This window comes from Kitasatospora sp. NPDC097691 (genome assembly GCF_040302665.1).
Lineage (GTDB): Bacteria > Actinomycetota > Actinomycetes > Streptomycetales > Streptomycetaceae > Kitasatospora.
Map to the genome: position 1 here is coordinate 56,879 of NZ_JBEORY010000018.1, position 55,644 is coordinate 112,522.

Annotated in this window: 54 protein-coding genes (2 of these 54 only partly in view); 29 read left to right on the plus strand and 25 right to left on the minus strand. The window is 73.5% G+C overall.

The window, feature by feature from the left end; genetic code table 11:
• Positions 1-818 carry the 3' portion of a multidrug effflux MFS transporter gene (locus tag ABTY56_RS15520; protein WP_350629280.1) on the plus strand. 457 nt of this gene lie to the left of the window's left edge, so 818 of the gene's 1,275 nt are visible here — the last part of the coding sequence; its start codon lies beyond the left edge, outside the window; the stop codon is at positions 816-818.
• Positions 819-952: 134 nt separating this feature from the next.
• Here the strand turns inward: ABTY56_RS15520 and ABTY56_RS15525 are convergent, their stop codons facing one another.
• The 9 genes from ABTY56_RS15525 to ABTY56_RS15565 all read right to left on the minus strand — a co-directional run bounded on the left by ABTY56_RS15525 (position 953) and on the right by ABTY56_RS15565 (position 9,285).
• Positions 953-2,695: a glycosyl hydrolase family 18 protein gene (locus tag ABTY56_RS15525; RefSeq protein WP_350629281.1), complete on the minus strand. Its 1,743-nt coding sequence runs from the start codon at positions 2,693-2,695 to the stop codon at positions 953-955.
• Positions 2,696-3,339: 644 nt separating this feature from the next.
• The gene (locus ABTY56_RS15530; RefSeq protein WP_350629282.1) at positions 3,340-3,906 is read right to left on the minus strand and encodes a hypothetical protein; all 567 of its coding nucleotides are present in this window, start codon (positions 3,904-3,906) and stop codon (positions 3,340-3,342) included.
• Between the two features lie 219 nt (positions 3,907-4,125).
• Entirely contained in the window at positions 4,126-5,067 is a 942-nt protein-coding gene (locus ABTY56_RS15535) for an ABC transporter substrate-binding protein (RefSeq protein ID WP_350629283.1), read from the minus strand.
• A gap of 48 nt (positions 5,068-5,115) precedes the next feature.
• Positions 5,116-5,793 (minus strand): ABC transporter permease, encoded by a 678-nt coding sequence (locus ABTY56_RS15540; protein WP_350629284.1) that lies wholly within the window; start codon positions 5,791-5,793, stop codon positions 5,116-5,118.
• Positions 5,790-6,458, minus strand: a complete 669-nt coding sequence (locus ABTY56_RS15545; protein WP_350629285.1) for an ABC transporter permease — start codon at positions 6,456-6,458, stop codon at positions 5,790-5,792. Before ABTY56_RS15545 ends, ABTY56_RS15540 begins: the two co-directional genes overlap by 4 nt.
• The gene (locus tag ABTY56_RS15550; protein WP_350629286.1) at positions 6,448-7,668 is read right to left on the minus strand and encodes an ABC transporter ATP-binding protein; all 1,221 of its coding nucleotides are present in this window, start codon (positions 7,666-7,668) and stop codon (positions 6,448-6,450) included. The genes ABTY56_RS15545 and ABTY56_RS15550 overlap by 11 nt, the downstream gene beginning before the upstream one ends.
• Before the next feature lie 433 nt (positions 7,669-8,101).
• Entirely contained in the window at positions 8,102-8,488 is a 387-nt protein-coding gene (locus ABTY56_RS15555) for a rhodanese-like domain-containing protein (RefSeq protein ID WP_350629287.1), read from the minus strand.
• Positions 8,482-9,009, minus strand: coding sequence for a cysteine dioxygenase (locus ABTY56_RS15560; RefSeq protein ID WP_350629288.1), 528 nt, complete (start codon positions 9,007-9,009; stop codon positions 8,482-8,484). Before ABTY56_RS15560 ends, ABTY56_RS15555 begins: the two co-directional genes overlap by 7 nt.
• Positions 9,010-9,207: 198 nt before the next feature.
• On the minus strand, positions 9,208-9,285 hold the full coding sequence (locus ABTY56_RS15565; protein ID WP_101948289.1) for a putative leader peptide: 78 nt from the start codon (positions 9,283-9,285) through the stop codon (positions 9,208-9,210).
• A 463-nt stretch (positions 9,286-9,748) separates the two neighbouring features.
• Between ABTY56_RS15565 and ABTY56_RS15570 the strand changes: the two genes are divergently transcribed.
• The 4 genes from ABTY56_RS15570 to ABTY56_RS15585 all read left to right on the plus strand — a co-directional run bounded on the left by ABTY56_RS15570 (position 9,749) and on the right by ABTY56_RS15585 (position 14,784).
• Positions 9,749-10,591 carry a nitrilase-related carbon-nitrogen hydrolase gene (locus tag ABTY56_RS15570; RefSeq protein WP_350629289.1) on the plus strand — a complete coding sequence of 281 codons (843 nt, stop codon included), beginning with the start codon at positions 9,749-9,751 and terminating at the stop codon, positions 10,589-10,591.
• Positions 10,592-10,602: 11 nt separating this feature from the next.
• Positions 10,603-12,033: a dihydropyrimidinase gene (gene hydA, locus ABTY56_RS15575; protein ID WP_350629290.1), complete on the plus strand. Its 1,431-nt coding sequence runs from the start codon at positions 10,603-10,605 to the stop codon at positions 12,031-12,033.
• Between the two features lie 159 nt (positions 12,034-12,192).
• A complete protein-coding gene (locus ABTY56_RS15580) occupies positions 12,193-13,206 on the plus strand; it encodes a TIGR03842 family LLM class F420-dependent oxidoreductase (RefSeq protein WP_350629291.1) in 1,014 nt (337 codons plus the stop codon).
• A 39-nt stretch (positions 13,207-13,245) separates the two neighbouring features.
• Complete coding sequence (locus tag ABTY56_RS15585; RefSeq protein WP_350629292.1) at positions 13,246-14,784, plus strand: NCS1 family nucleobase:cation symporter-1; 1,539 nt, start codon at positions 13,246-13,248, stop codon at positions 14,782-14,784.
• 116 nt (positions 14,785-14,900) lie between these two features.
• On the opposite strand, the gene ABTY56_RS15590 is transcribed toward ABTY56_RS15585, so the two are convergent.
• Positions 14,901-16,145, minus strand: a complete 1,245-nt coding sequence (locus ABTY56_RS15590) for a glycosyltransferase (RefSeq protein WP_350629293.1) — start codon at positions 16,143-16,145, stop codon at positions 14,901-14,903.
• Positions 16,146-16,329: 184 nt separating this feature from the next.
• On the opposite strand from ABTY56_RS15590, the gene ABTY56_RS15595 reads away from it, so the two are divergent.
• Together ABTY56_RS15595 and ABTY56_RS15600 are read left to right on the plus strand one after the other, a co-directional pair.
• Positions 16,330-16,596: a GlsB/YeaQ/YmgE family stress response membrane protein gene (locus ABTY56_RS15595; RefSeq protein ID WP_350629294.1), complete on the plus strand. Its 267-nt coding sequence runs from the start codon at positions 16,330-16,332 to the stop codon at positions 16,594-16,596.
• A 175-nt stretch (positions 16,597-16,771) separates the two neighbouring features.
• A complete protein-coding gene (locus ABTY56_RS15600; RefSeq protein ID WP_350629295.1) occupies positions 16,772-17,038 on the plus strand; it encodes a GlsB/YeaQ/YmgE family stress response membrane protein in 267 nt (88 codons plus the stop codon).
• Here the strand turns inward: ABTY56_RS15600 and ABTY56_RS15605 are convergent.
• The 5 genes from ABTY56_RS15605 to ABTY56_RS15625 all read right to left on the minus strand — a co-directional run bounded on the left by ABTY56_RS15605 (position 17,005) and on the right by ABTY56_RS15625 (position 21,270).
• Positions 17,005-18,093 carry an ADP-ribosylglycohydrolase family protein gene (locus ABTY56_RS15605; protein WP_350629296.1) on the minus strand — a complete coding sequence of 363 codons (1,089 nt, stop codon included), beginning with the start codon at positions 18,091-18,093 and terminating at the stop codon, positions 17,005-17,007. The two genes, ABTY56_RS15600 and ABTY56_RS15605, sit on opposite strands and share 34 nt — an antisense overlap.
• 111 nt (positions 18,094-18,204) lie before the next feature.
• The gene (locus ABTY56_RS15610; protein ID WP_350629297.1) at positions 18,205-18,792 is read right to left on the minus strand and encodes a TetR/AcrR family transcriptional regulator; all 588 of its coding nucleotides are present in this window, start codon (positions 18,790-18,792) and stop codon (positions 18,205-18,207) included.
• A gap of 112 nt (positions 18,793-18,904) precedes the next feature.
• The gene (locus ABTY56_RS15615; RefSeq protein ID WP_350629298.1) at positions 18,905-19,918 is read right to left on the minus strand and encodes an aldo/keto reductase; all 1,014 of its coding nucleotides are present in this window, start codon (positions 19,916-19,918) and stop codon (positions 18,905-18,907) included.
• A 125-nt stretch (positions 19,919-20,043) separates the two neighbouring features.
• Entirely contained in the window at positions 20,044-20,283 is a 240-nt protein-coding gene (locus ABTY56_RS15620; protein ID WP_350629299.1) for a hypothetical protein, read from the minus strand.
• 51 nt (positions 20,284-20,334) lie between these two features.
• A complete protein-coding gene (locus ABTY56_RS15625; protein ID WP_350629300.1) occupies positions 20,335-21,270 on the minus strand; it encodes a class I SAM-dependent methyltransferase in 936 nt (311 codons plus the stop codon).
• A 266-nt stretch (positions 21,271-21,536) separates the two neighbouring features.
• Here ABTY56_RS15625 and ABTY56_RS15630 point away from each other — a divergent pair, with 266 nt between their 5' ends.
• The 8 genes from ABTY56_RS15630 (at position 21,537) to paaE (ending at position 30,246) form a co-directional block, all read left to right on the plus strand.
• Positions 21,537-22,928 (plus strand): sensor histidine kinase, encoded by a 1,392-nt coding sequence (locus ABTY56_RS15630; RefSeq protein ID WP_350629301.1) that lies wholly within the window; start codon positions 21,537-21,539, stop codon positions 22,926-22,928.
• Positions 22,925-23,584, plus strand: a complete 660-nt coding sequence (locus ABTY56_RS15635; RefSeq protein ID WP_350629302.1) for a response regulator — start codon at positions 22,925-22,927, stop codon at positions 23,582-23,584. The genes ABTY56_RS15630 and ABTY56_RS15635 overlap by 4 nt, the downstream gene beginning before the upstream one ends.
• Positions 23,585-24,588: 1,004 nt before the next feature.
• Positions 24,589-25,836 (plus strand): M20 family metallopeptidase, encoded by a 1,248-nt coding sequence (locus ABTY56_RS15640; RefSeq protein ID WP_350629303.1) that lies wholly within the window; start codon positions 24,589-24,591, stop codon positions 25,834-25,836.
• A gap of 274 nt (positions 25,837-26,110) precedes the next feature.
• On the plus strand, positions 26,111-27,151 hold the full coding sequence (gene paaA, locus ABTY56_RS15645; protein ID WP_502893125.1) for a 1,2-phenylacetyl-CoA epoxidase subunit PaaA: 1,041 nt from the start codon (positions 26,111-26,113) through the stop codon (positions 27,149-27,151).
• Positions 27,148-27,489, plus strand: coding sequence for a 1,2-phenylacetyl-CoA epoxidase subunit PaaB (paaB, locus tag ABTY56_RS15650; RefSeq protein WP_502893126.1), 342 nt, complete (start codon positions 27,148-27,150; stop codon positions 27,487-27,489). Before paaA ends, paaB begins: the two co-directional genes overlap by 4 nt.
• A 13-nt stretch (positions 27,490-27,502) precedes the next feature.
• Positions 27,503-28,477, plus strand: a complete 975-nt coding sequence (paaC, locus tag ABTY56_RS15655; protein ID WP_350629304.1) for a 1,2-phenylacetyl-CoA epoxidase subunit PaaC — start codon at positions 27,503-27,505, stop codon at positions 28,475-28,477.
• Between the two features lie 41 nt (positions 28,478-28,518).
• On the plus strand, positions 28,519-29,100 hold the full coding sequence (paaD, locus tag ABTY56_RS15660) for a 1,2-phenylacetyl-CoA epoxidase subunit PaaD (protein ID WP_502893127.1): 582 nt from the start codon (positions 28,519-28,521) through the stop codon (positions 29,098-29,100).
• Positions 29,101-30,246 carry a 1,2-phenylacetyl-CoA epoxidase subunit PaaE gene (paaE, locus tag ABTY56_RS15665; RefSeq protein WP_350629306.1) on the plus strand — a complete coding sequence of 382 codons (1,146 nt, stop codon included), beginning with the start codon at positions 29,101-29,103 and terminating at the stop codon, positions 30,244-30,246.
• Positions 30,247-30,399: 153 nt separating this feature from the next.
• On the opposite strand, the gene ABTY56_RS15670 is transcribed toward paaE, so the two are convergent.
• Together ABTY56_RS15670 and ABTY56_RS15675 are read right to left on the minus strand one after the other, a co-directional pair.
• Positions 30,400-31,485, minus strand: a complete 1,086-nt coding sequence (locus tag ABTY56_RS15670; RefSeq protein WP_350629347.1) for an NAD(P)-binding domain-containing protein — start codon at positions 31,483-31,485, stop codon at positions 30,400-30,402.
• Between the two features lie 268 nt (positions 31,486-31,753).
• A complete protein-coding gene (locus ABTY56_RS15675) occupies positions 31,754-32,125 on the minus strand; it encodes a YbjQ family protein (RefSeq protein WP_350629307.1) in 372 nt (123 codons plus the stop codon).
• A 124-nt stretch (positions 32,126-32,249) separates the two neighbouring features.
• On the opposite strand from ABTY56_RS15675, the gene ABTY56_RS15680 reads away from it, so the two are divergent.
• The 3 genes from ABTY56_RS15680 (at position 32,250) to ABTY56_RS15690 (ending at position 34,754) form a co-directional block, all read left to right on the plus strand.
• Positions 32,250-33,182: a hypothetical protein gene (locus ABTY56_RS15680; RefSeq protein WP_350629308.1), complete on the plus strand. Its 933-nt coding sequence runs from the start codon at positions 32,250-32,252 to the stop codon at positions 33,180-33,182.
• A 188-nt stretch (positions 33,183-33,370) separates the two neighbouring features.
• Complete coding sequence (locus ABTY56_RS15685; protein WP_350629309.1) at positions 33,371-33,844, plus strand: hypothetical protein; 474 nt, start codon at positions 33,371-33,373, stop codon at positions 33,842-33,844.
• 142 nt (positions 33,845-33,986) lie between these two features.
• Complete coding sequence (locus tag ABTY56_RS15690; RefSeq protein ID WP_350629310.1) at positions 33,987-34,754, plus strand: aminoacyl-tRNA hydrolase; 768 nt, start codon at positions 33,987-33,989, stop codon at positions 34,752-34,754.
• Between the two features lie 184 nt (positions 34,755-34,938).
• Here the strand turns inward: ABTY56_RS15690 and ABTY56_RS15695 are convergent, their stop codons facing one another.
• Genes ABTY56_RS15695 through ABTY56_RS15705 form a run of 3 tightly spaced genes read right to left on the minus strand, consistent with a single transcriptional unit; the run spans position 34,939 to position 37,393 of the window.
• Positions 34,939-35,688: a hypothetical protein gene (locus ABTY56_RS15695; RefSeq protein ID WP_350629311.1), complete on the minus strand. Its 750-nt coding sequence runs from the start codon at positions 35,686-35,688 to the stop codon at positions 34,939-34,941.
• Positions 35,689-35,717: 29 nt separating this feature from the next.
• Positions 35,718-36,479 (minus strand): ABC transporter permease, encoded by a 762-nt coding sequence (locus tag ABTY56_RS15700; RefSeq protein ID WP_350629312.1) that lies wholly within the window; start codon positions 36,477-36,479, stop codon positions 35,718-35,720.
• A complete protein-coding gene (locus ABTY56_RS15705; RefSeq protein ID WP_350629313.1) occupies positions 36,476-37,393 on the minus strand; it encodes an ABC transporter ATP-binding protein in 918 nt (305 codons plus the stop codon). The genes ABTY56_RS15700 and ABTY56_RS15705 overlap by 4 nt, the downstream gene beginning before the upstream one ends.
• A 207-nt stretch (positions 37,394-37,600) precedes the next feature.
• Between ABTY56_RS15705 and ABTY56_RS15710 the strand changes: the two genes are divergently transcribed.
• Positions 37,601-38,956, plus strand: coding sequence for a sensor histidine kinase (locus ABTY56_RS15710; protein WP_350629314.1), 1,356 nt, complete (start codon positions 37,601-37,603; stop codon positions 38,954-38,956).
• Positions 38,957-39,045: 89 nt separating this feature from the next.
• On the plus strand, positions 39,046-39,750 hold the full coding sequence (locus ABTY56_RS15715; RefSeq protein WP_350629315.1) for a response regulator: 705 nt from the start codon (positions 39,046-39,048) through the stop codon (positions 39,748-39,750).
• Between the two features lie 117 nt (positions 39,751-39,867).
• Here the strand turns inward: ABTY56_RS15715 and ABTY56_RS15720 are convergent, their stop codons facing one another.
• The 3 genes from ABTY56_RS15720 to modA all read right to left on the minus strand — a co-directional run bounded on the left by ABTY56_RS15720 (position 39,868) and on the right by modA (position 42,810).
• Positions 39,868-40,944 (minus strand): ABC transporter ATP-binding protein, encoded by a 1,077-nt coding sequence (locus tag ABTY56_RS15720; protein ID WP_350629316.1) that lies wholly within the window; start codon positions 40,942-40,944, stop codon positions 39,868-39,870.
• 115 nt (positions 40,945-41,059) lie between these two features.
• Positions 41,060-41,863: an ABC transporter permease gene (locus ABTY56_RS15725; RefSeq protein WP_350629348.1), complete on the minus strand. Its 804-nt coding sequence runs from the start codon at positions 41,861-41,863 to the stop codon at positions 41,060-41,062.
• An 89-nt stretch (positions 41,864-41,952) separates the two neighbouring features.
• Positions 41,953-42,810 carry a molybdate ABC transporter substrate-binding protein gene (gene modA / locus ABTY56_RS15730; RefSeq protein ID WP_350629317.1) on the minus strand — a complete coding sequence of 286 codons (858 nt, stop codon included), beginning with the start codon at positions 42,808-42,810 and terminating at the stop codon, positions 41,953-41,955.
• 424 nt (positions 42,811-43,234) lie between these two features.
• Between modA and ABTY56_RS15735 the strand changes: the two genes are divergently transcribed.
• The 7 genes from ABTY56_RS15735 (at position 43,235) to ABTY56_RS15765 (ending at position 51,612) form a co-directional block, all read left to right on the plus strand.
• Complete coding sequence (locus ABTY56_RS15735) at positions 43,235-44,302, plus strand: RNA ligase (ATP) (protein WP_350629318.1); 1,068 nt, start codon at positions 43,235-43,237, stop codon at positions 44,300-44,302.
• Positions 44,303-44,390: 88 nt separating this feature from the next.
• Complete coding sequence (locus tag ABTY56_RS15740) at positions 44,391-45,755, plus strand: cytochrome P450 (RefSeq protein WP_350629319.1); 1,365 nt, start codon at positions 44,391-44,393, stop codon at positions 45,753-45,755.
• A 404-nt stretch (positions 45,756-46,159) separates the two neighbouring features.
• Entirely contained in the window at positions 46,160-47,059 is a 900-nt protein-coding gene (locus ABTY56_RS15745; protein ID WP_350629320.1) for an MHYT domain-containing protein, read from the plus strand.
• Between the two features lie 111 nt (positions 47,060-47,170).
• Positions 47,171-50,041 (plus strand): sensor histidine kinase, encoded by a 2,871-nt coding sequence (locus ABTY56_RS15750; RefSeq protein ID WP_350629321.1) that lies wholly within the window; start codon positions 47,171-47,173, stop codon positions 50,039-50,041.
• Positions 50,038-50,448 carry a roadblock/LC7 domain-containing protein gene (locus ABTY56_RS15755; protein ID WP_350629322.1) on the plus strand — a complete coding sequence of 137 codons (411 nt, stop codon included), beginning with the start codon at positions 50,038-50,040 and terminating at the stop codon, positions 50,446-50,448. Before ABTY56_RS15750 ends, ABTY56_RS15755 begins: the two co-directional genes overlap by 4 nt.
• A gap of 5 nt (positions 50,449-50,453) precedes the next feature.
• Positions 50,454-50,936: a DUF742 domain-containing protein gene (locus ABTY56_RS15760; protein WP_502893128.1), complete on the plus strand. Its 483-nt coding sequence runs from the start codon at positions 50,454-50,456 to the stop codon at positions 50,934-50,936.
• The gene (locus ABTY56_RS15765) at positions 50,917-51,612 is read left to right on the plus strand and encodes a GTP-binding protein (protein ID WP_350629323.1); all 696 of its coding nucleotides are present in this window, start codon (positions 50,917-50,919) and stop codon (positions 51,610-51,612) included. Before ABTY56_RS15760 ends, ABTY56_RS15765 begins: the two co-directional genes overlap by 20 nt.
• A 194-nt stretch (positions 51,613-51,806) precedes the next feature.
• On the opposite strand, the gene ABTY56_RS15770 is transcribed toward ABTY56_RS15765, so the two are convergent.
• Positions 51,807-52,178, minus strand: a complete 372-nt coding sequence (locus tag ABTY56_RS15770) for a hypothetical protein (RefSeq protein ID WP_350629324.1) — start codon at positions 52,176-52,178, stop codon at positions 51,807-51,809.
• A 231-nt stretch (positions 52,179-52,409) separates the two neighbouring features.
• Here ABTY56_RS15770 and ABTY56_RS15775 point away from each other — a divergent pair, with 231 nt between their 5' ends.
• The gene (locus tag ABTY56_RS15775; RefSeq protein WP_350629325.1) at positions 52,410-53,009 is read left to right on the plus strand and encodes an RNA polymerase sigma factor; all 600 of its coding nucleotides are present in this window, start codon (positions 52,410-52,412) and stop codon (positions 53,007-53,009) included.
• A 215-nt stretch (positions 53,010-53,224) separates the two neighbouring features.
• A complete protein-coding gene (locus ABTY56_RS15780) occupies positions 53,225-54,202 on the plus strand; it encodes a hypothetical protein (RefSeq protein WP_350629326.1) in 978 nt (325 codons plus the stop codon).
• A 142-nt stretch (positions 54,203-54,344) separates the two neighbouring features.
• Here ABTY56_RS15780 and ABTY56_RS15785 read toward each other — a convergent pair whose 3' ends face one another.
• Positions 54,345-55,644: the 3' portion of a cation:dicarboxylate symporter family transporter gene (locus tag ABTY56_RS15785; RefSeq protein WP_350629327.1), read on the minus strand. The gene runs 107 nt beyond the window's last position; only the last 1,300 of its 1,407 coding nucleotides appear in the window; its start codon lies off the right edge, out of view — the gene reads right to left on this strand; it ends in the stop codon at positions 54,345-54,347.

A 55,644-nucleotide genomic window follows, 5' to 3' on the forward strand; every position in this document is an offset into this window, starting at 1 on the left:
TGCGCTTCATGGCCTCGATCGCCCTGATATCGGGACTGGCGCCGATCCTCGCCCCGATCGTCGGCGCGCAGCTGCTGCGGTTCACCTCGTGGCGCGGCACCTTCGGCACGCTCACCGCACTCGGCCTGCTGCTCACCCTGGCCGCGTTCGGTGCGCTGCGCGAGACGCTGCCGCCTGAGACCCGGGAAACCGGCGGCGTGGGCGCGACCCTGCGGGCGATGGGACGGCTGCTGCGCAACCTGCCGTTCCTCGGGCTGGCGCTGACCAGTTCCCTCGCCTTCGGTGCGCTGTTCGGCTACATCAGCGGGTCCTCGACGGTGCTCCAGCACGTCTACCAGGTCTCCCCGCAGACCTACAGCCTGCTGTTCGGGCTGAACTCGGTGGCGATCGTGGTGATGACGCAGCTGAACGGACGGGTGCTGGCGCCGCGCTTCACGGCGCGGGCGCTGATGCTGGGCAGCCTCGCGGTGGCGGTCGCCGCCGGGGCGGCGCTGGTGCTGCTGACGACGGTGTGGGACTTCGGGCTGGTCGGGTTCTGCGCGCCGCTGTTCGTGATGATGGGCAGCCTGGGGGTGCTTCTGCCGAACACCGCCGCCCAGGCGCTCGGCCTGGTCGAGCCGCAGGTCGCGGGCACGGCGTCGGCGCTGCTCGGGACGGGCAACTTCCTGGTCGGTGCGGTGGTCGCCCCGTTGAGCAGCCTCGGCGGACGGCCGTCCGCGGTGCTGCTGGCCGTGGTCGTCCTGGTCTGCGGGCTGCTGGCGACCGTGGCGTACCTGGCGCTGTGCCGGCCGCCGCGGATACGGGCGGCGGGGGCCTGAGGCGACGCCGGGTGGACGGACGGATGACAGCTGACAGATGTTGAATTCTGTCAGCTGTCATCCGTCATCTGTTATCCGTTGTCCGTCAGTCGTTCTCCGTCAGGCGTCGTCCGTCATTCGTCCGGCGTCACCCGCTACGCGATCGAGAAGTCGTCCCCGAACACGTTGCCCTGGCCGTACCAGCCGTGCAGGTACACGGTGACGGTGCCGGAGGCGCCGGTGGTGAAGGGGACGGACAGCTTGGTCCAGCCGGCGGAGTTGGCCCAGGAGGTGGCGCTGGCGCCGCCGCTGACCCCGACGTAGGCGTAGTTGCCCTGCACCCAACCGCTCAGCGTGTAGCTGGTGTTGGGCTTCAGTGTGACGGTCTGGGAGCACTGGCCGGTCTGGCTCGCGGTGGCCGCGGCCTGCAGCGCATGGGTGCCGGAGTGGGCCGGGGTGGAGACCACGGCGCCGCCGCTCTGGCAGGTCCACGGAGCGAGCGCGCCGCTCTCCAGATCGCCGTTGACCAGGCCGGTCGTCGGGGTGGTCCCGGTGACGGTCAGCGAGTAGCTCGCGGTGTGGGTGCCGGACGGCGCGGTGGCGGTCACGGTCAGCGGGTAGGTGCCCGCCGCCGCGGCCGAGGTGGTGGAGATGGCGAGTGTGGCGCTGCTGCCGGCGGTGACGCTGCCGGGGGTGACGGTGGCGGTGACGCCGGCCGGGGCGCCGCTGACCGAGAGGTCGACGCTCTGCGCCGAGCCCGCCGTCACCGCGGTCGCGATGGTCGCCGAGGTGGACGAACCGGCCGTGACCGTACCGGAGTTCGGGCTGATGGAGACCGAGAAGTCGTTGCTCACCGTCGAGCCGCTGGTGAACGGCGCGAAGACGTGGGTGAAGTCCCAGGTGTTCTGGTTGATCCCGGAGCAGGAGTCGCTCCCGGCCGTGCCGGGGCAGCCGCCGTTGTCGCGCTGCAGCGCCCAGAAGGACAGGGTGTTGATGCCCTTGGAGACCGCCCAGTTGTACACGGTGGTGGCGTTGGCCACGGTGAAGGTCTCGGCCGGGCCGTAGTCGTCGATGCCGAGCATCTCGGTGATCCCGATCGAACCCCACAGCTGGGCGGGGGTCTTGGACGGGTAGAGCTTGGCGAGCTGGCTGTAGAGGCCCTGCGCGGAGGTCTGGGTGTCGGCCGCCATGTCGTGGGCGGCGCCGTCGTAGTAGTCGAAGGTCATCATGTTGACGACGTCGATCCGTGCGTTGTTGCTGACCGCGTTGCGCAGCACCGCGAGGCCGCTGGCGGCGAGCCCGGCGGTGGTGGTCGGCAGCGTGTAGGAGAACTGGATGCTCCGCCCCTTGGTGGCGGCCCAGTCCTGCACGAGCTTGATCGCCTTGTTGCGGCGGTCGATCCCGGCGGTGTTGGTCAGCGAGTTGTCCTCGATGTCGAGGTCGATCCGGCTGATGTCGTACGTCGTGATGACGTTCTCGAAAGCGGCCGCGATCTGGTTGACGTCGGTGCAGCTGTCGGCCAGTTCGGTGCCGGTGTTGTCGGCGGTGTAGCCGCCGAAGGAGGGGATCACGTCCCCGCCGTTGGCACGGATGGTGGCGATGTCGGCGCCGAAGGTCGCGGAGGAGACCGGCATGGAGGAGTCGCCGTTCCAGTACGGCGTGCACGATCCCTTGGTGGCGGCTTGCAGGAACGCCATGGTCAGGTGCTTGGCGCCGGACTGCGCGGCGAGTTGGGCCGGGCTCTGGCCGGTCCAGGCTTCGAAGTAGGGGGCGAAGACCCGACTGGGGAGCGGCGTGGCGGCCTGGGCGGAACTCGTGCCGGCGGCGACCAGGCCGGCTGAGGCGGCCAGTGTGGCGCAGGCCGTCAGGGCGGCCTGGATCGTTCTGCGAAGACGCATGGATTCTCCAACAGACTTGGTGGGGCAGGACGTTGGGGAGGCTCGATCGATCGTGGGCGGGCGGCCGGGTGGGGGCGGCCGGGTGAACCCGGGCCCGGGGATCGGGCCGGGACCGGTTCGGGTCCGCCTGGGACCGGATCAAGCCGGTTCGGGACCGGGTGGAGCGGGGTGGAGCCGGGCGGAGCGGGGTGGGGATCGGGTGTGCGGGCGTGCGGCAGCTCACCGACTCGCGTGGACGCGGGCGGCGGTGCGAGTGCACGCGGCCGTACGGAGCGGGGGTGGAGCGGAACAGGGCAGGGCAGTGCCTCAGCCGCCGGTGGTCACACCCCCACAGTGCATCCCGGTCGGATCGACATGCTTATGTTTGGACTAGACCACTGGTCTGTCAAGAGACCTGACAGTTCGTCAGCATACGGTCCGGCCAGCCGAAGGGCGCGGATTGGCGGCCGGGGTGGGGGCATCGCCCGGGGGTAGCGTCACCGGGCGGAAGGGAGACCGTGGCCGCGCACCCGGTGGGTGGGGCGCGGCCACGGCGGCCCGGCGCTCAGGACACCGGGCGGTTCGGGGCGTCGCGGCGCGGGCGCCGCGAGCGGGGTCGATGTGACGCGGGGGTCGGCGTGACGTGGGTCGACGTGGCGCGGAGGTCAGCGCGAAGCGGGGCAGAGCGTGGCGCGCAGCGCGTCGTTGATCTTGGCTGCGGTGTCCGGCCCGAAGCCCTGCGGGTGGTCGGGCGAGGTGAAGCGTTGGTTGGCCAGCTCGACCAGCTTCCCCTTGTCCTTGGGGAACTGGTACATCGACTGGCACTGGTTGCGCGCCCGGTCCACGGCCTGGTCCGGCTTGCCGCCGACGATCGCCGGGTCGATCGCGTCCAGCGCGGCGACCAGCTTGGCGGTCAGGTCGGCGCCCGGCTTGGTGGGCAGCCCGGCGTCGGCGGGCGGGGCGGGCTTGGCCGGTGCGGGGGCTCCCGAGGCGCCGGCGTCGGCGGGCGGTGCGGGCGTGCCCGTCGTGCCGTCGGCCGTGGGGGCGGCCGTACCGGGCGCGGGGGCCGCCGGCGTCGGGGCGGCGTCCGAGGGCGCGGCGGTCGAGGCGGTGGCGGTGGGGGAGCCGGCCGCGGAGGTGGCCTTGCCCGAGCTCGATCCGGAGCTGGAGCAGGCAGCGAGGCTCACCGCGGCGAGTGCCGTGAGGGTGGCGGCGAGGAGACGAGTGCGCATGGCGCCCAGAGTGTCATGTTCGCGGCGCGGAAGGGAAGGTCTCCCGGGGGAGCGTGGGTGGGGGTGCGGGCGGGGCGCCGGGAACGCCGGACGGCGGCCCGGGGGAGTCGCTCCCCGGGCCGCCGTCCGGCGTGCGGGCCCTCCGTTCGCCGTCCGCCGTGTGCACCGTCGGCCGTGTCCGGCCGGTCGTGCGCGCAGTCGGCCGTGTCGGGCCGGCCGTCAGCCCAGGCCGTTGGACTTCAGCCAGTCCTTGGCCACCGTCGACGGGTCCTCCTTGTCCACCGCGACCCGCTTCATCAGCGCCGTCAGCCCGGCGGTGTCGAGCTTGGCCGACACCGCGTTGAGCGCCGCCGTCGCGGTGGCGTCCACGCCCGACTTGTTGACCAGCGGGGTGATGTTCTGCGCGCCGAAGACGTTCTTCGGGTCGGTCAGCGGGACGAGCTTGTACTGGACGATCTTCGGGTCGGTGGTGAACACGTTGCCGACCTGGATGCCGCCGTCCTTGAGCGCGTTCGCGGTGGTGTCGGCGGTGGGCTTCCACTCCTTGAACGTCAGCGCGTAGACGTCCTTGAACTGCTGCTCGCGGCGGGACTTGAACTCCGGCGGGCCGCCGATGGTGAACTCGCCGGCCTTGGCGGCCAGGTCGTCGATGCTCTTGAGGTTGTACTTGTCGGCGGTCTCCTGGGAGACGCTGAGCGAGTCCTTGTCCTCGGCGGGGGAGGAGTCGAGGATCCCGAGCGAGGCGGGAAGCGTCTTGGCGAGCGCCGCGTTCACGTCCTGGGTGGTGACGGCGGTGGCCTTGGCGTCCAGGTAGGCGAGCAGCGCGCCGTTGTACTCGGGCAGGACGGTGAGGTTGCCGCTCTGCAGCTGCCCGTAGAGCACCTCGCGGCTGCCGATGTTGAACTTCTCCTCGACCTTGACGCCCTTGGCCTTGAGGGCCTGCGAGTAGATCGAGCCGAGCAGCACGTTCTCCGGGAAGTTCGCGGAGCCGACGACCACCGTCGAACCGGAGCCGCCGCCCGAGCCGCCCGAGCCGCCTGATGCCGCCGAGGCGCTGGAGCCCCCGCCGAGCGGGTCGCCGCCGGAGGAACCGCAGGCGGTGGCGCCGAGCGCGAGCGCGGCGAGCGTGCCGAGCACGACCACGCGTCGGCTTCGCTTCATTGTCGACATGGTGACAGATGTCCTTCCGAGAGGATGGGGAGAGGAGGTTCAGCGGGCCCGGTGCTGGGCGCGCACCCCGGGCGGGAGCGCGAACCGGGCGAGCAGGGCGAAGAACAGTTGGGCGCCGACCGCGAGCAGCACCACCAGCAGCGCCCCGCCCACGGTCACGGCGTACTTGCGGGTCGCCAGCCCGTCGATGACGTAGCGGCCGAGCCCGCCCAGCCCGACGTACGCGGCGACCGTGGCGGTCGCGATCACCTGGACGGTCGCGGTGCGGAAGCCCGCCAGCAGGGTCGGCGCGGCCGAGGGCAGACAGACCTGCCGCAGTACCTGGGGGTGGGTCAGGCCGATGCCGCGCGCGGCGTCCCGGACGTCCGGATCGGTGCCGCGCACTCCCTCGACGGCGGCCACCAGCAGTGGTGGCGCGGCGAGCGCGACCAGCGGGATCAGGACCGCCGTGTCGCCGACCCCGGCGAGCAGCACCGCCAGCGTCACCAGCCCGAGGGTGGGCAGGGCGCGGGCGGCGCCGGCCAGCGCCGTCACCACGGTGACGCCGCGCCCGGTGTAGCCGATCAGCAGCCCGAGCGGGACGGCGAGCAGCGCCGCGAACAGCACCGCCTCGCCGGAGAGCAGCAGGTGCTCGAGGACCCGGTGCACGATCGCGTCCGGGCCGCTGCGGTGGTCCGGGGCGGTGACGAAGTCGCCCAGCCAGTCGAGCCAGTTCACGAACCCGCCCCCTTCTCGCGGACGGCCCAGGGGGCGAGCATCCGCCGGGCGCCCACCAGCACCAGGTCCACGGCCAGCGCGAGGACGGCGATCAACGCGATGCCGGCCACGATGGGGGTCGGGAAGGTGCGCTGGAAGCCGTCGATGAACAGGTAGCCGAGCCCGCCGCGTCCGACCAGCGCCCCGACGCTCGCCAGCGAGATGCTGGACACCGCCGCGACCCGCAGCCCGGCGATCAGGTACGGGACGGCGGCCGGCAGTTCGACCGAGGTCAGCCGGTGCCACGGCCCGTACCCCATCGCGGTGGCGGCCTGCCGGACGGCGTCCGGGACGGCGCGCAGTCCGTCCACGGTGGTCGGCAGCAGCACGGCGAGGGCGTAGAAGGTGAGCGGGATCATCACGGTCGCCTGGGTGGCGAGCCCGGTGTACGGGATCAGCACCACGAACACGGCCAGCGAGGGCAGTGCGTAGACGATGTTGAACACGGCGGACAGCGGCTGGTAGAGCCGGGGGAAGCGGGCGCAGGCCAGGCCGAGCGGGACGGCCAGCAGCAGGCCGATGAGCACGGGGACGAGGGCGATCACGGCATGGTCGGCGAGCAGGTGGCCGAGGTAGCCGAGGTGGTCGCCGATCCAGTACCAGCGGACGATCGGTTCATCGTCCACCGGACGCCCCGTCCTCGCCGCCGCCGTTCCCGGCGGTTCCGGCCTTGCCACCGTCCCCGTTGCTGCTGTTCGAGGCGGCTGCGGCGGAGGGCCCGCCGGTACGGACGGCGCCGTCGGCGCCCGGCCGCAGCGCGGCCAGGACGGCCTCGCGGCTCGCGGTACCGGTGGCGCGGCCCTCGGCGTCCAGCGCGACCGCGACCCCGGCGGGGGAGAGGACGGCGGCGTCCAGCGCGGTGCGCAGGGTGTCGGAGTCCGGCCGGAAGCCGGCGACCGGGTGCAGCTCGGCGGTGACGGCGTCGCGGTCGATCCAGCCGATCGGGCGGCGCTCGTCGTCCAGCGCCAACTCCCAGCCCCCGTACCTGAGTCCGTCGCCGGAGCCGCCCCCGGAGCCGTCCTTGAGGCCGTCCTTGAGACTGCCCTTGAGACCGTTGCCCAGTGGGCGCAGCGCGACGGCGTGCGCAGGGCGCAGGCCGAGGCCGCGCAGGCCGCGGTCGCGGCCGAGGAAGGCGGCCACGCCGTCGTCGGCGGGAGTGGTGAGCAGGGTGTGCGGGTCGGCCAGCTGGGCGATCCGGCCGTGCTCGCGCAGCACCACCACCTGGTCGCCGAGCCGGACGGCCTCCTCGATGTCATGGGTGACGAACAGCACCGTCTTGTGCAGCTCGGACTGCAGCCGCAGCAGCTCCTCCTGGAGCCCGGCGCGCACCACCGGGTCGACGGCGCTGAACGGTTCGTCCATCAGCAGCACCGGCGGGTCGGCGGCCAGGGCGCGCGCCACGCCGACCCGCTGCTGCTGCCCGCCGGACAGCTGGAACGGGTACCGCTTGGCGGTCTCGGGGGCGAGCCCGACCAGTTCGAGCAGTTCGGCGGCCCGGGCGCGGGCCTTCTTGCGGTCCCAGCCGAGCAGGTAGGGGACGGTGGCGATGTTGTCGATCACCTTGCGGTGCGGGAACAGGCCGGCCTGCTGGATCACGTAGCCGATGCCGCGGCGCAGCTTGGCGGGCTCCAGCGCGGCGACGTCGGTGCCGTCCAGCAGCACCCGGCCCGAGGTGGGCTCGACCATCCGGTTGACCATGCGCAGCAGGGTGGTCTTGCCGCAGCCGGACGGTCCGACCAGGACGGTTATCCGACCGGTCGGGACCTCAAGGTCCAAGCCCTCGACGGCGACTGTGCCGTCGGGGTGGCGCTTTCCGGCGCCCTCGAATCTGATCACGGGGTGTTTCCTCGTCAGGGCGCCCGGAGGAGGCGGCGCCTGTGTCGGTCGGTCTTTCGATTGTTGGCGGTTTGTCGACAAACGGCGGGGCGGATCGGCGCCGGTGACGCTTGTCGTACCAACCGCCCCCGGGCGTTCCTCCGCCCGCGTGGCTGCCCAGGTTCGGACCGGCGGAAACTCCGATCAGACTATGACCTGCATCATCTCCTGTCTCTGATTTCCCGTCGGGCGCGTGCCGTGCGGCCGGGCCCGTGCCCGGCCGCGGTGCCTGGTCGCAAACGCTTCCCGGCCGCAGCGCATTCCGGCCGCAGGGGCTCCCGTTCGCTGCCGGGAGCCTTCTGAAGCCTTCGGGAGCCCCGGCAGTCCGGGCAGTCCCGGCAGTCCCTGCAGTCCCGGCAGTCCTGGCGGTCCTGGCGGCCCCGGCCGTCCCGGATCAGCCGCCCTGACGGGTCGGCAGACCGGCCGCCGCCCAGCCGACGAACCCGCCGTCCAGGTCGGTCGCCCGGTGCAGGCCCAGTTCGCGGAGCGAGGCGGCGGCCAGGCTGGAGGCGTAGCCCTCCGAGCAGACCACGATCACCTCGATGTCGTAGCCCGCGGCCTCGGGGACCCGGTGGCTGCCCGTCGGGTCGAGCCGCCATTCCAGCACGTTGCGTTCGATGATCAGCGAGCGCGGGATCTCCCCCTCGGCCGCCCGCTGCGCCGCCGGGCGGATGTCCACCAGCAGCGCGCCGTCCAGCTGCGCCTGGTACGCCTCCCGGGCGCGCGGACGGTGGACGCCCTCGCGGGCCCGTTCCACCAGGTCGTCGATCGTGGTCACCATTGCTCCGGTCCTTCCTCCGAGGTGCGGACGAGCCCTCCGGCCCGTAGGTCGTAGTGCGCCATCGAGCCCAGTGGGGGCGAGTAGGCGTGCAGGGTGACGGCCGGGCCGGACGCGGTGTTGCGCACGTCGTGCACGTACTCGGGGCCGAAGGCGCGAGCGGTGCCGGCCGGCACCCGGCGGATCAGCAGGCCCTGGTCCGGACCGCCGAGGGACAGCTCCTCCAGCTCGCCGAGGGCGACGGCGAACGCGCCGCGGGAGCCGCCGTGGTCGTGGAAGCCGGTGGACTGGCCGGGCAGCCAGCTGATCAGCCACACCTCGTGGTCGTCCTCGGCCACCAGGCGCTGGTACCAGCGCTCCTCGGTGGAGAGGCGGACGTGGTGGATCCACCGGTCGGGCCGCTCGGCCAGCTCGCGGACGACGGTCCGCAGGGTGCCGGGGGTGAGCGGGGCGCGGGCGTCCGGCGCCGGGGGCGTGGTCGTCGGGGGCTCGGAGACGGGGGCCGGGCCGGTGTGCAGGCTCATCAGGGCGTCCTCGGGTGCGCGGGAACGTCGGCGGGGTGTGCCCGGGTCCGGCGCGGGAGAGCGGGCGCGGGCCGACGGAGCGGCCCGGCACGCGCGGGTGCGCCGGGGTGGGGGCGGGAAGGTCAGGACTGCGGGTGCGGGTGCGCGGCGTGGGCCCTGGCAGAGGTCACAGGGCGGGACCGGCGGGGGAGTGCGAGGTCAACAGGCACAGATGGAACTCGCCTGGCGTCGCAGATCGACGTGCAGGCGGCAGACCAGAGTGGTGCCGGAGTCCATGTTCCGGATCCTTGCCGAGTGAACCGGACGAAGTCAAGCCGCGCCGACCGTCCGTCGCGCTTCCGCGGACCCGACCGCCGAGCCGTCCGCCGATCTTCCGCCGCGCTTCCGCCCGCCGTCCGTCGCGCTTCCGTCGCGTCTTCGTCGACCGCTCGCCGACCACGGCCGCGGTGGCCGGACGGGAACGCGGCGGCTCGAATGAGTAAGGAGGCTACGTACGGGGTAGATGAGCTTTTCATCCCACCCAGGGCCGCCCGCGTGTCCGCACAACGAGATCGCCCCAGACGCGTTTCCGCCGACGTATTGTCAGGCCACCAAGGCCCGGCCTACCGTCAACAGATCGCTTTCTACGCACGTAGACCCCTGCGGATCCCCGAGCGGACCCGCAGGTGAGACCCGCCCCGTCAACCATCTGACCGCGGGCCCGACCGCACGGCCGGGCCGCGGAGTTGCGGAGGTTCCCATGTCGCAGATCGTCCGTGCCGCCCTCGTCCAGACGCGTTGGACCGGTGACCAGGAGAGCATGATCGCCCTCCACGAGCGGTACGCCCGCGAGGCCGCCGCCCAGGGCGCGAAGATCATCGGTTTCCAGGAGGTCTTCAACTCCCCGTACTTCTGCCAGGTCCAGGAGCCCGAGCACTACCGCTGGGCCGAGGCCGTCCCGGACGGGCCGACCGTCCGCCGGATGCAGGACCTCGCCCGCGAGCTCGGGCTGGTCATCGTCGTCCCGGTGTACGAGGAGGAGCAGAGCGGCGTCTACTACAACACCGCCGCCGTGATCGATGCCGACGGCAGCTACCTCGGCAAGTACCGCAAGCACCACATCCCGCAGGTCAAGGGCTTCTGGGAGAAGTACTACTTCAAGCCCGGCAACCTCGGCTGGCCGGTGTTCGACACCGCCGTCGGCAAGGTCGGCGTCTACATCTGCTACGACCGCCACTTCCCCGAGGGCTGGCGCGCCCTGGGACTGGCCGGCGCGCAGATCGTCTACAACCCCTCCGCCACCAGCCGCGGGCTGTCCGCCTACCTCTGGCAGCTCGAACAGCCCGCCGCCGCCGTCGCCAACGAGTACTTCGTCGCCGCCATCAACCGGGTCGGCACCGAGGAGTACGGCGACAACGACTTCTACGGCACCTCCTACTTCGTGGACCCGCGCGGCCAGTTCGTCGGCGATGTCGCCTCCGACAAGGAGGAGGAGCTCGTCGTGCGCGACCTCGACCTCGGCCTGATCGAACAGGTCCGACAGCAGTGGGCGTTCTACCGCGACCGCCGCCCCGACGCCTACGGACCGCTCGCCGAGGCCTGAGGAGCAGCGCGATGACCACCCGCGACCCGCAGCAGCGCACCGTCGTCCGCGGCGGCCTCGTCATCACGGCCACCGACGAACTCCACGCCGACGTCCTGATCGAGGGCGAGCGCGTCGCCGCCCTCGCCGCCACCGGCAGCTCCGCCGCCGAGGCCTGGACCGCCGACACCGTCATCGACGCCACCGGCCACTACGTCATCCCGGGCGGCGTCGACGCCCACACCCACATGGAGCTGCCGTTCGGCGGCACCGCGGCCTCCGACACCTTCGAGACCGGCACGAGGGCGGCCGCCTGGGGTGGCACCACCACCATCGTCGACTTCGCCGTCCAACCGGTCGGCGGCTCGCTGCGCGAGGGCCTGGACAGCTGGCACGCCAAGGCCGACGGCAACTGCTCCATCGACTACGCCTTCCACACCATCGTCTCCGACGTCAACGACGGTGTGCTGAAGGAGATGGACGCCCTCGTCGACTCCGGCGAGTCCACCTCCTTCAAGCTCTTCATGGCCTACCCCGGCGTCTTCTACAGCGACGACGGCCGCATCCTGCGTGCCATGCAGCGCGGCGCCGCCAACGGCGGGCTGATCATGATGCACGCCGAGAACGGCATCGCCATCGACGTGCTGGTCGAACAGGCGCTCGCCGCCGGACACACCGCCCCGCGCTACCACGGCGAGGTGCGCCGCGAACTGCTGGAGGCCGAGGCCACCCACCGGGCGATCAAGCTCGCCCAGGTCGCCGGCAGTCCGCTCTACGTGGTGCACGTCTCCGCCGCGGCCGCCCTCGCCGAGCTCGCCCAGGCCCGTGACGTCGGGCTCAACGTCTTCGGCGAGACCTGCCCGCAGTACCTCTTCCTCTCCACCGACAACCTCGCCGAGGAGGGCGCGGACGGCTTCGAGGGCGCCAAGTACGTGTGCAGCACGCCGCTGCGGCCGCGCGAGCACCAGGAAGCGCTCTGGCGCGGGCTGCGCACCAACGACCTCCAGGTGGTCTCCACCGACCACTGCCCGTTCTGCTTCGTCGGGCAGAAGGAGCTCGGGCGCGGCGACTTCTCGAAGATCCCCAACGGCCTCCCGGGCGTGGAGAACCGGATGGACCTGCTCCACCAGGCCGTCGTGGACGGGCACATCAGCCGGCGCCGCTGGATCGAGATCGCCTGCACCACGCCCGCCCGGATGTTCGGGCTGCACCCGCGCAAGGGCACCATCGCGCCGGGCGCCGACGCCGACCTCGTCGTCTACGACCCCACCGCGGTGCAGACCGTCTCCGCCGCGACCCACCACATGAACGTGGACTACTCCGCGTACGAGGGCCGCCGACTCACCGGCCGGGCACGGACGGTGCTCTCGCGGGGCACCGTCGTGCTGGACGGGGACACCTGGCTCGGCCGGGCCGGGCACGGCACCTTCCTGCACCGCGACACCTGCCAGTACCTGCTCTGATCCGCACGCCCTCGCTCTGCTCCGTACACCTCGCTCTGCTCCGCACGCCCTCGCCGTTCGCCCGTCCCTCCGTACCCGCACCTCTTCTTGTCGACCAGCCGCCGCCCGGGCCCGACCGGCGGTCGGGCGGCGGTCCCACCCTTGTCATTGGAGCCAGTCATGGACATCGGCCTCGTCCTGCAGACCGACCCGCCCGCCCGCCTGCTCATCGACCGGATGATCCGCGCCGAACGGGCCGGGTTCAGCCACGGCTGGACCTTCGACTCCTGCGTCCTGTGGCAGGAGCCGTTCGTCATCTACAGCCGCATCCTCGCCGAGACCGAGCGCCTGACCGTCGGCCCGATGGTCACCAACCCCTCGACCCGCACCTGGGAGGTCACCGCCTCCCTGTTCGGCACGCTCAACGACATGTTCGGCAACCGTACGGTCTGCGGGATCGGGCGTGGCGACTCCGCGATGCGGGTCGCCGGACGACACCCGGCCACGCTCGCCCGGCTCTCCGAAGCCATGCACGCCATCAAGGAGTTGGCGGAGGGGCGCACCGTCGAGGTGGACGGCGCCGAGATGCACCTGCCGTGGGTCGGCCCGGGTGCCTCGCTGCCGATCTGGATGGGTGCGTACGGGCCCAGGGCTCTCGCTCTGACCGGACGTCAAGCCGACGGCTTCATCCTGCAGTTGGCCGATCCCTACCTCACCGAGTTTATGATCAAGGCGGTGCGGGCGTCCGCCGTCGAGGCGGGCCGGGACCCGGACTCGGTCACCATCTGCGTCGCCGCCCCCGCCTACGTCACCGCCGACGACTCGCCCGATGCGCTCGCCCACGCCCGGGAGCAGTGCCGCTGGTTCGGCGGGATGGTCGGCAACCACGTCGCCGATCTGGTCGAGCACTACGGCGAGCACTCCGACCTGGTGCCGGAGGCGCTCACCGACTACATCAAGGGCCGCCAGGGCTACGACTACAGCCACCACGGCCGGGCCGGGAACCCGGACACGGCCTTCGTCCCGGACGAGATCGTGGACCGCTTCTGCCTGATCGGCCCGGCCGAGGTGCAGCGCGCCCGCCTGGCGGAACTCCGCTCGCTCGGCGTCGACCAGTTCGCCGTGTACGCCATGCACGACGCGATCGAGAGCACCATCGACGCCTACGGGACGGACGTCATCCCCCACTTGTGACACCCATGTGACCCCAGTTGCAGTAGACGGGAGTTGCCCATGGCCCACACCGCGACCGACGACGGAAGGCAGTGGCAGCACCCCGACGGCCGGATCGAACTCGACCCGGCCGCCGGGGAGTTGCCCGACAACGGCTTCACCAGCGACGACCTGCGGCCGGTCCCGGTGGCGCGACGCACCTGGTCCACGTACAACTTCCTCGCGCTCTGGGTCGGCATGGCCCACAACATCCCTTCGTGGACCCTGGCTTCGGGCCTGGTCGCGATCGGCATGGACTGGAAGCAGGCGGTGCTGACCATCGCACTCGCCAACCTGATCGTGCTGGTGCCGATGCTGCTCACCGGGCACGCCGGCACCAAGTACGGCATTCCGTTCCCGGTGTTCGCCCGGGCCTCGTTCGGGCTGCGCGGTGCCAACCTGCCCGCGCTCCTCCGGGCGGCGGTCGCCTGTGCCTGGTTCGGCATCCAGACCTGGATCGGCGGGGAGGGCATCTTCCTGCTGGCGGGCAAGCTGTTGGGCGAATCCTGGCGGAACGCGGGAGAGTTGGGAGGATACCCGTGGACGCAGTGGCTGTCCTTCCTGGTGTTCTGGGTGATCGAGATGGCCATCATCGCCCGGGGGATGGAGGCGCTGCGGCGCTTCGAGAACTGGGCGGCGCCGTTCGTCATCGTCGGCGCGCTCGCGCTGCTGGTGTGGATCACCGTCAAGGCCGGCGGGTTCGGGCCGCTGCTCGACCAGCCGTCGACGCTGGGGTGGGGTCGCGAGTTCTGGAAGGTCTTCTTCCCGGCGCTGATGGGCATGATCGGGTTCTGGTCCACCCTGGCGCTCAACATCCCGGACTTCACCCGCTTCGGCGGCAGCCAGCGGGCGCAGATCCGTGGGCAGGCGCTCGGCCTGCCGACCACGATGACGCTCTTCGCGCTCCTGTCCGTGCTGGTCACCTCGGGCTCCCAGGCGGTGTACGGCGAACCGGTGTGGGACCCGATCAAGCTCGCCGCGAAGATGGAGAACCCGGTGGGCATCCTGTTCGCGCTGCTGACCGTCCTGGTCGCGACGCTGTCGGTGAACCTCGCCGCCAATGTCGTATCGCCGGCGTACGACCTCGCCAACCTGTTGCCGCGGTTCGTGAACTTCCGCACCGGGGCGCTGATCACGGGCGTGGTCGGGATCGCGATCTTCCCGTGGCGGCTGATCGCCGACCCGCACGTCTACATCTACACCTGGCTGGGCGTGGTCGGCGGTCTGCTCGGCACCGTCGCCGGCGTCCTGATCGCGGACTACTGGCTGCTGCGCGGCACCCGGCTCCGACTCGCCGAGTTGTACCGGCCGGGCGGGGCGTACTGGTACGCGGCCGGGTGGAACCGGCGGGCCGTGGTGGCCCTGCTGGTGGGCGGCCTGCTGGCCGTCGGCGGCTCCTACTCCACGGTGGACGCCCACGGCGTCGAACAGGGACCGTTCCCGGCGGACGGCCTCATCCCCGTCCTCAAACCGCTCGCCGACTACGGCTGGGCCGTCGGCCTCGCGGCGGCGGCGAGCCTCTATGTGCTCCTCAACCTCGGCCGGCGGGCGGACGGGTGACGGCGAACAGCTGACAGATTTCGAAATCTGTCAGCTGTTCGCTGTTCTTTGCTCGCTGTTCTTTGCTCGCTGGTCGCTGGTCGCTGGTCGCCGGCCGCCACGTGAACCGTCGCTCGTCACGAGGCCGCTGCCGCACACTCGACGGCGGCGACGACCTTCGCGGCGCCGTCCTCGGCGGCGAGGGTGGCGGCGACGGCGCGGGCGCGGGTGCGGTAGTGCGGGGTGTCCAGGGCGCGGCGGAGGGCGGCGGCGAGACGGGCGGGGGTGAGGGCCCGGAGGGGGACGGGGCCGGGGGAGACGCCCAGGGAGGCGAGCCGGGCGGACCAGAAGGGGGCGTCCAGCTGGGCGGGGACGGGGACGGTGGGCGTCCCGGAGCGGAGGGCGGCGCCTGTGGTGCCGGCGCCGGCGTGGTGGACCACGGCGGCCGTGCGGGGGAACAGCCAGTCGTGCGGGGTGTCGCCGATGGTCAGCACGGTGTCCGAGTCCTCGGCGGCCAGCCCGCTCCAGCCCGTCTGCAGGAGGAGGCGCACCCGGGCGCTGCGGGCCGCCGCGAGGACGGTGGCGGTGAGCCGTTCGGGGTCCGGGACGACCAGGCTGCCGAAGCCGACGAAGACCGGTGGCGGGCCGGCGGCGAGGAAGTCGAGGAGCCTGGCCGGTGGTTGCCAGTCCGGCTGCGCGGCCGGCCACCAGTAGCCCGCCACGTCCAGTCGGGGGTGCCAGTCGGCCGGGCGGGGGACGACCGTCGGGGAGAAGCCGTGCAGGACGGGGTGGTTGCGTCGGGCCCGGGCGATGCCGAGCGGCGGCAGGCCGAGCCGACGGCGCAGCCCGCGTACGGCCGGGACGAACAGCTGGTCGGTCGCGGCCTGGACGGCGTGCCCGGCGAGCAGGTTGCCGGGCCGGGAGAGTGACCGGGCACCCGTGACGGCAGGCGCGAACTCCCTGGTGGGGGCGATGGGTTGGAGGAACAGCCCGATGGTGGGGAGGTCGGCGGCCTCGGCGGCGACCTGGCCGAGCGCGCTGGTGGTGCTCGTGGTCAGCAGGAGGTCGGTGCCGAGCGCGACCGCGTCGGCGATGCCGTCGCCGAGCGCGGGCATGAACTTCCGGCCAAGTCGCAGGAGTTGGAGGACCACCCCCGGGCCGCTGCCGGCCCTCAGCAGCCGCCGCCCCTGTTCGGAGGAGAGTTCGGCACGCGGGTCGACCGGCAGCGGGCGGAACTCCAGCCCGGCCGCTCGTACGGACTCGGCGAAGGTGGTGTGGGTGGCGACGGCCACCTGGTGACCGGCCGCCCGCAGGCGGACCCCGAGCCCGGTGAAGGGAGCCACGTCGCCGCGGGACCCGGCGGTGGCGATCAGGATGCGCATGGCCGCAGTATTCCGGCGCCGGCGGCCTGCCGGAAGGACGCCACGCGCGACGGAAAGGGGGGTGGTGGCCGGTTCCGGGTCCTCCGCGCGGCGGCGGTCGGAACCGGGCGGCGGGCGGCGGCGTCCTTCGGGGCAGAGCGGACGGAACGGGGCCGTCTCGTCGATGGACAGGAAGGACGGACGGATGGGCATCGTCGCGTGGATCGTGCTGGGCCTGGTCGCCGGAGCGCTGGCCAAGCTGCTGCTGCCGGGGAAGGACCCGGGCGGCCTGATCGTGACCACCCTGATCGGCATCGCCGGTTCCTTCGTCGGAGGCTGGATCGCATCGCACTTCATGCACCGGTCGATCAACGCGCACTTCTTCGACGCCGCGACGTGGGTGTCGGCGATCGGCGGCGCCCTGGTGCTGCTGGTCGCCTACCGGCTGCTGTTCGGCAACTCGCGCCGCTAGGAGGCGAGTTCGCATCGGCTTGTTCGGCGCCGGGTCGTTCGGTGGCGGGTCGCCCGGTGGCCGGTTCGAGTCGGTCGTCACGGGTACCGGAAACCAGGCGGCCCGCTCCGGCGTCCTTCGGACCGGACCCGGTGTCTCGACGGGGCCGTCACGCCGATGACACGAGGGGCGACTGATGAGCTGGATGGCGTGGATCGTGTTGGGCCTGGTGTCGGGGACCCTGGCCAGGATGGCGATGCCGGGGAAGGGCGAGCGCGGTCTGATCGGGACCACCCTGATCGGCATCGCCGGCTCCTACGTCGGCACCTGGATCATCTCGCACTGGATGCACGGGTCGGTGAAGGTGAGCTTCCTCGACCTGACGACCTGGGTGTCGGCGATCGGTGGCGCGGTGGTGCTGCTGTTCCTCTACGGGGTGCTGCTGCGCATCGTGCGGCGCTGACCGCTCGGCCGGCCATGCTCGCCCGCGCCACCCGACAGGCCCGTGCCGCCCGACAGGCCCGCGCCGCCCGGGGCATCCGGCCCGTCCTGCCCGTCCTGCGCATCCGGCCTGTCCTGCGCGTCCGGTCCGGCTGGTGCGAACGGCTCGTCCGCGTCGCCCGTGACCCAGGCCGGCAGGTCCTCGCGGGCGTGCAGCCAGGCGGCCGGGACGTCGGCGAGACCGGTGCGGGCGGCGACCACCCCGGCGGCGATCGCGCAGGTGGTGTCCTGGTCGCCCCAGCCCTCCAGGGTGTGCCAGACGGTCTCGGGGAGTGAGTCCGGGTTCCCGGCAGCGGACCACAGGGCGAACGGGACGGTGTCCGGGGCGGAGATCATGGCCCCGGAGCCGAGCACGTTGGCGGCGTGCCGGACGCTGGTGTGCTCGGGCAGTCGGGCGGCGATCCGCAGGCCTGAGCGGACGTCGCTGTCCGGCAGCCGTCCGGCGATCTCGGTCAGCAACTCGGCCCGTCCGGGCGGGGTTTCGCCCCGGCTCCGCACGGCGAGCGCGGCCGCGAGGGCGACCGCCACCGCGCCGACGACCGCCTCCGGATGGAAGTGCGTGGTGCGCGCCTGCAGTTCGGCCTGCCGGGCCGCCGCGACCAGGTCGTCCGCGAACCAGGCGCCCAGCGGGGCGACCCGCATCGCGGCACCGTTCCCGTACGAGCCCTGGCCCTCGAACTGGCCCGCGGTGATGGCGCGCCAGTCCCCGCCCGCCCCGATCCCGCGCAGCACCCGGTGCATCGACGGGCCGTACTTGCGGTCGTACTCGCGCGCGTACTCGGCGGCGAACTCCCCGGCCAGCGCGTCCTGCCGGACCTCGCCGTGGGCGGCCAGGTGACGGACCAGCACGAGAGCCATCGCGGTGTCGTCGGTCCAGTGCCAGGGGGCTGGGCGGGTCAGCCGCGCGGCCAGCGCGGCGGGCGCCTCGTCCGCCGGGACCGAGAACCAGCGGTCGCCGAAGGCGTCGCCGAGGGCGAGCCCCTGCAGGCTGTCCAGGACCGGGCCGGCCGCACGCATGTCATCCTCCGAGTGAGATCAACTGTGCGGGGCAGTCTGCCGGACGGCCGAGACGCCGGCGACCGGATTTTCCTCCGGGTGCCGGCGCCTCGATCATTCGGGGGCGGAGCGTCACTTGGCCTTGAGGCCGCCGAGGACGAGCTTCCAGACGGCCTCGAAGCGGTCGTCGGCCTCCGGCGCCGACCAGGTGGACGCGTAGGCCGGGTCGTGGAACGGGGCGGTCGCGTCGAAGACGGCGCGGGCGGTGTTCAGGATGTGGGCCAGCTTGAACTCCTTGCCGTCGATGCCGTCCTGGACGATCTGCGAGATCTGCTTGACCAGGGTGTCGATGTGCGCGTCGACGGTGCCGCTGTTCTCCTCGACCAGGACCATGTACGTGGCGAACAGCTCCGGGTCGTCGAGCGCCTTCTTCCGCTTGGCCGCGAACAGCGTCGTCAGCCAGCGGTGCAGCCGCTCGGCGGCGGGGCCGCCCTCGGTGGAGATGGTCGCGAGTTCGTGGTGCGCCTGGTCGAGCCAGCGCTGGGTGACCGCCTCGCGCAGTGCGGCCTTGCTCGGGAAGTGGCGGTAGACGCTGCTGTGGCTGACGCCGAGGATGCGGGCGACGTCCACGACGGTGGCCTTGGCCGGGCCGAACCGCCGGAGGACGTCCTCCGCCGCGATCAGGATCTGCTCGGCGGTGAGTGTGGTGTCCGTGGTCACGGGGGAGGTCCGTCCTTAGGGTCGTCTGGTGCTGTGGTGCTGTGGTGCTGTGGTGCTGTCGTTTTGTGGCTGTGGCTGTGGCTGTGGCTGTGGCTGTTGCGGCCCGGGCCGGTCAGTGCTCGCTGTCCAGGTGGGCCATCTGCGCGGCAGCGTACCGGTCACCTGCGGCGGAGCCGGCGGGGACGGCCGCCTCGATGGCGCCGAGATCGGCCGCGGTCAGGGTGACGTCGAGGGAGCCGAGCGCCTCGGTCAGGCGCTCCCGGCGGCGGGCGCCGACCAGCGGGACGACGTCCTGCCCGCGCGAGGCCACCCAGGCGATGGCGACCTGGGCCACGCTCGCCCCCTTCGCGGCGGCGATCGTGCGCAGCGCCTCGACCAGCGCCAGGTTGTGGGCCAGGTTCTCGCCCTGGAAGCGCGGGCTGTGGCTGCGGAAGTCGGTGCCGGTGAGGGCGCGGTCCTGGTTCCAGTGGCCGCTGAGCAGGCCGCGGGAGAGTACGCCGTAGGCGGTGACGCCGATGCCCAGCTCGCGGGCGGCGGGGAGGACGGCGGCCTCGACCGAGCGGCTGAGCAGCGAGTACTCGATCTGCAGGTCGCTGATCGGGTGGACGGCGGCGGCGCGGCGCAGGGTGTCGGCGCCGACCTCGGAGAGGCCGATGTGGCGGACGTAGCCGCCCTTCACCAGGTCGGCGATGGCGCCGACGGTCTCCTCGATCGGGACCTTCGGGTCGAGGCGGGCCGGGCGGTAGATGTCGACGTGGTCGGTGCGCAGGCGGCGCAGGGTGTAGGTCAGCGCGGTCTTGGTGGCGGCGGGGCTGGCGTCGTAGCCGAGCCACTGGCCGTCGGGGCTGCGCTGGGCGCCGAACTTCACACTGATCTGCACGCTCTCGCGGTCGCGGCCGCGCAGTGCCTCGTGGATCAGCAGCTCGTTGTGGCCCATGCCGTAGAAGTCGCCGGTGTCCAGGAGGGTGATCCCGGCGTCGAGGGCGGTGTGGATGGTGGCGATGCTCTCGGCCTCGTCGGCCGGGCCGTACATGTCGGACATGCCCATGCAGCCGAGGCCGAGGGCCGAGGTGACAGGCCCGGCGGTGCCGAGGGGGCGCTGTGCGGGGCGGGTCGTGGAGGACATCGGTACTCCCGGAGGGGTGGGGGCAGGGTGGCCCGGGTGCCACTATGGCACGACGGCGAACAGATTTCAAAATCTGTTCGCTGTCGTCTGTTATCTGAAAGTTGAAATCTGTCGATTGTCATCTGTTAGGGATTGGGCATGCCCCCGCATGTCGTGGTCCGGCTCGGCGGCCATCGGTCGGCGACCCGGCTGCGGTTCTCGTACGCGAGGTCGGTGTACCCGGGGTGCCTGAGCATCCACCCCTCGCCGTTGGGCGAGCCGCCTTCGAGGGCCTGGGCATCGGCAGCGAAGCCCATCAGGCGGCAGCCCGTCCAGGCCTCGAAGCGGCTCTGGATCTTCCACGTCGCGGACCGAGAGAGGGTCATCGCGGCTCCTCACCGCCGGAGACTCGGAGCCGGGCGCCTGGCCCCGGTCCATCATCGAGCGGCCGGAGCCGCCCCGCCCGTCGGCTCGGCCGTCGTGTCGCCGGCTGTTCCGGCCGCGGCCGTTGCGTGCTCAGCCGTTGCGTGCCCGGCTGTTGCGTGCCAGGCCGTCGAGCCGGCCGTTCCCGCGCTGCCCACCGAGTGGCCGGTCGTCGATCCCCCAGGCAGCGCCCAGTTTTCGCGCCCGCCCGGGGAGCGGAGGAGGTGGGCGCGGGCGGGCGGCAGGTTGCGCCACACCGTGCGCTCGCCCAGTCCGTAGGCCGCCTCGAACTGCCGCAGCAGCCGCACAACCGCCCGGTGGCGGGCGCCCCGGCGGGGTCCCGAGGTGAGGGTGCGCGCCGTCGTGGTGCCGAGGTAGCCGAAGTACGTGAGCTCGCCGCCGGGCGTCAGCAGCCGCAGGTAGAGGTCGAGGATCTCGCGGACCTGAGCGGGGTGGAAGTTGGTGAACGGCAGCCCGGACACGATCGCGTCGTACCGCTCCACCTGCTCCTCCGGTCCGGCCTCCGCCGACGCCCCCGCCGGCACCGAGGGGCGGTGGCGCGGTAGCTCCTCGACCCGGCAGGCCGAGAGCCGCAGTCCGATCCCAGGGTGGCGGGCGGCCAGCACCGGGTCCTCCCGCAGCCGGTCGGCGAACCGCGGGTTCGCCTCGACGACGTGCAACCGGTCGCCCGGGCGCAGTGCGCTGACCAGACGGCGCGTCACCACCCCCGTACCGGCGCCGACTTCGAGCACCGAGATCGGGTGGTTCGGGCGGCTGGTGACCGGTACCACGAGCGCGTTCACCAGCTCCAGGCCGCTCGGGGCCAGCGCGCCGGTGTCGTGGAACGTGCGCAGGGCCTCGGAGAGGAACAGCAGGCGGTCCCCTTCGGAGGGTGAACCGTGGGTCGAGGGCGACGAGTCGGGGGGAAGCCGGAGCTGGTCGTTCGTCATGTCTTCGACGTTAGGAACGGCGGGAGTACGGCGAATCGGCCGGTCAGCGACGCGCACCCCCGACGAAAGTCGAGGGTGCGGTTGGCCGGAAGACAGAGGCAGCCCGGAGCCGAGCACGCCTAGCATCGAGCCCGAGCCCGCGTTCACGTCCGAGTTCACGTCCGGGCCCGAGCCTGGACGGAGCCCGAGCCTGGGCAGGAGCCCGAGCTCACGTCCGAGCGGCGGGCGGACGGTTGGCCTTCGGAACGAGGAAAGGAGGACGCCCGATGCGCAGGAGTGCGCTCGGCTGGTACGGCCCGGACCACCGGCCCTGGATCGAGACGTTGCTGCTGCTCGGCCTGCTCGCCCTGACCACCGAGGAGGCCCTGGTCCAGTGGCTGAACGCGGACGGCCCGCTGCGCGCACCGCGTACGGTCGTGGCCGCGCTGGCCTCGCTCTCCCTCCTCTTCGCCCGGCGCCACCCGGTCGCCTCCGCCGCCCTGCCGGTGCTCACCGCCGGGCTGTTCGACCGGGCCTTCCCCGGCCTGTTCAGCGTCTTCCACCTCGCCTACCTCGGCCGGACGGGACCAGCGTCGGCCGGGGGCGCGGTCATCGCCCTGGCCAGTGCGTCCGACGCGGACTCACTGGCCGGCTGGGCCGGTACCTTCGGCTCCCAACTCCTCGTCCAGGCGGCCACCTTGGCGGTCGGCCTGTGGCTGCACGGCAGACGGGTGCTGATCCGTACCCTGCACGAGCAGGTCGACGCGCTGCGCCGCGAGCGCGAGCTGCGCGCCGAACAGGCCCGGGCCGCCGAACGCGCCAGGATCGCCCGGGAGATGCATGACGTGCTGGCCCACCGTCTCAGCCTGCTGGTGCTGCACGCCGGGGTGCTGCGCGACCAGTCCAGGGCCGGTACCGTCGCGGCCGACCCGGACCGGCTCGCCCACCGGCTCGAACTGCTGCGCACCACCGCCGCCCGCTCGCTCGACGACCTGCGCGACGTCCTGGGAGCGCTGCGCGCCGACCCGCCGGCCCGACCGGCCGCCCGGGGCGAGCCCGCCCCGCCGGCCGCGTCCGGGTCCGTTCCGAGGCCCGCCCTGCGTGACCTCACCGAACTCGTCGGCGAGGCGACCCAGGCCGGGCAGCAGGTCGAACTGGCCCTCGCCGGAGACCCGGAGTCCGTCCCGACCACCCACCGGCTGGCCGTGCACCGCCTGGTCCAGGAGGCGCTGACCAACGCCCGCAAGTACGCGCCCGCCGCGTCGGTCACCGTCCGGGTCGGCTACGGGGAGCCGGCCACCGTCGTCGAGGTCCGCAACGGTCCCGGTGGGGCGCCACCGGACGGTCCGGGCACGGGGGGCGGGTACGGCCTGGTGGGGCTGAGCGAAAGGGTCGGAGCGCTCGGCGGTCACCTCGACGCGGGCCCCGACGGTGCGGGCGGCTTCCGGCTCTCCGCCCGCCTGCCTGCCCGGTCGCCCACGCCGGGCCGGCTGCCGCCGGCGGTGCCCGAACCGGCTCCCGAACCGGCTCCCGCCCGTACCGACGGTTCGCTCCCGGAACCGAACCAGCCGAACCAGCCGCCGTTGCCGGAGCAGTCCGAACAGTCCGAACAGTCCGAACAGTGCGAGCAGTGCGAACACGTCCGGCACCCGACGCAGCAGCCGAAGGAGACCGCATGATCCGAACGATGGTGGTCGATGACGACGCGCTGGTCCGCCTCGGCCTGGTCGACCTGCTCGCCCAGGACCCGGCGCTGACCGTGGTCGCCGAGGCCGCCGACGGGCTCCAGGCCGTCGAACTCGCCGGGACCCGACGGATCGACGTGGCGCTGATGGACATCCGGATGCCCCGGCTCGACGGCATCGCCGCCACCCGTCGCCTGCGCGAACTGCCCGACGCCCCGCGGGTCATCGCGCTCACCACCTTCGACCTGGACGAGTACGTGTACCAAGCGCTCGCCGCCGGGGCCGACGGCTTCCTGCTCAAGGACACTCCGCCCGCCGAGATCGCCCGGGCCGTGCACGTCGTCGCCGGCGGCCAGGGAATGCTGCACCCGGCGGCCGCGCGACGCCTGATCGACCGCTACCACCGGGTCGGCGCCCCCAGGTCGGTCGCCGCCCGCAGCCGGATCGCCGGTCTCACCCCGCGCGAGACCGATGTGCTGCGCGAACTCGCCGATGGGCTCTCCAATGCCGAGATCGCGGGCGTCCTGGGGATGCGCGAGAGCACTGTCAAGGCGCACGTCAGCCGGATCCTGACCGGGCTCGGCGTCGGCAACCGGGTCCAGGCCGCGCTGCTGGCACGCGATGCGGAGTTGGCCGGGGACGGCGCCTGAGGGCGGCGGCCGCGCTGTCCGCACCTGCGGGCGCCCTGGCGATGGGGTGTTCGGTGACGTCGTGACGTTCATGGTATTCGCGGCGTTCATGGCATTCATGGTGTTCATGGGCGTTCATGGGCACTCGCTGTGTTTGTGGCGTTCGGTGGCGGCGCACAGCGGGGCTCGTCGGGGCATCGCATCCGCCGGTGTTCACGCGGGTGTTCCCCGGACGTTCCCGTGGAGTCGGGCCGGGAGGGCGGCCGGGCTTCCCTGAGCCGTCGCGTGCTCCCGGTTCGTACCGCATGCTGAGCCGCTGTCACCCATCCGGCGTGGAAATGCCGTGCCTTGGCGGTTTGCGCTGCCGAACTCGGGCCGCGGGTCCATGGTGGAGATGGGCGCGATCCGGCGACCGCGCCCGCGCGCCGATCCAGGCCCGCGCGCCGTGCGCCCGCCGCCGTTCCCCGACGGGTGTCCGAGGCTGGGCCCGGAACCGGCACGCTGGGAGCAGGGCCACCTCGCAGGAAACCGAACGGTTCTTCTAGGCTCACATCTCGGCTTCCCTGCGACGGCCCGGCCACCGTGCCGCCGTAAGGAGGCCGCCGTCCACGGGGCTCCGGGTGGACCGGGGCCACCGGATCGAGCGAGGAGGACGCCATGCCAAGCACGCCGCCCAGCCGTTCCACCGCACTTGGGCCAGACGGGCCGTTCCGGCGGGCCGCCGGCCATACCGGTAGAACGGTGTGCTCCGGTCGGGCCTGGTACCCGGGTGGGGGCGGTCGGCCGGTCCGACCGCTGAATACCGGCGGCGGCCGCGGAGGCGAGCGTTGAGTCCCCAGATCGTCGGGTCGCCCGCCGTGCCGGAGGCCGCCGCGGAACCCGACGGCAACCAGCTCCCCGTTCCGGCTGCCGACGGCGAGCCTCTCGACGCAGCCGCCGCCACGGCAGCCACAGTCGCAGTCGCAGCAGCAGTCACTGCCACAGCCGCCAGTGCCACAGCCGTCGCAACCCCGGCGTCGACCACCGTGAACCCGGCTGCTGCCGCTGTCGCTGCCGCCCCCGCCGCTGCCACCCCCGCCGCCAACGCCCCGGTCACGGCGGCGCTGCCCGGTCTGCCGCAGGCGCTCAGCACCCGCGCCCGTACGCTCGCCGGCGCCGTCCGACGCCGCTGCGCGGACCTGGCCCGGATCGAATCACCCAGTGGGGACGCCCCCCGACTCGACGCCCTTGCCGAGGAGTTGGCCGCCGGGTTCCGCGCCACTGGTGCGACTGCCCGTCGCGAACCCGGTCCGGCCGGTGACCACCTCGTCCTGGAGTGGGAGGGCCGGGACGAGTCCCTGCCGCACCTGCTGATCGTCGGCCACCACGACACCGTCTGGCCGGTCGGCACCCTGGCGGACTGGCCCGTCGCCGAGCAGGACGGTCGGCTCACCGGTCCCGGTGTGGTCGACATGAAGGGCGGACTCGCCATCCTGGAGGGCGCGTTGGCGCTGCTCGCGGATCTGGGGGAGCGGCCGCACCGGACGGTGCGCCTGGTGGTGGTCTCCGACGAGGAGGTCGGCAGCCCGGACGGGCGGCGCCTGGTCGAACGCCAACTGCGCGGAGCCGCAGCGGTGCTGGGCTTGGAACCGCCGCACCCGGACGGCCGACTGAAGACCGCACGGCGCGGTAGCACCCGGGTCCGGCTCACCGTGACCGGCCGCGAGGCGCACGCGGGCAACGACGCCCATGACGGGGTGTCGGCGGTCGACGAGCTGGTGGACCAGCTCGTGCTCGTCCGCGGTCTCGCGGGCCAGCCCGGTACGGAACTCAACGCCGGTCGGATCAGCGGTGGTTCGCGTGCCAACGTGATCGCGGGCCGGGCCGAGGCCGAACTCGGCCTGCGGTTCTCCACCGCCGAGGCGCAGCGCCGCACGCTCGACCACCTCGCTCGGCTCACCGCGCTGCGCCCGGGCGCCCGGGTGCGGACGGAGGTGCTGTCCAGCCGCCCGGCGTGGCCCGAGCGGACCGGTAACCCGCTGCTTCGGCACGTGCGTTCGCTCGCCGCGGTGCTCGGGCAGCAGCTGGACGGCGCTCCGGCGGGCGGGGCCGGTGACACCAATCTGCCGGGTTCGCGTGGACTGCCGACCCTGGACGGCTTCGGTGCGGTGGGTGCCGGAGCCCACGCCCGGCACGAGTACATCCGGCTGGACCAGGTCGCCCCGCGGATCGCCCTGCTGGCGGCGTTGCTCGCCGTACCGCTGCCGCGACTGCGCGATCGCGCGGAGGGGTGAGCGGGGGACGGAGGGTGGAGCGCGGCCGGGGCGCCGGGGCGTAGCCGTCGGCGAACGGACGCGTCGCAGGTGACAAGCGCCAGGCCGAAGGCGCAGGTGACAGGTAGCGGGTAACAGATAACAGCTGACAGATTTCGTAATCTGTCAGCTGTTATCTGTTTCGTGCCTTGCCATCCCTCGGCCCCGCCGCGCAGAATGGTACCGACCGAACGGTCAGTCGGTTGGTGCCCGAGCTCCGGGCAGCCGGCAGTGCAGGACACGAGAGGGGACCGTGGTGACAGCAGAGGTGGCCGAGGCGGTCCCGGCGCAGGCGCCGGAGGACCGGTTCGAGGCGGTCATCGCCGCCGAGCAGCGGATCGAGCCCAGGGACTGGATGCCCGACGCCTACCGGGCCACCCTGATCCGCCAGATCGCCCAGCACGCCCACTCCGAGATCATCGGCATGCAGCCCGAGGGCAACTGGCTCACCCGGGCCCCGTCGCTGCGCCGCAAGGCCATCCTGCTCGCCAAGGCCCAGGACGAGGCCGGCCACGGCCTCTACCTCTACGCCGCCGCCGAGACCCTCGGCGTCGACCGTGCCGAGCTCACCGAGAAGCTGATCTCCGGTCGCCAGAAGTACTCCTCGATCTTCAACTACCCGACCCTCACCTTCGCCGACGTCGGCGTGATCGGCTGGCTGGTGGACGGCGCGGCGATCTGCAACCAGGTCCCGCTCTGCCGCTGCAGCTACGGTCCGTACGCCCGGGCGATGGTGCGGATCTGCAAGGAGGAGTCCTTCCACCAGCGCCAGGGCTACGAGCTCCTGATGACGCTGATGCGGGGCACCGAGGCCCAGCGCCGGATGGTCCAGGACGCGGTGGACCGCTGGTGGTGGCCGTCGCTGATGATGTTCGGCCCCTCGGACGCGGACTCGCCGAACACCGCCCGCTCGATGGCCTGGCGGATCAAGCGCCACACCAACGACGACCTGCGCCGGCGCTTCGTCGACATGACCGTCCCGCAGGCCGAGCACCTGGGCGTCACGCTCCCCGACCCGGAGCTGCGCTGGAACGAGGAGCGCGGCGGCTGGGACTTCGGCGAGCCGGACTGGTCCGAGCTGAACCGGGTCATCCGCGGCCAGGGCCCCTGCAACGCCCAGCGGATCGACCGTCGCCGCGCCGCCCACGAGGAGGGCGCCTGGGTCCGCGAGGCCGCCGTCGCCTACGCCGCCAAGCGCGCCGCGGAGCAGTCCGCCGAACAGCACGTCGCCGAACAGCACGTCGCCGAACAGCTCGTCGCCGTACGGCACGCCACCGAACAGGAGAACGGAAAGTGACCGAGCCCAAGGCCGACTCCACGGTCGAGTCTGCGGCCGAGCCCAAGGCCGAGTCCAAGGCCGGCTGGCCGCTGTACGAGGTGTTCGTGCGTCCCCGGCGCGGCCTGAACCACGTCCACGTGGGATCGCTGCACGCGGCCGACGACCGGATGGCCCTGCTCGCCGCCCGCGACCTCTACACCCGCCGCAACGAGGGCGTCAGCCTCTGGGTGGTCCGCTCGGACGCGATCACCGCCTCCACCCCGGACGAGCGCGACCCCTTCTTCGAGCCCAGCGGCGACAAGGTCTACCGCCACCCGACGTTCTACGACATCCCCGAGGATGTCCCGCACATCTGACGGGGGAACCGCCATGCAGGACCACACCGCCGCACCGGGCCACGCGACCGGCACCGCCACCACGACCGGCACCGCAAGCGGCCACGACAGCCACGGTGACCACGACGGCCACGACGACCACGTCTACCTCAGCCTCACCGAGGCCACCCCCGGCCCCGAGGGCGAGGGCCGCTGGGCGTACGGGACGGGTTTCGCCGACCCGCTGCTCGGCGTGGACACCGCCCTGCCCGCCGGGACGGACGGCGCGGACCTGGCCGCCTACTGCCAGATGCTCGGCGATGACGCCCTGGTCCTCGCCCAGCGGCTGATCGAGTGGTGCACCCGGGCGCCCGAGCTGGAGGAGGAGGTGGCGCTCGCCAACCTGGGCCTCGACCTGCTCGGCCAGTCCCGCCTGCTGCTGACCCGGGCCGGCCAGGCGGACGGTACCGGCCGCACCGAGGACGACCTGGCGTACTGGCGCGAGGAGCACGAGTTCCGCAACGTCCGGCTGGTGGAGATGCCGAACGGCGACTTCGCGTACTCGATCGCCCGGCTGCTGCTCTTCGCGACCGCCCGCGGCGCCCTGTACGAGGCGCTGAGCGCGCACCCCGACCCGGTGCTCGCGGCGGTGGCCGCCCGGGGCGTCAAGGAGCTGGCGTACCACCGTGAGTACGCCACCGCCTGGACGCTGCGTCTGGGCGACGGCACGCCGTACTCCGCCGAGCGTATGCAAGCCGGGCTGGACGCCGTCTGGCCGCTGCTGGAGGAGCTGTTCACGGCCCACCCGGTGGAGCTGCGGGTGGGTGTCGACCCGGCGATCCTGCGCGAACCGGTGCTGCGTTCGCTCGCCGCCGTCCTCGCCGAGGCCGGGCTGACCGTGCCGGACGGGCCGCCGCTGGCCACCGTCCTCGGCCGGGCCGGCCGCGACGGTGTGCACACCGAGGTCCTCGGCCCGCTGCTCGCCGAGCTGCAGGTGGTGGCCCGCGCACACCCGGGGGCGACGTGGTGACGGGAGCCGTCGGCGTGACGGGCGTGCCAGGCGCGACCGGAATGACGGGCGTGAGCGTGACGGGCACGACGGGCGCGGGGACCGTGGGCACCGCCCGCGACCTGGCCCGGGCGGTCGCCGCGGCCGTGCCGGACCCGGAGCTGCCCATGCTCACCCTGGCCGACCTCGGCGTCCTCGCCGACGTCGAGTTGGACGACGCCACCGGTGCGGTCACGGCCTGGCTGACCCCGACCTACTCGGGCTGTCCCGCCGTCGCCGAGATGGCCGCCGACGTGGACCGCCGGCTGCGCGCGGCCGGGTACCCGGACGTCCGGGTGCGGCTGCGGCTGGATCCGCCGTGGTCCACCGACCTGATCACCGCCGAGGGCCGCCGCAAGCTCGCCGAGGCGGGCATCGCCCCGCCGCGTCCGACGTCCGCCGTCCACGCGGCCGGACCGGTTCCGCTCCTCCTCGGCCCGACCCGTACGGGCGCCGGAGCGGCCGTTGCCGCGTCCCCCGTGCCGTGCCCGCAGTGCGGCGGAACGGAGACGGAGGAGCTGTCCCGCTTCGGCTCCACCGCCTGCAAGGCGCTCTGGCGCTGCCGCGTCTGCCGGGAGCCCTTCGAACGCGTCAAGGAGATCTGAATGCCCGCCGCCGTCCCGTCCGCCTCCGCCGACACCCAGGCGACCGGCATCCGCCCGGCCCGCCGCCCCACCTTCCACCGGCTGCGGATCGACCGGGTGGAGCGGCTCTGCGAGGACGCCGTGGCGGTGACCTTCGAGGTGCCGGACGCGCTGGCGGAGGAGTTCGCCTTCCGTCCCGGGCAGACCCTGACGCTGCGCAAGCTGGTGGACGGCGCGGACGAGCGCCGCTCGTACTCGATCTGCGCCCCCGTCGGCGGCCTGCTGCGGATCGCCGTCCGGGAGGTGCCGGGCGGGCTGTTCTCGCGCTGGCTGGTGCGCGAGGCGCAGCCCGGTGAGGAGGTGGAGGTGCTGACGCCGTCGGGCCTCTTCACGCCCGAACTCGGCGTCCCCGCCGACCACGTGCTGCTCGCGGCGGGCTCCGGCATCACCCCGATGCTGTCGATCGCCGGCTCCGTGCTGGCCGCCGACCGCCGCTCCACCGTCACCCTGCTCTACGGCAACCGGCGCAGCGACACCGTGATGTTCGCGGACGAGCTGGCCGACCTGAAGGACCGCTACCTCGGCCGCTTCCAGCTGGTCCACGTGCTCTCCAGGGAGACCAGGGACGCCGAACTGCTCAGCGGCCGCCTGGACCCGGAGCGGGTGCGGGCGCTGCTGGCGGCGCTGGTGGACGTGGACAGTGTCGGCCACTGGTGGCTGTGCGGCCCGTTCGGCATGGTCACCGGGGCGAAGGAACTGCTCGCCGAGCTGGACGTCCCGGGCGAGCGGGTGCACCAGGAGCTGTTCCACGCGGAGGACGAGCCGCTTCCGGAGCGCGACGAGGACTGGGACCGGACGGACGCCTCGTCCGACGGCGAGCCCGGTGGCGTGCACAGCGAGGTCACCGTCGTCCTCGACGGCCGCGGCAGCACCCTCTCCCTCCCGCGCGACCGCTCGATCCTGGACGGCGCCCAGCGCTCCCGCCCCGACCTGCCGTTCGCCTGCAAGGGCGGGGTCTGCGGCACCTGCCGCGCCCTGGTCACCGAGGGCGAGGTGGAGATGCGCCGCAACTTCGCCCTGGAGGAGAAGGAACTGGCCGCCGGCTACGTCCTCACCTGCCAGGCCCGCCCGCTCACCGACCGGGTGACGGTCGACTACGACCGCTGAGCCGGCGCTGCCGGGCCACGCCCCCCGGCGGGTGGCGCCCGGCCCGGCGCGTCGCCCGGCGGTCGCGAACGGTTGCAGGTGGTCGAGTGCAGTCGCGAGCCGTCGTCGGCGGTCGAGTGCGGTCGAGTGCGCTCGAGGGCGATCAGAGCACCGTCAGACCGCCGCCGGGGCGGGCTGCCGCGCAGGGTCGCCGAGCAGCTTGACCAGGTCGTTGACGGCCGCGCGCCCCGCCCGGTTGGCACCGACGGTGCTGGCGGACGGGCCGTAGCCGACCAGGTGCACGCGTGGATCGGCGGTGGCGCGGGTGCCGGTGAGTGCGATGCCGCCGCCCGGGGAGCGCAGGCCGAGCGGGGCGAGGTGCCCGACCTCGGGCCGGAAGCCCGTGGCCCAGACGATCGCGTCCACCGCCAGCTCCTCGTCGCCCCAGGCGACCCCGTGCTCGGTGAGGCGGTCGAACATCGGCCGCCGGTGCAGCGCGCCCAGCTCCTCGGCGCGGCGGTAGGCGACGGACGGGCCGAGCCCGGTCACGCTCACCACGCTGCGCACCGGCAGGCCCTGCCGGACCCGCTCCTCGACCTTGGCGACCACCGCGCGCCCGTACTCGGGGGTGAACGGCCCGTCGTGGTAGACGGGTTCGGAGCGGGTGACCCAGACCGTCTCGCCGACCGCCGCCACCTCGGACAGCACCTGGATCGCCGAGGCGCCGCCGCCCACCACCAGGACGCGCTTGCCTGCGAACGCCGCGGGCCCGCGGTAGTCGGCGTAGTGGAGTTGCGGGCCGGCGTAGTGGCCCGGGTAGTGCGGGAGGAAGGGGCGGGTCCAGGTGCCGGTGGCGTTGATCAGCGCGCGGGTGGACCAGGTGCCGCGGTCGGTCTCCACCCGTAGCCGGGAGTCGGGGCGCTCGGACTCGGCGCGTACGGCGTGCACTGCGACCGGGCGTACGACCGGGAGCGCGTGTCGCGCCTCGTACCCCGCGAAGTACCCCGGCACGACCGCACGCGCGGGCGCCTCGGGGTCGACCGGCGGGAGTTCGGCGTCCGGGAGGTCGTGGAAACCGTGCACGGTGGCCATCCGCAGGGACGGCGAGCGGTGTGCCCAGGCGCCGCCGGGTTCGGGGTTGGCATCGAGCACGACGAAACCGCCGTCGATCCCGGGCCGGTACGGGGCGAAGCCGCGGCGGCGCAGGTGGTAGGCGGCGGACAGGCCCGCCTGCCCGGCACCCACCACCAGGACGTCCACGCGCTGCGGCGTATCGGCCGTCGCGGCGCCGGCCGTCGCGGCGTCGGCCGCCGTCGTGCCGTCGGCCGTCGTGCCGTCGGCCGTCGCGTCCGAGGCCGTAGCACCCGCGATCGTTGCACCGTAAACAGTCACGCCCGTGAAACATCGGGGGCTCGACGACTGTTCCCGCCGTTCCCGCTGTTCCTGCTGTTCCTGCTGTTCCCGCTGCTTCCGTTGTTTCCGTTGTTTCCGTGGCTTCCGCCGCCCTCGTGGGCGGCGCCTCGAGGTGTCAGCTGATCGGGGAGATCACGGCGGCGGTGCCGTAGGCGCAGACCTCGGTGCCGACGTCCGCAGCCTCCGTCACGTCGAAGCGCATCATCAGGACGGCGTTGCCGCCGCGCGCCCTGGTCTGCTCCACCAGCCGCTGCATCGCCTCGTTGCGGCTCTCGACCAGGGTCTTCGTGAGACCGCGCAGCTCACCGCCGATCAGCGACTTCAGACCGGCACCGATCTGGCTGCCGACGTGGCGGCTTCGCACGGTCAGCCCGAAGACCTCGCCGATCACATGATCGACCCGGAATCCGGGGATGTCATTGGTGGTCACGACCAGGACGTCGGCGTTCGGGCCCTGCCCGCCGCCGTACTCATTGATGTCAGCCATGGGAGGCATCCTGCCAATGTCGTGCGTCCGAGTGACCGAGGCCGGGCCGGTCGGTGGCCGAGAAGGCTTCCGGAAGCTGGTCCGGACCGGTGATCGGGCGGCCGAAAAGCCGTACCGTAGCCCCATGGGCGAGCGAAGCGATCATCCACAGGGGCCGGGCGCGGCGGAGGACTCCGGTGCGCAGGAGATCGAGGCGACGGTGGTGCTGGGCCTGCGGATCACCGACTGGCCGGCGCTGCGCGCGGCCGCGATCAGGGCCGTCGAGGAGCTGGACTTCGAGGGCGTCGACCCGGCGGGGCAGCGCCGTGAGCTGCTGCGCGAGGTCGCCGAGGACGCCAACGCGGCGCTCGGCGCGCTGCTGCACCCGGACCGGCTGGTGGCCGCGATCCCCGGGGTCGAGGCGATGGGAGGCACGCTGGAGATCAGCGTGACCGAGGACTTCACGCCGGACTTCGCCGAGCTGTTCCCGCTGGACGGCGGCGACGACGAGGACGGCGGCGCGGGCGCGGACTGGACGCTCACCCCGCGCACCGCCTGCCTGCTCCACGCCCAGCTGCTCGGCCTGGCCGACGCCGCCTACGACGACCTCGACGAGCACGGGGACGAGGCGGTCGCCGACGGCGAGGACGTCGACTGGACGGTCTTCGCCAGGCTGCCCCAGCGCACGTGGCGGATGCACCGGGGCTGGCGCCGCGCGATGGCCCGGGCCTTCGACGACCTGGCCGACGATCTCGCGCTCGGCGAGTGGCCGCTGCCGCGCTGCCTGGCCGACGAGATCGCGCTGCGGATGGCGCTGGTGGACGCCCGGGCGCTGCTCGGCGCGCAGCCCGAATCGGTGGCCGACATGATGGGCGACCTCCCGGCCGACCTCTACGACTACGACTGGGAGGGCTGCAACGACGAACTGTTCGGCGTCTACGGGCCCGACGACGGCGACCCGGAGCTCAGCGCGGAACAGCGGACCGAGGTGCTGCTGGCGGCCACCCACCCGGAGGGCTGGTTCCTGATGTACGAGGACGCGGAGGAGCGGGACCCGCAGCGCGGCTACCGGCGCTGACCGGGCGTCGGGCGTCTGGGGTCGGGCGCCTGGAGTCGGGGGTCGGGGGTCGGGGGCAGAGGCCGGGGGCCGGGGGCGTCGGTCTGGGGTCTCGGTCGGGCGGGGCGGTTCGGTGGACGGGCGGCTAGGCTGCGGGCATGTCCGATGTGTCTGGTATGCGTGATGCGTCCTCGGTGGGTTCCGGTCGCGTGGACGAACCTCCGACCGGTGGGGACGAGTCGGCGCTGGACCGGATCGCGCTCGGCCTGGACGGTGTGCGGGCGGCGCAGCGCGGACGGACGGCCGAGGCGCGGGCCAGCTTCGAGGTGTTGTGGGACGCGCTGGGGGAGCAGGACGTCTTCCACCGCTGCGTGCTGGCGCACTATCTGGCCGATCTGCAGGACGATCCGCGGGCCGAGCTGGAGTGGGACCGGCGGGCGCTTGCCGCCGCCGACTCGTTGACCGCCGAGCGCGCCCGAACCTACGAACCGGCCCTCCAGGTGCGCGCCTTCTATCCCTCACTGCACCTCAACCTGGCCTCGGACCACCTGAAGCTCGGCGAGCCCGACCTCGCGCGCGAGCAGTTGGAGCGGGCGGTGCTCAGCCTGGACGTGCTGCCCGAGGACGCCTACAGCGCGGGCATCCGGGCCGCCGTGGACGAGCTGCGGCAGCGGCTGCGCTGACCAGGGGTCCGACACGGCCGAGCGGGTCGGACGGGCCGAGCGGGTCGGGCGGGGTCGGACGGGGTGGGCGGGAGTGGACGGGTCGGGCGGGAGCGGACGGGGTGGGCCGAGCCGGGCCGGGCAGGGCTGGCATGCTGGACGGGTGACTTCTCCGTTCGATGCCCCGGCTTCCGTGCCCTCGTCCTCCTCGTCCGCCTCGCCTTCCCCCGCGGACCCGGGCTCGGGCGACTCCCGGGCCCCCGAGGAGCGTGACGCGCGCCCGCAGTACGTGCTGCCGCTGGTCGTCCGAGTGGAGAAGGCGACGCCGTCGGGGCGGACGGACGCGCTGGAGACCTCGGCCCGTGCGGTGCTCACCCTGCTGGCCGACCCGCGGGTGACCGCGGCGGACGGCGAGTGGGCAGAGCGGGTCGCGGCCTGGGAGGACGCCCGGATCCGCAAGGTGGTCCGGCGGGCCCGGGGTGGGGAGTGGCGTCGGGCGGGCGAGCTGCCGGGCGTCACCGTACGGGGGCGTGAGGCGGAGGTGCGGGTGTTCCCGCCGATCCCCTTGGACGGCTGGCCCAAGGAACTCGCCAAGCTGCAGGTCTCCGGGACGGATCTGGAGGAGACGGCCGAGGTCGGCGCGCCCGAGTCGGGGCTGCCGGTGCTGTGGCTCAACCCGGAGCTGGAGATGAGCGCGGGCAAGACGATGGCGCAGACCGGCCACGCCGCGCAGCTCGCGTGGTGGCGGCTGGACGAGGCGCAGCGCAAGGAGTGGGCCGAGTCCGGCTTCGCGCTGGCGGTGCGAACGGCCGGGCCGGAGCGGTGGGAGGAGCTCGTCCGCAGCGGGCTTCCGGTGGTTCGGGATGCGGGCTTCACCGAGATCGCGCCGGGCAGCTGCACGGTGATCGCGGAGCACCCGGCGCTGCGGTGAGGCTCGCGGGTGGCTGCCGGCGACAGGCGGTCGGGGTGGCGCCTGCCGCCTGCCGCCTGCCGCCTGCCGCCCGGCATCCGACATCCGGCATCCGACAGCGAACGGCGAACAGATGACAGATTTCGAAATCTGTCATCTGTCGTCTGTCATCTGAAACCTGTCATCCGTCCGCCGTCGGTTGCTGCTACCCGCCCGAGGCCTCGTACCGGCGCAGTGCCCGCCGGCCGCCGTAGACAGCCAGGGCGGTCCAGAGCGCCATGATCAGCAGCCCGGTCCAGTACCCGTAGTGGACGCCCGGCTCCGGCTGGGTGCGCATCGCGTACAGGCCGGCCCGGTCGGGCAGGAACTGGCCGACCTCGCGAACGCCGGGGATGGCGGCCAGCCCGGTGGTGCCGAGGAAGACCATCGGGGTCAGCAGGCCGAGTGCGGCACTGAAGTTGCCCAGCATCGTGGTCAGTCCGAGGCAGATCAGCACCATCATCGGGTGGTAGAGCACCCCGGCCAGGAAGCTGCGGGTCAGGCCCGGGGTGGAGAAGTCCAGGCCGACGGTGGCGCCGACGGCCAGGAACGAGCCGACCGTGGAGAGCAGCCCGAGCAGCAGGCCGAGCCCCGCGCCGAGCGCGAGCTTGGCGCCGTACAGCCGGCCGCGTCGCGGGACGGCGGTGAGCGAGCCGCCGATCATGCGGGTGTTGAACTCCTGCCCGATCAGCAGGATTCCGAAGCAGGCCACGGCGACGTGGCCGAACAGCAGCCCGTAGTAGATCCCGCCGGCCGGGTCCTCGCCGGGGGTGTGGTCCTTCGCCCCGTAGGCGGCGTTGACCGCCGTGGTGATGCCGACGGTCAGCGTCAGCGCCACCAGCGGGGCCGCCCACTGCGAGGGCAGGGTGGTGAACTTGATCCGTTCGGCGCGCAGGGCGCCCGCGAGCGTACTCACTGATCCTCCGGTCTCCGGTGCGTTCCGGGTCACTTGACGGGGCGGCGGCGCAGGGCGAGCAGGCCGCCGTAGACAGCCAGGGCGGTCCAGAGCGCCATGATCAGCAGCCCGGTCCAGTGGCCGTAGCCGGCCTGCGGGTCGTCGACGTAGCGCATCGCGTACTGGCCGGCCCGGTCGGGCAGGAACCGGGTCACCCGGCGGATCCCGGGCAGGCCACCGAGCAGCGGCGAGAGCAGGAACACGGTCGGGACCAGCAGGCCCATGGCGGCGGTGAGGTTGCCCAGCAGGGCGGTCGCCCCGAGGCAGAACACCACCAGCAGCGCCTGGTAGAGCACGCCGGCGACGGCGCTGCGGACGAGGGCCGGTCCGTCCCACGCGCCGGGGACGGTGGCCGCGTACCCGGCGAAGGCGCCCGCCGTGCCGATGGCGCCGACGGCGAGGCCGACCAGCGCGCCCAACGCCAGCTTGGCGCCGTACAGTCGGCCGCGTCGCGGGACGGCGGTGAGTGAGACGTCGATCATGCGGGTGTTGAGCTCCTGGCCGATCAGCAGGATGCCGAAGCAGGTCAGGGCCACCTGGCCGAAGTTGAGCCCGTAGAAGACACCGACGCTCGGATCGTCGGTGATGTTGTGGTCCTTGCCGCCGAGGGCCGCGCCGACGGCCGTGGTGACCCCGGCGGTGAGCAGGACGGCGAGCAGCGGGGTGAGCCAGAGCGAGCGGAGGGTGGTGAGTTTGATCCGCTCGGCGCGGAAGGCGTGGAGCGCCGTCGTGGCGCCGGGGTGGGCGCTCACGTGGCGGCCTCCGTCCGGTACTCGACGCTGTCGGCGGTCATCCGCATGAACGCCTCCTCCAGCGAGTCCTGTTGGGTCGCGATCTCGTACAGCACCACACCGTTGGCGGCGGCGAGCGCGGCGATCCGCTCGGGTTCGGCGCCGCTCACCTCCCAGGCGCCGCCGTCGACTTGGGTCGCGTCGAGGTCGTGTCCGGTACCGCCGAGCAAGGCGGCGAGCTTGGTCGGGTCGACGGCTCGCACCCGGATCCGGGTGCGGCCGTGGCGGTCGATGAAGTCGGCGGTGGCGGCGTCGGCGAGCAGTCGGCCCCGGCCGATCACCACCAGGTGGTCGGCGGTGAGGGCCATTTCGGTCATCAGGTGGGAGGAGACGAGCACCGCCCGGCCCTCGGCGGCCAGGTCCCGCAGCAGGGTGCGGATCCAGCGGATGCCTTCCGGGTCGAGGCCGTTGACCGGCTCGTCCAGCATCAGGACGGGCGGGTCACCGAGCAGTGCGGCGGCCACTCCGAGTCGCTGGCGCATGCCGAGCGAGAACCCCCGGATCCGCCTCCCGGCCGCGTCGGCCAGACCGACCTGGGCGAGCACCTCGTCGACCCGGCGCTCCGGGAGCCCGTTGCTCGCGGCGAGCCAGCGCAGGTGGCCCCGTGCCGTCCGCCCGCCGTGCAGGGCCTGGGCGTCCAGCAGCGCGCCGACCCGGCGCAGCGGGTCGTCGAGTTCGGGGTACGGGCGGCCGCCGACCAGGGCGCGGCCGGCGGTGGGACGGTCGAGGCCGAGGACCAGGCGCATGGTGGTGCTCTTGCCGGCGCCGTTCGGGCCGAGGAAGCCGGTCACCACGCCGGGTCGGACCTCGAAGGACAGCTCGTCGACGACGCGGCGGCCGTCGTACTCCTTGGTCAGGCCCTGGATCTCGATCACGGTCGCCTTCCCTCCTCGTTCGGTGGTTCCCGGCGAAGGTGTCCGCCGGTGGTTCCCCGCGGGGTTCCCGTCGGTGGTCCCATTCGACCGGAGGGGGAGGGGCCGGCGGATCCCGCCGGGGCGGGGACCGGCCTCCCTCCCGGGAGGGAGGCTGCGGGAGACCGACGCGGGAGCCCAGGGCCGCCGTTGACCTGGAAGGATGGCCCAATGCCCAAGATCGCAGCGCTCAAGGACGCGGTACTCAGGAAGGCGGCGCCAAGGAACGCGGCGCTCAGGAACCCGTCCGGGAGCGCGGTTCCCGGGGGCGCGGTGTCCGGGGGCAGGGTGCCCGGAAGCGTCGTGCTGCCCGGCGCCACAGCGGCCGGTACGCCGCTGCCCCGGCTCGTCGCGCCGCTGCTGGCGGGTGCCACGTACGCGCGGCTGCTGCACCTGCTGGTCGGTTTCGTCTTCGTGGGCGTCGTGCTGATGGTCTATCCGGGGACGTACCGCAAGGGCCTCGGCGAGATCCTGACGGCGAGCGTCTCGGTGGACTGCGTGCTGCTCGCGGTGGTCGCCCTCGTGCCGGCGGCACGGCGGGCCGAGGGGGTGCAGGCGCGGCTGCTGCTGGTGCCCGACCGCGAGGAGGACATCGCCACCGAGCCCTCCCGCACCTGGGCCGACCGGTGGCGCACGGCGGGCTGGTTGATCGGCCGGGTCGCGCTCGGATCGGCGGTCGGATTCGCGCTGGTCCTCGGCCTCGCCGCGATCGTCGACCGGCTGACCGGCCCGGACGCGCTGCTGTACCTCCCGCTCGTGCCGCTGCTGGTGTTCGGCGTCGGCTGGTGCCTGGTGTTCGCCGGTCGACTCCAACTGGCCCTGGCAGTCAGGCTGCTGGGCCCGTCACCGGCGGAGCGGCTGGCAGAGGCGGAGCTGCGGGCCGAACGGCTGCTGGAGCGAAACCGGTTGGCTCGCGAGTTGCACGATTCCATCGGCCACGCACTGACGGTGACGGTGCTTCAGGCGGGCGCGGCGCGCGAGGTCGGGGACCACGCGTTCGTCGCCAGGGCACTCGAAGTGATCGAGGAGACCGGCCGCCAGGCCATGGAGGACCTCGAACGCACCCTCGTCCTGCTGCGCGAGACCCCGCCCGGGGCGAACGGCGTGGCCACCGAACAGCCCGGCATCGACCAGCTGCCCGCGCTGTTCGACACCGCTCGCGCGGCCGGCAGCCCGGTCGAGGCGCGGGTCGAGGTGTCGGCCGGCGCGTTGCCCGGGGTGCTCTCCCGGGAGTCCTACCGGATCGTCCAGGAGGGCGTCACCAACGCGCTCAAGTACGCGCCCGGCGAGCCGGTCGAAGTCCGGATCACCCTCCGGGACGGGCAGTTGGAGCTGCGCTGCGCCAACCGGCTGCCCGGCGGCGAGGGGCGCTCCCCGGCCGGTGGGTCGCGCAAGGGTGGCAAGGGGCTGCGCGGCATCCGGGAACGCGCCACGCTGCTCGGCGGGGAGGCGGCGGCGGGGGCGTCGCAGGACGGCAGCCGGGAGTGGGTGCTGCACGTCCGGCTGCCCCTACGCTTGGGCTCGTGACGAACGATCTTGCGACGAACGATCTTGCGACGAACGATCTTGCGACGAACGGTCCTGTGGCGGGCGGTCCTGCGGCGAACGGTCCTGCGATGAACGATTCGGTGACTGGCGCTCCGGCCAAGGGGGTTGCCGGGGTGACGGACATCCTGCTCGCCGACGACGAGGGTCTGGTGCGGGCCGGCATGCGGGCCGTCCTGGAGGCGCAAGGCGACCTGCGGGTGATCGGTGAGGCGACCGACGGTGCGGAGGCGGTCGCCCTGGCGCGTGAACTGCGCCCGCACGTCGTGCTGATGGACGTCCGGATGCCGGTGATGGACGGATTGGCGGCCACCCGTGAGCTGCTGCGCCGTGGGGCCCCGGGAGAGCGGCCGCCGCGGATCCTGGTCGTGACCACCTTCGAGAACGACGACTACGTCTACCAGGCGCTGCGCTCGGGCGCCGACGGTTTCCTGCTCAAGCGCTCCCGCCCGGCCGAGATCGTCCACGCGGTACGGCTGGTCGCGGCGGGCGAGTCGCTGCTGTTCCCGGCCGCGATCCGCCGCCTGGCCGCCGGGCACGGCAACCCGACCGCCCGCGCCGCCATGGAGCGGGCGGCGCTGACCGAGCGCGAGGCGGAGGTGCTGCGGCTGGTCGCCCGGGGCCTCAGCAACGGGGAGATCGCGGAGCAGCTGTTCCTCGGCGTGCAGACGGTGAAGACGCATGTCAGCAGCGTGCTGGCGAAGTTGGGCGCGCGCGACCGCACCCAGGCGGTGATCGCCGCGTACGAGTCGGGGTTCGTCGAGCCGTCGGAGTAGCCCCCGCGGCCCTGGCAGGAGGCAGGGGGCAGGGGGCAGGAAGCAGGGGGCAGGAGGCCGGGGGCAGAGGTCAGGAGCCAGCAGCCGGCAGCCAGGAGTTCCGGGCCAGACGGTGGTTCAGGCCGGGTAGGCGTGGGTCTGGATGGCCTTGACCGAGGCCCAGACCGTGACCCCCGGCGCCAGCTCCAGCTCCGCGACGGCGGCCGGGGTGAGGTCGGCGGCCATCGGCAGGCGGCCCGCCAGCTCGGCCCGGACCCGGTCGCCGTGCAGGTCCAGGCCGGTGACCTCGGCCTGCCACAGGTTGCGCGCGCTGGACTGCGGCCGCTCCCGGTGGAGGGTCACCGCGGACGGCGGGAACGCGACGAACGCCGGGCCGTTCAGCTCCTCGGCGGTGGCCAGCACGGTGCCGTCCGGGAGCGTGACGTGCGTGCCCTCGGACCGGCCCTGGTACAGGTTCAGCCCCACCAGGCGGGCGATGTAGTCGGTGCGTGGCCGCCGGGCGACCTCGGCCGGGCTGCCGGACTGCACCTCGTACCCCTGCTCGATCACCACCAGCCGGTCGGCCAGCACCATCGCGTCCAGCGGGTCGTGCGTCACCAGCACCGCCACCGCCTCGAACTCGGCCAGATGCCGCCGCAGTTGGGACCGCACGTCGAGGCGGGTGCGGGCGTCCAGGGCAGCCAGGGGCTCGTCCAGCAGGAGCAGCCGGGGGTGGACGGCGAGGGCCCGGGCCAACGCCACCCGCTGCGCCTGGCCGCCGGAGAGCCTGCCGGGGCGGACGGAAGCGTGGTCGGCCAGACCCATCCGCTCCAGCCAGGTGGCGGCCTCGGTCCTGGCGTCGCGCTTGGAGCGGCCCTGGCAGCGCGGCCCGAAGGCGACGTTGTCGAGCGCGCTGAGGTGCGGGAAGAGCAGGTAGTCCTGGAACACCACGCCGACCGGCCGTTCCTCGGCCGGCGTGTGCACGCGCTCGGCCGGATCCTCCAGGGTGCGGCCGTCCAGGCGCAGATGGCCGCCGGTGAGCGGGAGCAGGCCGGCGAGGGCGCGCAGTGCGGTGGACTTGCCGGCGCCGTTGGGCCCGAGCAGCGCGATCACCTCGCCGGGGGCGGCGGTGAGGGCGAGGTCGAGGGTGAACGCGGCACGGTCGACCCGCAGTCGGGCGTCGAGAGCGGTGCTCGGGAGGCGTTCGGTGCTCATCGGGGCGGCATCCAGGCGTTCGAGCGGGCGTCCGGGGCGACGCGGACGCAGACGGGGGCGGTGGCGCGGGCGGGGACGCGGACGGGGGCGGTGGCGCGGACTGGGGCGGGCGGCGTCACGGGGTCGACAACCAGCGGTCGCGCAAGCCGACCAGGACGGCGACGGAGACCGCCAGCAGCACCAGCGACAGCGCGATCGCGGCCTGCGGGTCGGACTCCATGGCCAGGTAGACGGCCAGTGGCATGGTCTGGGTGCGGCCCGGGAAGTTGCCCGCGAAGGTGATCGTCGCACCGAACTCGCCGAGCGCCCGGGCCCAGGCCAGGACGGCACCGGCGGCGATCCCCGGCGCGATCATCGGCAGGGTGACCCGCCGGAACGCGGTCAGCCGGGAGGCGCCGAGGGTCGCGGCGGCCTCCTCGTAACGGGGGTCGGCGGCCCGTAGCGCGCCCTCCACGCTGATCACCAGGAACGGCATCGCCACGAAGGCCTCGGCGATCACCACCCCGGTGGTGGTGAAGGGCAGCGTGAGGCCGAAGGCCGAATCCAGCCAGGTGCCGACGATGCCGCGCCGGCCGAGTACCAGCAGCAGCGCCACACCGCCGACCACCGGCGGCAGCACCAGCGGCAGGGTGACCAGCGCCCGGATCACCCGCCGGCCCGGCAGCTCGGTGCGGGCGAGCAGCCAGGCCAGCGGAACGCCGAGGACCAGCGACACGGCGGTGGCCGCCGTCGCGCTGATCAGCGACAGGCGCAGCGCGTCCCAGACGGCGGGGCTGGTGAGCTCGTCGGACAGGGCGCTCCACGGCGCCCGGACCAGCAGGCCGACCAGCGGGAGGATCAGGAACGCCAGCCCGAGCAGCGCCGGGAGCAGCAGGGCGACCGGGACGCGGTGCGTCCGCGACCGGCGCCGGCGCGGCAGGGCCTTCCCCGGTCCTGCCGCACCGCCGTCGGTCCGGTCCCGGCCGGGCTGACCCGACGGGTGCTCCTCGGAACCGGTGGTGCGGTCGCTCACGGTGCCTGGAAGCCCGCCGCGGTCAGCACCTGCTTGGCCTCGGGCGACTGGATGTACGCGACGAAGGCGGCGGCGCCGTCCTTGTTCGGCGCCTTGGCGAGTGCGGCGATCGGGTAGTCGTTCACGGCCTTGTCGGCCTCGGGGAAGTCCACACCGTCGATCTTGGCAGCATCGGCCTGCACATCGGTCTTGTACACCAGCGAGGCGTCGACCTCGCCGAGTTCGACCTTGGTGAGCGCGCCCTTGACGTCCTGCTCCAGGGTGACCGGGGTGAGGTCGACGCCGGCCGCCTTGAGCGCGGTCTGCGCGGCGGCGCCGCAGGGCACCTCCTTCGCGCAGAGCGCGACCTTCACGCCGGAGGCGGTGAGGTCCTTGAGGCCCGCGATGTGCTTGGGGTTGCCCTTGGGGACGGCGACGGTGAGCGTGTTCTTGACGAAGACCGCCGGCTGGCCGCTCGCACCGCCCGCGTCGGTCACGGTCTTCATGGTGGCCGGGCTGGCGGCGGCGAACACGTCGGCCGGGGCACCGGAGTTGATGCTGGTGGCGAGGCTGGAGCTGCCGCCGAAGTTGAAGGTGACCTTGCTGCCCGGGTTGGCGGCCTCGAACTTCTTGCCCAGCTCGGTGAAGGTCTCCTTGAGCGAGGCGGCGGCGAAGACGGTGACGGTGCCGCTCGCCTTCGGCGCGCTGTCACCGGCGGCGGCCGCGGAGCCGGACGCGGCAGTGGTGTTCGAGGCCGTGGAGCCGGAGGACTTGGCGCCGTCGCTGCCGCAGGCGGTGACCCCGAGGCTGAGGACGAGGGCCGCTGCGGCGGCGACGGCGAGTCTGCGGGTGGTGCCGGTGGTACGGGTGCTCATCGGTGCTTCCCCTCCGGGGTGCGCGCCGGACGGGGCGCGAGGGACTGACCGCAGCTGCGGCCATTACGGCGATCATAGTGCCGCAAATGCGAGCGATAAATCCTCTGTCGCTTTGCACAGGCAGGGGCTGGTGCGGGTCTCGGATCCGCTGTGTGATGGCTCAAACGGGTGCGCCCGGGAGTGCGCTCGGGAGTGCGCTCGGGGGGTACGCCCGGGGCGGTCGGGTGCGCTTGGGGGCGACCGGCGGTGGGGGCGGTGGGGTGCGGCGGGGCGGGGGCCGGGGGGCTGCGGAAAATGCGTCGCGCGGGGTGGGCCGAGCGGTCAGAGTGGTCGACGTCCGTACGTCCGTACGTCCGTAAGTCCGCGGACGCGACCGGGCCGCGGAGTGCGCCGCCACGGTCGAGCCAAGGGGAGGAGTCCGTCCATGTCCATGCTGCGCGTCACCGTCGAGAAGCTGACCATCCTGGAGCACCCGAACGCCGATGCCCTGGAGCTCGCACAGGTCGGCCTCTACCGGGCGGTGGTCGCCAAGGGTGTGTACCGGACCGGAGACTACGCCGTCTACATCCCCGAACAGTCCGTCCTCCCCGACGAGTTGATCGCCGAGCTGGGGCTGACCGGCAAGCTGGCCGGCTCCCGGGCGAACCGGGTGAAGGCGGTACGGCTGCGCGGCGAACTGTCCCAGGGCATCGTCTGCCGGCCCGCTGCGCTCGCCGAGGCCGACCTGGCCGCCGCGGCCGACCAGGGTGAGGACTTCGCGGACCTGCTCGGGGTGGTCAAGTGGCAGCCGCCGGTGCCCACGTCGATGAGCGGCGAGGTGGTCAGCGCCCCGGACCTGCTGCCCTGGGTGGACATCGAGAACCTCAAGCGCTACCCCGGGATCTTCGAGCCCGGCGAGCCGGTGGTGCTGACCGAGAAGCTGCACGGCAGCTGCTGCCTGGTCACGTACACCGCCGGGACCGGCGCGGTGCAGGTGTCGTCCAAGGGGATCGGCGCGCAGGGGCTGGCGCTCGTCGAGGACGAGCGCAACCTCTACTGGCGGGCGGTGCGGGCGTACGACATCCCGGCGGTGGCGGCCCGGTTGGCGGAGCGGCTCGGCGCCGAGCGGGTCGGCATCTTCGGCGAGGTCTTCGGCGAAGGCGTGCAGGACCTCGGCTACGGCGCCTCCGCGCGCACCGACCGGCCCGGGTACGCGGCGTTCGACGTGTCGGCCGTGGTGGACGGGCAGCAGGTCTGGCTGTCCGCGCCCGAACTGCTGGACGGTGAGCTGCCGTTGGCGCCCGAGGTGTGGCGCGGGCCGTTCGACCCGGAGGCCGTACTGGGTCTCGCCCAGGGCAAGGAGACCTTCTCCGGGCGCGAACTCCACCTGCGCGAGGGCGTCGTGGTGCGGCCGGTGACCGAGCGCTGGAGCCCGGTGCTCGGCGGCCGGGCGATCGCCAAGGTGGTCAGCGACGCCTACCTGACGCGCAAGGGCGGCACCGAGTACGAGTAGGCCCCTGGGCAGGGGACGCGCACCTTCCGGAAATGACTACCCGTCAGTAGAGTCGAAGGTGCGCATCCCCGTGCAGAAGGAGTCGTCCATGGCCACCGAAACCGCCGTACCCGGCCCGGCCGGCAATCCGCTGGTCGGATCGCTGTTCGACCTCACCCGACGCCCGCTGCGCACCTATCTCGCGGCCCGCCGCGACCACGGCGACGTGGTGCGGCTGCGGGTCGGTCCGCCGGGCCTGCGGGCCGACTTCTACGCCGTGTTCTCCCCGGACGGGGTCCAGCAGGTGCTGGGCGGCGAGGCGGCCAACTTCCGCAAGGAGAACGCCTTCTACGACGAGCTGCGGACCAGTGTCGGCAACGGCCTGCTGACCAGCCAGGACGGCGACTACCAGCGCCAGCGCCGACTGATCCAGCCGCTGTTCACCCGTCGCCGGGTGGACGGCTACGCGGACGCGGTCGCGCAGGAGGCGCAGTCGCTCACCGACCGCTGGCGGGCGGCGCCTGACGGGGTGGTGGACGCGGCGGAGGAGATGTCACGGTTCGCGTTGCGGGCGGTCGCGCGGATCCTCTTCGGTGCGGACGTGGAGGAGGCGGTGGCCGTGGTGAACCGCAACTTCCCCCTGCTCGGCGAGTACATCAAGGAGCGCGGCTTCGCCCCGGTCCGCGTCCCGCGCGGCTGGCGGACCCCGGGGAACCGGCGCGGCCAGGAGGCCCAGCGGGCGCTGTACGAGGTCTGCGACCGGATCATCGCCGAGCGCGCCGCGCGCGGGGGCGGCGACGAGGACGCGGACGACCTGCTCACGCTGCTCGGGCGGGCGCGCGGCGAGGACGGGGAGCGACTGGATCCGGCCGAACTCCGGGACCAGGTACTGGTGTTCCTGCTCGCAGGGCACGAGACCACGGCCACCTCGCTGGCCTTCGCGCTGCACCTGCTGGCCAAGCACCCGGAGCACCGGAAGCTCGCCCGCGAGGAGGCGCGGACCGTCCTGGCCGGGCGGGCGCCGACGGCGGCGGACCTGGAGGCGCTGCCGTACATCACCCGGGTACTGAAGGAGGCGATGCGGCTCTATCCGGCGGCAGCGCTGGTCGGCCGGAGGGCGGTCGACGCGACCGTCATCGACGGGTACGCCATCCCGGCGGGGGCGCAGGTCATCGTCGCGCCGCTGGTCACCCACCGGCACCCCGACCACTGGGCGGACCCGGAGCGCTTCGACCCGGACCGCTTCCTGCCGGAGGAGGAGAAGGCCCGGCACCGCTACGCCTGGTTCCCGTTCGGGGGCGGGCCGCGGGCGTGCATCGGGCAGCACTTCTCGATGCTTGAGGCGGTGCTGACCCTGGGGGTGCTGCTGCGGGACTTCGACGTGGAGGCCGTCGACCGGCGGGTCGCGATCGCCCAGGGGATCACGCTGCGGGCGGCGAGCCCGATGCGGATCCGGGTGACGGCCGGAGTCTGACGCGGGGCAGATGGCAGCTGGCGGCTGACAGATTTCAAACTCTGTCAGCTGTCAGCTGTTATCCGTCATCTGTTTGTCGTCCGCTGTCGGTCGCGCGCCCGCCGCCCGGCTGCCACTCGCCGCTCGGCCACCGCCACCCCGCCGTCCGGGCAGACGACCGGTTCATTCGAACACATCGCCCGTCGCCTGCGGGCTGTTTTTCAGATCTTCGGGTGGCCGTTTCCGGCCCCTCGATAGCGTCCCACGCACCCCAGGCCGAAAGCGCACATGCGGCTGGCATATGACGGGACGGTCCCTCGCGGACCTGACGACCCCCTGCCGCCGCTCGCATGGAATCCGTCCGGCCCGGGGAGCCCGGGCGCACCGCGTACCGCCCCGGGCCCGACCGGTCGACCGGAGGTCCCATGGGCACCCTCAACCCCCTCAGTCCCGGCTGGCTGACCCCCGCCCTCTCGTACCTGATGGCCTGCGCCGGCGCCGCCCTCGGACTGCGCTGCACGCTGCGCGGTGTGGCCGCGCGCGGTGCCGCCCGGCGGAACTGGCTGGTCACGGCGGCCGCCGCGATCGGCTCCGGCATCTGGACCATGCACTTCGTCGCCATGTTCGGGTTCACCGTCGACGGCACCGAGCTGCGTTACGACGTCCCGCTGACCGTCCTCAGCCTCCTGGTCGCGGTCCTGGTCACCGGTCTCGGCCTGACCGTCGTCTGCTACGGCGCGCACCGCGGGCTCGCCCTGTTGGCGGGTGGCGTCACCACCGGTCTCGGTGTCGCCGCGATGCACTACCTGGGCATGGCCGCCGTACGGATGCACGGCGCCCTGCGCTACGACGCCGGGACGGTCGCGCTGTCCGTCCTGGTCGCGGTCGGCGCCGCCACCGCGGCGCTCTGGGCCGCTGTGACCATCCGCAACGTCTACGCGGCCGGGGCCGCCGCGCTGGCCATGGGACTCGCCGTCAGCTGCATGCACTACACCGGCATGGCCGCCGTGCACGTCCGGCTGGAGCCGACCCGGGCCGGCCTCGGCGGGGCCGGCCCGATGGAGTTCGTCTTCCCGCTGGCCGTCGGACTCGGCTCGTTCCTCTTCCTCGCCTCGGCCTTCGTCGCGCTCTCGCCGACCGCCCAGGAGCGGGCCGGCTACCGGGAGGCGGGCGAGCTGGCCATCGAGGAGTTCCCTGCCGCGACCGCCCGCCCCGAACCCGAACCCGAACTTGAACCCGAACCCGGAGACGGGCGCGAACCGAGCGGCCCCGCCCGCCCGGCAGCCGAGCGCTACGGCGCGGACCACCACGAACGCGCGGCCTGAGCGCACCGGCCCGGCCCGACCCGACCCGACCCGCCTCGCCCCCGTCCCCGTTCCCGTCCTCGCCTTTGCCTCCGCCCAAGCCCCAGCCTCAGCCCGAAAGGCTCCTCCCACATGCGAGAAGACCGCGGCGCCGCCCCCGGTGCCCGCCGGGGTGCCCCCGTCGGGCCGCCCGCCCGCCCGGCGCGCCTCGGCTCCCGGTCGCGCGGGCTGCGCCCCCGGACGGTCCGCGCCCGGATCATCGCCCTGCTGATGGTCCCGGTCGTCTCGATCATCGCCCTGTGGGGGTTCGCCACCGTCACCGCCGCCCAGGGAGTCTGGGACCTGCTGCGGCAGCGCGACGCCCAGCGCACCGTGCTCACCCCCGTCGCCGGGGCGGTCGTCGGGCTGCAGGCCGAACGGGCCGCCGCCGGTCAGCTGTTGGCCGCTCCGGCGACCGTCCCTGCCGCCGCCCGGGAGAGTGCCCTGCGCGATGCCTCGGCCGCCACCGACCTGGCGGTCGCCCCGCTGTTCCCCGATCCCCGGCACCCCGACCAGGGCTACAACCGTGCCGACGCCCAGGGCCTCGGCGCCGACGCCACCGCCCGCCTGGACGACCTCGGCACCGCCCTCGCCGGCCTGCCCGAGCTGCGCGGTCGCGTCCTGGCCCGGAGCGTGGGCTGGCCCGAGGTGTACGCCGCGTACGGTGAGGCGGTGGACCGGGCGCTCGCCGTGGCGGGTGCCGTCGCACCGCTGCAGGACCACCCGTCCGACTCCGATGCGCGGGTGCTGCTGGAACTCGCCCGCTCCCGTGAACTGCTGGCCCGCGAGCACGCGTTGCTGGGTGCGGCGCAGCTCTCCGGCGTGCTCGACGACGACCGGCTGCGCGAGTTCTCCGGCACGGCGTTCGCCCGGCGGGAGTTCGAGCGGGGAGCCGCGGCCGACCTGCGCCCCGCCGACCGGGCCGCGCTGCTCGCCGTCATCGGTGGCCGGGACCATCGTGAGCTGGTCGGGTACGAGGAGAAGGTCCGTGCCGCCGCAGACGGCCGGGCGGCCGCCACCGCGGTGCCGGCGGACCGGTGGGAGATGGTCGCCGGGAACGTCGCGAGCGGCCTGCGCGCGGTCGAGGACCGGGCCGGGCGGGTCGCCGCGGAGCGCCGGAACCCCTACGCCGTGGGCCTGTCCACCCCGGCCGGGATGGCAGTGCTGCTCGGTCTGGTCGGCGCGGTCGCCTCGCTGGTGATCTCGGTGCAGATCGGGCGCGGCCTGGTGACCGAGCTGATCGACCTGCGCAACTCGGCACTTGAGCTGGCCGGTCGCAAACTCCCCGCCACCATGCGGAAGTTGCGGGCGGGTGAAGAGGTGGACATCGAGGCCGAGGCACCGCGACCGGCGGGCCGGGACGACGAGATCGGCCAGGTGTACCGGGCGCTAGGCACCGTCCAGCGGGCGGCCGTCACCGCGGCGGTCGAGCGGGCCGAGGTGCTGTCCGGGGTCTCCGGGGTGTTCGTCAACCTCGCGCGCCGCAGTCAGGTCCTGGTGCATCGCCAACTCACCCTGCTGGACGCGATGGAGCGCCGCACCGAGGATCCGTCCGAGCTGGCCGACCTGTTCCGGCTCGACCACCTCACCACCCGCATGCGCCGCCACGCCGAGGGGCTGATCATCCTCTCCGGTGCCGTCCCCGGCCGGGCCTGGCGCAGGCCCGTCCCGCTGGTGGACGTGGTGCGCGCGGCCGTCTCGGAGGTCGAGGAGTACGCCCGGGTCGAGGTGCACCCGCTACCGCGCGCCGCCGTCGCCGGGCACGCCGTCGCGGACCTCACCCACCTGGTCGCCGAGCTGGTCGAGAACGCCACCGGCTTCTCCCCGCCGCACACCCGCGTGCACATCCGGGGCGAACGGGTCGGCGCCGGATACGCGTTGGAGATCGAGGACCGCGGCCTCGGCATGGGCTCGGAAGCCCTGTCCGCCGCCAACCGCCGGATCGCCGCGGTCGAGCAGACCGACCTCTTCGACAGCGACCGGCTCGGGCTGTTCGTGGTCAGCCGGCTCGCCCGGCGGCAGGACGTCAAGGTCTCGTTGGTGACCTCCGCGTACGGCGGCACCACCGCGGTGGTCCTGCTGCCAACTGTTCTGCTCGCCGACGGGACTGCGGACGGGCCGCCTCAACCGTACGATCCGGTACCGGAGTTGGACGTCATGCCGCTCGATGCCGATGAGTCGGACCCGCTCGGGTGGGCACAACCTGGCGAGACCGCAGGGGAGTTCGGGCCGACGGGCGAGAACTGCTCGCGGGAGGCGGGGATCGAAGGACTTCCGGCGGCGGGTGGGCCGCCGCCGGAGGGTGGGGCGCTGCTGCCGTTCGGCGTCCGGGGCAGCGACCCCGGGCCGGTGCGCCGCACCCCCTTCCGGGCATCGACTGCCCGGGCGGTCGGCCCGGCTGCGGACTGGGGCCCGGGTGCCGCCGTCCGTCCGCAGCCCGGGCCGCCGCAGCCGTACCGCCCGGAACCGGATCCCGCTTCGGTTCCGGTTCCCGTTCCGGATCAGACTTCGCTTCAGGCTTCGCTTCCGGATCCGGCTCCCGGTGATCGCCGACTCGACCCGGGGCCGGAGGAGTTGCCGCGCCGGACCCGCCAGGCGAACCTCGTGCCGCAGTTGCGCGAGGCCCCGGCGGGATCGGGCCCGCGCACCCGGCGGACGGCCTCCACCGCCACCTTGGGTCCTGCCTCGGCACCCGGTGCGGACCCCGCAGACCGCAGTCCCACAGACCGCAGTTCCGCAGGTCGCAGTCCCGACGGCAGTAGCTCCGAGGGCCGTAGTCCCGAGGCGGCGCGGGCGGCGATGGCGGCCTTCCAGAACGGGTGGGCGCGCGGCCTGCACGCCGGCGGCGGACGGCACGACCCATCCGCGGGCCGACCCGCCGCCCCGCAGCCCGCCGACCTCCCCGCACCACAGGACCCGCGCGGTCCCCTGTCCCCATCCCGACCCGAAGGAGAGCGACCGTGATCGGCACCACCCACCGCGCAGGAGAACTGAACTGGCTCCTCGACGAGCTGGTCCGGCGAGTGCCCGAGGTCCGGTTCGCCGTGATGCTCTCCGCCGACGGACTGGCCATGGGCACTTCGGCCGGCCTGCCGCGCGAGGACGGCGAGCACCTGGCTGCCGTCGCCTCCGGCTTCCACAGCCTGGCCAAGGGCGCCGGCCGGCACTTCGACGCGGGCGAAGTCCGCCAGACGATGGTCGAGTTGGAGGGCGGCTACCTGCTGGTCGCCGCGGCCGGAGAAGGTACCTGTCTGGCCGTCTTCACCACCGCCGGGGCCAACCTCGGGCTGATCGCCTACGAGATGGCCAGACTCGTCCGGCGGGTCGGGGAGCACCTGAGCACCCCGCCGCGTGCGGCGGACGGCTGGTGAGCCGGGTGCCCCGACCGTCCTCCGAGGGGCCGTCCGCCGGGCGACATCCGGAACACCCGCGCGCCGAGCCCGGTCCGCACCCCCGCAACCCGCTCGCCGCCGCCCACCGGGCCCGCTGGTACGACGACGAGGCCGGCCCGCTGGTCCGCCCGTACGCCATGACCCGGGGCCGTACCGGGGCCGGTCAGCAGCAGCTCGACCTGATCGCCGTGGTCGTCAGCGACCTGCCCGATCCGGCGCTCGCCCCGGACGCGCCCGAACCGCCGGTCGGCCCCGAACAGGCGCGCATCCTCGCGTTGTGCCGGGGCACCCCGCTGTCCGTGGCCGAACTCGCCGCCGACCTCGACCTGCCGGTGGGCGTCGTACGGGTACTGCTCGGCGACCTGCTCGCGGCCGGGCTCATCCGGGTCAAGCGCCCCGTCCCGCCCGCCCTGCTCCCCGACGAGCGCATCCTCCAGGAGGTCATCCATGGACTCCGCGCACTCTGACCACCGATCCGAACGGTCGCGGCCGGACGGCCGGAACCGGCCGAGCGGGCCGTCCGGGCCCACCGGGGCGTTCGCGGCGGAGGAGCCCGACGACACCGTGCTCGCGCTCAAGATCCTGGTGGCGGGCGGCTTCGGGGCCGGCAAGACGACACTGGTCGGTGCGGTCAGCGAGATCCGGCCGCTGCGCACCGAGGAGCGGCTGACCGAGGTCGGGCGCGGGGTGGACGACCTCGACGGCGTGGAGCGCAAGAGCACCACGACGGTGGCGATGGACTTCGGGCGGATCACCATCCGGGAGGGACTGGCGGTCTACCTCTTCGGCACCCCGGGGCAGGACCGGTTCTGGTTCCTCTGGGACGAGCTGGCCCAGGGGGCCCTGGGTGCGGTGGTGCTCGCCGACACCCGCCGCCTGACCGACTGCTTTCCGGCCGTCGACTTCTTCGAGCACCGGGGCATCCCGTTCGTGGTGGCGGTGAATCGTTTCGCCGGAGCCCGGGAGTTCGGTCCGGCCGAGGTCGCCCGCGCGCTGGACCTGGACGCCGGCACGCCCGTGCTGCTCTGCGACGCGCGCCGCCGGTCGTCGGGAAAGGAGGTGCTGATCAATCTGGTCGAGCACGCAGGCCGCCTGCGCGCCGCCCGGCTGCTCGCGGACGCCGCGCCGGTGGGGTTCGGGTGAGGCGGAGCGCGAACGACGGGTGACAGATGACAGCCGACAGCCGACGGATGACAGCTGACAGATTTCGAAAGTTGTCAGCTGTCATCTGTCTGCTGCCCACTGTCACCCGCGGCCCTTCGTCGTCCGTCGTCCGTCCCCGTCCTCCGTCCTCTGTCTTCACACCGCCGACGGCTGCCCGCGCCGGGGTGCGCCGATCAGCCGCGCCACTGGAAGACGATCTTCGTCCAGCTGGACCCCGGGCAGTTGCCCCAGACGTCCCACGCCTCCGGTCGCGCGCCGATCCACAGGCCGGTGGTGTGCGTGGCGTTGGCGCAGTAGGTGATGGTGCGCAGCTGGCCGGAGTAGACGTGGCAGTAGCCCTCCCAGCGCCAGCCGTAGTTCGCGGTGATGACGCAGTGGTAGGGCGCGGCGGCGATGGTGTTCGACGCCGGGATGGACCCGGGCGTGATGCTCTGGTTCGGGGCGGGCGCGGCCGCGGCCGGCAGGGCGGTGATTCCGAGCGTGCCGAGGGCGGCCGCGGCGGCCATCCCGAACGCGGCGATCTTCCTGGCGATGCAACCTCGCACGGTGGTTCTCCTAGCTGAACGGTTCTCGTCGGGCGGGGCGCGCCCCGGCCGTCCGGGATGTGCGGGTGGAGACGAAGTCCCGTTCCCCGTAAGGCCGGTGACGTGTTGCACACGAATGACTGCGAACGGTGAGACGACGAACTATGATGTGATCTGTGTCACAAGCGGTCCGATTGGGCTGTGGCCAGGCCCGGTCGGGCGTTCGGGGTGCCGATGTCCGGGGAGGGCGGCATGGCGGATTGCAACGGTCGACGGGTCGGCGGCGGGCCGGAGAAGGGCTTCGGCCCGTGCGGGAGCGGCGGTCAATCGGCTGAGTTCAACCGGGTGTTCACCGATCTGCTGCCCAGGCTCCAGCAGGCGGCCGCCTCGCTCACCGGAAGTCCGCTCGCCGCCGGGGACGTCGTCCACGACGCGTACCTGCGGATCGCCCGTCGGCCGGAGCGGTTCCTCGGCCATCCTCAGCCGTACGCCTACGCGTTCACCACGATGGTGAACATCCTGCGCGACCAGTGGCGCCGGGAGCGGCGGAGGGTCCCGATGCCCGAGGTGCCGGAGCAGGGTGCCGAGACCGGGCGGGACAGTGCGGCGTCCGGCCCCCGGGCGGGCGGCATGGCCGAGTTGCAGGCGCGCTGGGAGGTGGTCCGGCTGCTGGGCTTCCTGACCGCCAAGCAGGCCCGCGCGGTGGCACTGGTCGACCTCGACGGCTACAGCGTCGACGAGGCCGCAGAGCTGCTGGGGCTGCACCGCAGCACCCTGGCCGTCACCCGCCGCCGTGCCCACGGGCGGCTGCGCGCCGTGGTCGAACGGGAGCGCGAGCGGGGGTGCGGATAGCGGCCCTCCGCCCCCGGCTCCCCCTTCGCCGTCTGCCATCCCTCACCCGTTGCCCGCCACCGCCCACCCGTCGCCCGCCACCCGTCGCCCGCCACCGCCCACCCGTTGCCCGCCACCCGTCGCCCGCCACCGTCGCCCCGTGCGGCGCGCGGCCCGACGCACCGAGCTGACGACAAGTCAGCTGATGTGCCGCCCCGGCCCGTACGCTGCAAATCGTGATCACGTACGAGGACCGCCGCCTGCGCGCCCTGGCCGAGGACGGCCGCTGGCACGAGCTGCTCGCCGCCTACCGGCAGGGCCGGGCGGCCGCCGTGGTCGAAGCGGGGGAGGAGACCGCGGCGGCCCTGACGGCGCCGCTCGGCCACCTGATCGCCTACGCGGCGCCGCCCGAGCTGGCCGTCCGGCTGTTCGACCGGGACGGCGGAGAGGGGACGGTCGCCGGGGTGGCCGACCACGACGCCGGTCCGCTGTGGGAGGTGCTGGCGACCCGGCACTCCTGGCTGCGGCTGGCCCCGCTCCTCGGCCCGGCCCCGGTGCGCCGACTGGTCGCGCACACCCGGGTGCTGCTCGGCGAGGACCTCTCGTGCGGTGCCGAGCCTGATCCGGAGGGCGTGCCGCTGCGGCTGGAGCCGTGGGAGGCGGCGGGTTGGGAGGAGTCGGCGCGGGTGCGGGAGTACCTGCCCGGCGGAGGTGCGCGAAGCGCGCTGCTGACCCTGCCGCCCAGTCGGGAGGGTCTCGGGGCGGTGGAGCTTCCGGCGGCGGTGACGCGGACGGGCGGCCGGCCCCCCGGTCAGCGGGTCACCCGGGCGCTGGCCGAGCTGGGCGCGCTGGCGCCGTGGGCGGAGGTGGTCTGCGTCCGTGGCCAGGCCCCGCTGGCGGCGGCCCAGCTGGCCCGGGGCCGGCGGGTGGTCGGCGGGTACCTGCCGTTCGCGCTGGTCTACCCGGCGCTGGTGCGGGCCGCCGCCGTCGGCCGGACGCAGGGCTGCGCGCACGGTCGGCTGGGGCTGTGGCGGGCGCTGGCCGCGATGGCCGGGACGGACGGGCCGGAGCCGGGTGAGGTGAACGCGCTGGTGGCCCGGATGCGCTGTTTCACCTGGCAGGAGCCGACGGCCGGGCTGCACCACCTGCACGTCGCGCTGGAGGATCCGGCCAGCGGGGTGGCCTGGGGGGTCAGCGGCTCGCAGGAGCTGTGAGGGGCGGTCGGGCCGGCCGTGCGCCGCGTTCCGGCCACGTCGGGGCCGAGCCGCACGGAGCGGAAGGCCCCCGGCCCGGCGCCGTTTCCGGGGGTTGGTGGGTGGCGCCGGACCGGGGGAGTGCGGGGGACCGCGCGGCCGCTCAGACGGCGGCGGGTGCGGCGCCCTGGGTGGGGACGGCCTCGGGGGCGTGCGCGGGTTCGCCCGCCGTCGCCGGGCTCCCGGAGCCGTGGCCGTCGACCAGGGTCAGTTCGTCGAACGGCACCTCGCCGGCCAGTACCCGGCGGGCGCGCTCGGTGTCGAGCTCACCGGTCCAGTGCCCGATGAGCACGGTCGCGACGGCGTTGCCCGCGAAGTTGGTGAGCGCGCGGGCCTCGGACATGAAGCGGTCGATGCCGACGATCAGGCCGACCCCGTCCACCAGTGCGGGCTTGTGCGACTGCAGCCCGCCCGCGAGGGTGGCCAGTCCCGCACCGGTGACGCCGGCCGCGCCCTTGCTCGCGATCACCATGAACACCAGCAGCGAGAGCTGCTCGCCGATCGACATCGGCTTGTCCATCGCCTCGGAGATGAAGATCGAGGCCATGGTCAGGTAGATCGCGGTGCCGTCGAGGTTGAAGCTGTAGCCGGTCGGCACGGTGATGCCGACGACCGGGCGGCTGACGCCCAGGTGCTCCATCTTGGCGATCAGGCGGGGCAGTGCGCTCTCGGAGGAGGAGGTCGAGAGGATGAGCAGGAACTCGCGGCCGAGGTACTTCAGCAGCGCGAACACGTTGACCCCGGCGACCAGGCGCAGCAGCGTGCCCAGCACCACGACGACGAACAGCGCGCAGGTCAGGTAGAAGCCGATCATGATGACCGCGAGGCTCTTCAGCGCGGCGGTGCCGGTGGCCCCCACCACGGCCGCCATCGCCCCGAAGGCGCCGATCGGCGCGACCCACATGATCATCGCCATGACCCGGAAGACCAGCCGCTGCACGTGCTCGATCCCGCGCAGCACCGGGGCGCCGGCCGCTCCCATCGCCTGCAGGGCGAAGCCGGCGAGCAGGGCGACCAGCAGGGTCTGCAGCACCTTGCCCTGGGTGAGGGCGGAGAACATGGTGTCGGGGATCATCCCGAGCAGGAAGTCGGTGGTCGACTGGGCGCCGCCGGCCGCCGCCTGGGCGTGGCCGGACTTGGCCAGCGCGGCGGTCAGGTGCAGGCCGCCGCCGGGCTCCAGCAGGTTGCCGACGACCAGGCCGATGGCCAGCGCGACGGTCGACATGACGAGGAAGTAGCCGAGGGCCAGGCCGCCGACCTTGCCGACCTTCGCCGCCTTGGTCACCGAGCCGATGCCCAGCACGATGGTGCAGAAGATCACCGGGCTGATCATCATCTTGATCAGGTTGACGAAGCCGGTGCCGACCGGCTTGAGCTCCACGGCGAAGCCCGGGGCGGCCAGC

What these genes read in the sequence shown, in the direction of transcription:
- ABTY56_RS15720 (WP_350629316.1), bottom strand. Translation starts at nt 40,944, where the DNA reads ATGAGCACCGAACGCCTCCCGAGCACCGCTCTCGACGCCCGACTGCGG.
- ABTY56_RS15680 (WP_350629308.1), top strand. Translation starts at nt 32,250, where the DNA reads ATGGGCGAGCGAAGCGATCATCCACAGGGGCCGGGCGCGGCGGAGGAC.
- modA (WP_350629317.1), bottom strand. Translation starts at nt 42,810, where the DNA reads ATGAGCACCCGTACCACCGGCACCACCCGCAGACTCGCCGTCGCCGCC.
- ABTY56_RS15590 (WP_350629293.1), bottom strand. Translation starts at nt 16,145, where the DNA reads ATGCGCATCCTGATCGCCACCGCCGGGTCCCGCGGCGACGTGGCTCCC.
- ABTY56_RS15585 (WP_350629292.1), top strand. Translation starts at nt 13,246, where the DNA reads ATGGCCCACACCGCGACCGACGACGGAAGGCAGTGGCAGCACCCCGAC.
- ABTY56_RS15535 (WP_350629283.1), bottom strand. Translation starts at nt 5,067, where the DNA reads ATGAAGCGAAGCCGACGCGTGGTCGTGCTCGGCACGCTCGCCGCGCTC.
- paaE (WP_350629306.1), top strand. Translation starts at nt 29,101, where the DNA reads ATGCCCGCCGCCGTCCCGTCCGCCTCCGCCGACACCCAGGCGACCGGC.
- ABTY56_RS15555 (WP_350629287.1), bottom strand. Translation starts at nt 8,488, where the DNA reads ATGGTGACCACGATCGACGACCTGGTGGAACGGGCCCGCGAGGGCGTC.
- ABTY56_RS15605 (WP_350629296.1), bottom strand. Translation starts at nt 18,093, where the DNA reads ATGCGTGCGGCCGGCCCGGTCCTGGACAGCCTGCAGGGGCTCGCCCTC.
- ABTY56_RS15530 (WP_350629282.1), bottom strand. Translation starts at nt 3,906, where the DNA reads ATGCGCACTCGTCTCCTCGCCGCCACCCTCACGGCACTCGCCGCGGTG.
- ABTY56_RS15580 (WP_350629291.1), top strand. Translation starts at nt 12,193, where the DNA reads ATGGACATCGGCCTCGTCCTGCAGACCGACCCGCCCGCCCGCCTGCTC.
- ABTY56_RS15735 (WP_350629318.1), top strand. Translation starts at nt 43,235, where the DNA reads ATGTCCATGCTGCGCGTCACCGTCGAGAAGCTGACCATCCTGGAGCAC.
- ABTY56_RS15765 (WP_350629323.1), top strand. Translation starts at nt 50,917, where the DNA reads ATGGACTCCGCGCACTCTGACCACCGATCCGAACGGTCGCGGCCGGAC.
- ABTY56_RS15525 (WP_350629281.1), bottom strand. Translation starts at nt 2,695, where the DNA reads ATGCGTCTTCGCAGAACGATCCAGGCCGCCCTGACGGCCTGCGCCACA.
- ABTY56_RS15675 (WP_350629307.1), bottom strand. Translation starts at nt 32,125, where the DNA reads ATGGCTGACATCAATGAGTACGGCGGCGGGCAGGGCCCGAACGCCGAC.
- ABTY56_RS15595 (WP_350629294.1), top strand. Translation starts at nt 16,330, where the DNA reads ATGGGCATCGTCGCGTGGATCGTGCTGGGCCTGGTCGCCGGAGCGCTG.
- ABTY56_RS15630 (WP_350629301.1), top strand. Translation starts at nt 21,537, where the DNA reads ATGCGCAGGAGTGCGCTCGGCTGGTACGGCCCGGACCACCGGCCCTGG.
- ABTY56_RS15750 (WP_350629321.1), top strand. Translation starts at nt 47,171, where the DNA reads ATGCGAGAAGACCGCGGCGCCGCCCCCGGTGCCCGCCGGGGTGCCCCC.
- ABTY56_RS15740 (WP_350629319.1), top strand. Translation starts at nt 44,391, where the DNA reads ATGGCCACCGAAACCGCCGTACCCGGCCCGGCCGGCAATCCGCTGGTC.
- ABTY56_RS15600 (WP_350629295.1), top strand. Translation starts at nt 16,772, where the DNA reads ATGAGCTGGATGGCGTGGATCGTGTTGGGCCTGGTGTCGGGGACCCTG.
- ABTY56_RS15625 (WP_350629300.1), bottom strand. Translation starts at nt 21,270, where the DNA reads ATGACGAACGACCAGCTCCGGCTTCCCCCCGACTCGTCGCCCTCGACC.
- ABTY56_RS15620 (WP_350629299.1), bottom strand. Translation starts at nt 20,283, where the DNA reads ATGACCCTCTCTCGGTCCGCGACGTGGAAGATCCAGAGCCGCTTCGAG.
- ABTY56_RS15565 (WP_101948289.1), bottom strand. Translation starts at nt 9,285, where the DNA reads ATGGACTCCGGCACCACTCTGGTCTGCCGCCTGCACGTCGATCTGCGA.
- ABTY56_RS15615 (WP_350629298.1), bottom strand. Translation starts at nt 19,918, where the DNA reads ATGTCCTCCACGACCCGCCCCGCACAGCGCCCCCTCGGCACCGCCGGG.
- paaD (WP_502893127.1), top strand. Translation starts at nt 28,519, where the DNA reads ATGACGGGCGTGAGCGTGACGGGCACGACGGGCGCGGGGACCGTGGGC.
- hydA (WP_350629290.1), top strand. Translation starts at nt 10,603, where the DNA reads ATGACCACCCGCGACCCGCAGCAGCGCACCGTCGTCCGCGGCGGCCTC.
- ABTY56_RS15715 (WP_350629315.1), top strand. Translation starts at nt 39,046, where the DNA reads ATGAACGATTCGGTGACTGGCGCTCCGGCCAAGGGGGTTGCCGGGGTG.
- ABTY56_RS15635 (WP_350629302.1), top strand. Translation starts at nt 22,925, where the DNA reads ATGATCCGAACGATGGTGGTCGATGACGACGCGCTGGTCCGCCTCGGC.
- ABTY56_RS15560 (WP_350629288.1), bottom strand. Translation starts at nt 9,009, where the DNA reads ATGAGCCTGCACACCGGCCCGGCCCCCGTCTCCGAGCCCCCGACGACC.
- paaC (WP_350629304.1), top strand. Translation starts at nt 27,503, where the DNA reads ATGCAGGACCACACCGCCGCACCGGGCCACGCGACCGGCACCGCCACC.
- ABTY56_RS15745 (WP_350629320.1), top strand. Translation starts at nt 46,160, where the DNA reads ATGGGCACCCTCAACCCCCTCAGTCCCGGCTGGCTGACCCCCGCCCTC.
- ABTY56_RS15570 (WP_350629289.1), top strand. Translation starts at nt 9,749, where the DNA reads ATGTCGCAGATCGTCCGTGCCGCCCTCGTCCAGACGCGTTGGACCGGT.
- ABTY56_RS15775 (WP_350629325.1), top strand. Translation starts at nt 52,410, where the DNA reads ATGGCGGATTGCAACGGTCGACGGGTCGGCGGCGGGCCGGAGAAGGGC.
- ABTY56_RS15710 (WP_350629314.1), top strand. Translation starts at nt 37,601, where the DNA reads ATGCCCAAGATCGCAGCGCTCAAGGACGCGGTACTCAGGAAGGCGGCG.